At 72.8% G+C, this 55,199-nt stretch carries 55 protein-coding genes and 1 pseudogene (2 of these 56 only partly in view); 33 read left to right on the top strand and 23 right to left on the bottom strand.

The features are described 5' to 3' along the window. The 16 genes from ACTMMA_RS06520 to ACTMMA_RS06445 form a co-directional block, all read left to right on the top strand. Positions 1 to 260, top strand: partial view of an NAD(P)/FAD-dependent oxidoreductase gene (locus tag ACTMMA_RS06520; protein ID WP_441189301.1) — the 3' end only. Its footprint begins 325 nt before the window's first position; only the last 260 of its 585 coding nucleotides appear in the window; its start codon lies beyond the left edge, outside the window; its stop codon occupies positions 258 to 260. A 41-nt stretch (positions 261 to 301) separates the two neighbouring features. Then, positions 302 to 1,117: an SDR family NAD(P)-dependent oxidoreductase gene (locus ACTMMA_RS06515; protein WP_441189300.1), complete on the top strand. Its 816-nt coding sequence runs from the start codon at positions 302 to 304 to the stop codon at positions 1,115 to 1,117. A 204-nt stretch (positions 1,118 to 1,321) separates the two neighbouring features. Continuing rightward, a complete protein-coding gene (locus ACTMMA_RS06510; protein WP_441189299.1) occupies positions 1,322 to 2,578 on the top strand; it encodes a DUF6986 family protein in 1,257 nt (418 codons plus the stop codon). A 156-nt stretch (positions 2,579 to 2,734) separates the two neighbouring features. Beyond that, positions 2,735 to 3,643, top strand: a complete 909-nt coding sequence (gene pucL, locus ACTMMA_RS06505) for a factor-independent urate hydroxylase (protein WP_441189298.1) — start codon at positions 2,735 to 2,737, stop codon at positions 3,641 to 3,643. Between the two features lie 41 nt (positions 3,644 to 3,684). Next, positions 3,685 to 4,179, top strand: a complete 495-nt coding sequence (gene uraD / locus ACTMMA_RS06500) for a 2-oxo-4-hydroxy-4-carboxy-5-ureidoimidazoline decarboxylase (protein ID WP_441189297.1) — start codon at positions 3,685 to 3,687, stop codon at positions 4,177 to 4,179. A gap of 3 nt (positions 4,180 to 4,182) precedes the next feature. Further along, positions 4,183 to 4,509: a hydroxyisourate hydrolase gene (gene uraH / locus ACTMMA_RS06495; RefSeq protein WP_441189296.1), complete on the top strand. Its 327-nt coding sequence runs from the start codon at positions 4,183 to 4,185 to the stop codon at positions 4,507 to 4,509. A 196-nt stretch (positions 4,510 to 4,705) separates the two neighbouring features. Then, a complete protein-coding gene (locus ACTMMA_RS06490) occupies positions 4,706 to 5,533 on the top strand; it encodes a hydroxypyruvate isomerase family protein (RefSeq protein ID WP_441189295.1) in 828 nt (275 codons plus the stop codon). A 113-nt stretch (positions 5,534 to 5,646) separates the two neighbouring features. Then, entirely contained in the window at positions 5,647 to 5,994 is a 348-nt protein-coding gene (locus ACTMMA_RS06485; protein ID WP_441189294.1) for an NAD(P)-dependent oxidoreductase, read from the top strand. Beyond that, complete coding sequence (gene allB, locus ACTMMA_RS06480) at positions 5,994 to 7,505, top strand: allantoinase AllB (RefSeq protein WP_441189293.1); 1,512 nt, start codon at positions 5,994 to 5,996, stop codon at positions 7,503 to 7,505. Before ACTMMA_RS06485 ends, allB begins: the two co-directional genes overlap by 1 nt. Continuing rightward, positions 7,502 to 8,392: a bifunctional allantoicase/(S)-ureidoglycine aminohydrolase gene (locus ACTMMA_RS06475; RefSeq protein ID WP_441189292.1), complete on the top strand. Its 891-nt coding sequence runs from the start codon at positions 7,502 to 7,504 to the stop codon at positions 8,390 to 8,392. The genes allB and ACTMMA_RS06475 overlap by 4 nt, the downstream gene beginning before the upstream one ends. 173 nt (positions 8,393 to 8,565) lie before the next feature. After that, the gene (locus ACTMMA_RS06470) at positions 8,566 to 10,194 is read left to right on the top strand and encodes a xanthine dehydrogenase small subunit (RefSeq protein WP_441189291.1); all 1,629 of its coding nucleotides are present in this window, start codon (positions 8,566 to 8,568) and stop codon (positions 10,192 to 10,194) included. Next, entirely contained in the window at positions 10,191 to 12,680 is a 2,490-nt protein-coding gene (gene xdhB, locus ACTMMA_RS06465; RefSeq protein ID WP_441189290.1) for a xanthine dehydrogenase molybdopterin binding subunit, read from the top strand. The genes ACTMMA_RS06470 and xdhB overlap by 4 nt, the downstream gene beginning before the upstream one ends. Positions 12,681 to 12,685: 5 nt before the next feature. Beyond that, complete coding sequence (gene xdhC, locus ACTMMA_RS06460; protein ID WP_441189289.1) at positions 12,686 to 13,552, top strand: xanthine dehydrogenase accessory protein XdhC; 867 nt, start codon at positions 12,686 to 12,688, stop codon at positions 13,550 to 13,552. Next, complete coding sequence (locus ACTMMA_RS06455) at positions 13,518 to 14,318, top strand: IclR family transcriptional regulator (protein ID WP_441189288.1); 801 nt, start codon at positions 13,518 to 13,520, stop codon at positions 14,316 to 14,318. The genes xdhC and ACTMMA_RS06455 overlap by 35 nt, the downstream gene beginning before the upstream one ends. A 70-nt stretch (positions 14,319 to 14,388) precedes the next feature. After that, entirely contained in the window at positions 14,389 to 16,473 is a 2,085-nt protein-coding gene (locus tag ACTMMA_RS06450) for an FAD-dependent oxidoreductase (protein ID WP_441189287.1), read from the top strand. 2 nt (positions 16,474 to 16,475) lie between these two features. Beyond that, positions 16,476 to 17,072, top strand: a complete 597-nt coding sequence (locus tag ACTMMA_RS06445; protein WP_441189286.1) for a cysteine hydrolase family protein — start codon at positions 16,476 to 16,478, stop codon at positions 17,070 to 17,072. A gap of 46 nt (positions 17,073 to 17,118) precedes the next feature. Here ACTMMA_RS06445 and ACTMMA_RS06440 read toward each other — a convergent pair whose 3' ends face one another. Continuing rightward, positions 17,119 to 18,318, bottom strand: coding sequence for a YbfB/YjiJ family MFS transporter (locus ACTMMA_RS06440; RefSeq protein WP_441189285.1), 1,200 nt, complete (start codon positions 18,316 to 18,318; stop codon positions 17,119 to 17,121). Positions 18,319 to 18,340: 22 nt separating this feature from the next. On the opposite strand from ACTMMA_RS06440, the gene ACTMMA_RS06435 reads away from it, so the two are divergent. Together ACTMMA_RS06435 and ACTMMA_RS06430 are read left to right on the top strand one after the other, a co-directional pair. Next, positions 18,341 to 18,826, top strand: a complete 486-nt coding sequence (locus tag ACTMMA_RS06435) for an SRPBCC family protein (protein ID WP_441189284.1) — start codon at positions 18,341 to 18,343, stop codon at positions 18,824 to 18,826. Then, on the top strand, positions 18,816 to 19,151 hold the full coding sequence (locus ACTMMA_RS06430) for a TfoX/Sxy family protein (RefSeq protein WP_441189283.1): 336 nt from the start codon (positions 18,816 to 18,818) through the stop codon (positions 19,149 to 19,151). Before ACTMMA_RS06435 ends, ACTMMA_RS06430 begins: the two co-directional genes overlap by 11 nt. Positions 19,152 to 19,170: 19 nt before the next feature. Here the strand turns inward: ACTMMA_RS06430 and ACTMMA_RS06425 are convergent, their stop codons facing one another. The 3 genes from ACTMMA_RS06425 to ACTMMA_RS06415 all read right to left on the bottom strand — a co-directional run bounded on the left by ACTMMA_RS06425 (position 19,171) and on the right by ACTMMA_RS06415 (position 21,782). Next, positions 19,171 to 20,400, bottom strand: a complete 1,230-nt coding sequence (locus ACTMMA_RS06425; RefSeq protein WP_441189282.1) for an MFS transporter — start codon at positions 20,398 to 20,400, stop codon at positions 19,171 to 19,173. Then, positions 20,352 to 20,873, bottom strand: a complete 522-nt coding sequence (locus ACTMMA_RS06420) for a DUF6328 family protein (protein ID WP_441189281.1) — start codon at positions 20,871 to 20,873, stop codon at positions 20,352 to 20,354. Before ACTMMA_RS06420 ends, ACTMMA_RS06425 begins: the two co-directional genes overlap by 49 nt. A gap of 126 nt (positions 20,874 to 20,999) precedes the next feature. Continuing rightward, complete coding sequence (locus ACTMMA_RS06415; protein WP_441189280.1) at positions 21,000 to 21,782, bottom strand: transporter substrate-binding domain-containing protein; 783 nt, start codon at positions 21,780 to 21,782, stop codon at positions 21,000 to 21,002. Positions 21,783 to 22,024: 242 nt separating this feature from the next. On the opposite strand from ACTMMA_RS06415, the gene ACTMMA_RS06410 reads away from it, so the two are divergent. After that, positions 22,025 to 23,755 (top strand): FAD-binding protein, encoded by a 1,731-nt coding sequence (locus ACTMMA_RS06410; RefSeq protein ID WP_441189279.1) that lies wholly within the window; start codon positions 22,025 to 22,027, stop codon positions 23,753 to 23,755. Between the two features lie 64 nt (positions 23,756 to 23,819). Here the strand turns inward: ACTMMA_RS06410 and ACTMMA_RS06405 are convergent, their stop codons facing one another. After that, the gene (locus ACTMMA_RS06405; protein WP_441189278.1) at positions 23,820 to 24,410 is read right to left on the bottom strand and encodes a TetR family transcriptional regulator; all 591 of its coding nucleotides are present in this window, start codon (positions 24,408 to 24,410) and stop codon (positions 23,820 to 23,822) included. A 36-nt stretch (positions 24,411 to 24,446) separates the two neighbouring features. Here ACTMMA_RS06405 and ACTMMA_RS06400 point away from each other — a divergent pair, with 36 nt between their 5' ends. The 4 genes from ACTMMA_RS06400 to ACTMMA_RS06385 all read left to right on the top strand — a co-directional run bounded on the left by ACTMMA_RS06400 (position 24,447) and on the right by ACTMMA_RS06385 (position 30,634). Beyond that, a complete protein-coding gene (locus tag ACTMMA_RS06400; protein ID WP_441189277.1) occupies positions 24,447 to 27,290 on the top strand; it encodes an FAD-binding and (Fe-S)-binding domain-containing protein in 2,844 nt (947 codons plus the stop codon). A gap of 197 nt (positions 27,291 to 27,487) precedes the next feature. Next, positions 27,488 to 28,045 carry a DUF4262 domain-containing protein gene (locus ACTMMA_RS06395; RefSeq protein ID WP_441189276.1) on the top strand — a complete coding sequence of 186 codons (558 nt, stop codon included), beginning with the start codon at positions 27,488 to 27,490 and terminating at the stop codon, positions 28,043 to 28,045. A 52-nt stretch (positions 28,046 to 28,097) separates the two neighbouring features. Beyond that, positions 28,098 to 29,894 (top strand): FAD-dependent oxidoreductase, encoded by a 1,797-nt coding sequence (locus ACTMMA_RS06390; RefSeq protein WP_441189275.1) that lies wholly within the window; start codon positions 28,098 to 28,100, stop codon positions 29,892 to 29,894. Then, positions 29,891 to 30,634, top strand: a complete 744-nt coding sequence (locus ACTMMA_RS06385) for a uridine kinase family protein (protein ID WP_441189274.1) — start codon at positions 29,891 to 29,893, stop codon at positions 30,632 to 30,634. The genes ACTMMA_RS06390 and ACTMMA_RS06385 overlap by 4 nt, the downstream gene beginning before the upstream one ends. Positions 30,635 to 30,656: 22 nt before the next feature. Here ACTMMA_RS06385 and ACTMMA_RS06380 read toward each other — a convergent pair whose 3' ends face one another. Together ACTMMA_RS06380 and rimK are read right to left on the bottom strand one after the other, a co-directional pair. Then, positions 30,657 to 31,664 (bottom strand): DNA topoisomerase IB, encoded by a 1,008-nt coding sequence (locus ACTMMA_RS06380; RefSeq protein ID WP_441189273.1) that lies wholly within the window; start codon positions 31,662 to 31,664, stop codon positions 30,657 to 30,659. Between the two features lie 108 nt (positions 31,665 to 31,772). Continuing rightward, entirely contained in the window at positions 31,773 to 32,990 is a 1,218-nt protein-coding gene (rimK, locus tag ACTMMA_RS06375; protein WP_441189272.1) for a 30S ribosomal protein S6--L-glutamate ligase, read from the bottom strand. A gap of 25 nt (positions 32,991 to 33,015) precedes the next feature. On the opposite strand from rimK, the gene ACTMMA_RS06370 reads away from it, so the two are divergent. Beyond that, positions 33,016 to 33,504, top strand: a complete 489-nt coding sequence (locus tag ACTMMA_RS06370; protein ID WP_441189271.1) for an ATP-dependent zinc protease family protein — start codon at positions 33,016 to 33,018, stop codon at positions 33,502 to 33,504. A 38-nt stretch (positions 33,505 to 33,542) separates the two neighbouring features. Further along, a pseudogene (locus ACTMMA_RS06365) lies at positions 33,543 to 34,526 on the top strand (succinylglutamate desuccinylase/aspartoacylase family protein); the annotation flags it as partial. 255 nt (positions 34,527 to 34,781) lie between these two features. On the opposite strand, the gene ACTMMA_RS06360 reads toward ACTMMA_RS06365, so the two are convergent. Continuing rightward, on the bottom strand, positions 34,782 to 36,167 hold the full coding sequence (locus ACTMMA_RS06360; protein WP_441189270.1) for an HNH endonuclease signature motif containing protein: 1,386 nt from the start codon (positions 36,165 to 36,167) through the stop codon (positions 34,782 to 34,784). 90 nt (positions 36,168 to 36,257) lie between these two features. Between ACTMMA_RS06360 and ACTMMA_RS06355 the strand changes: the two genes are divergently transcribed. The 4 genes from ACTMMA_RS06355 (at position 36,258) to ACTMMA_RS06340 (ending at position 38,780) form a co-directional block, all read left to right on the top strand. After that, positions 36,258 to 36,518, top strand: coding sequence for a hypothetical protein (locus ACTMMA_RS06355; RefSeq protein ID WP_441189269.1), 261 nt, complete (start codon positions 36,258 to 36,260; stop codon positions 36,516 to 36,518). Beyond that, a complete protein-coding gene (locus tag ACTMMA_RS06350; protein WP_441189268.1) occupies positions 36,428 to 37,231 on the top strand; it encodes a tocopherol cyclase family protein in 804 nt (267 codons plus the stop codon). Before ACTMMA_RS06355 ends, ACTMMA_RS06350 begins: the two co-directional genes overlap by 91 nt. 83 nt (positions 37,232 to 37,314) lie before the next feature. After that, positions 37,315 to 37,689 (top strand): PadR family transcriptional regulator, encoded by a 375-nt coding sequence (locus ACTMMA_RS06345; protein WP_441189267.1) that lies wholly within the window; start codon positions 37,315 to 37,317, stop codon positions 37,687 to 37,689. Next, complete coding sequence (locus ACTMMA_RS06340) at positions 37,686 to 38,780, top strand: hypothetical protein (RefSeq protein ID WP_441189266.1); 1,095 nt, start codon at positions 37,686 to 37,688, stop codon at positions 38,778 to 38,780. Before ACTMMA_RS06345 ends, ACTMMA_RS06340 begins: the two co-directional genes overlap by 4 nt. On the opposite strand, the gene ACTMMA_RS06335 is transcribed toward ACTMMA_RS06340, so the two are convergent. The 14 genes from ACTMMA_RS06335 to ACTMMA_RS06270 form a co-directional block, all read right to left on the bottom strand. Then, a complete protein-coding gene (locus tag ACTMMA_RS06335) occupies positions 38,741 to 39,271 on the bottom strand; it encodes a hypothetical protein (RefSeq protein ID WP_441189265.1) in 531 nt (176 codons plus the stop codon). The genes ACTMMA_RS06340 and ACTMMA_RS06335 overlap by 40 nt on opposite strands. A gap of 13 nt (positions 39,272 to 39,284) precedes the next feature. Further along, the gene (gene cobS, locus ACTMMA_RS06330; protein ID WP_441189264.1) at positions 39,285 to 40,109 is read right to left on the bottom strand and encodes an adenosylcobinamide-GDP ribazoletransferase; all 825 of its coding nucleotides are present in this window, start codon (positions 40,107 to 40,109) and stop codon (positions 39,285 to 39,287) included. Continuing rightward, positions 40,106 to 41,191, bottom strand: coding sequence for a nicotinate-nucleotide--dimethylbenzimidazole phosphoribosyltransferase (gene cobT, locus ACTMMA_RS06325; protein ID WP_441189263.1), 1,086 nt, complete (start codon positions 41,189 to 41,191; stop codon positions 40,106 to 40,108). Before cobT ends, cobS begins: the two co-directional genes overlap by 4 nt. Next, complete coding sequence (gene cobU / locus ACTMMA_RS06320) at positions 41,191 to 41,715, bottom strand: bifunctional adenosylcobinamide kinase/adenosylcobinamide-phosphate guanylyltransferase (protein WP_441189262.1); 525 nt, start codon at positions 41,713 to 41,715, stop codon at positions 41,191 to 41,193. Before cobU ends, cobT begins: the two co-directional genes overlap by 1 nt. Beyond that, positions 41,712 to 42,689, bottom strand: a complete 978-nt coding sequence (cbiB, locus tag ACTMMA_RS06315) for an adenosylcobinamide-phosphate synthase CbiB (RefSeq protein ID WP_441189261.1) — start codon at positions 42,687 to 42,689, stop codon at positions 41,712 to 41,714. The genes cobU and cbiB overlap by 4 nt, the downstream gene beginning before the upstream one ends. Further along, positions 42,689 to 43,348 (bottom strand): adenosylcobinamide amidohydrolase, encoded by a 660-nt coding sequence (locus tag ACTMMA_RS06310; RefSeq protein ID WP_441189260.1) that lies wholly within the window; start codon positions 43,346 to 43,348, stop codon positions 42,689 to 42,691. The genes cbiB and ACTMMA_RS06310 overlap by 1 nt, the downstream gene beginning before the upstream one ends. Next, entirely contained in the window at positions 43,342 to 44,568 is a 1,227-nt protein-coding gene (locus ACTMMA_RS06305) for a cobyric acid synthase (protein WP_441189259.1), read from the bottom strand. The genes ACTMMA_RS06310 and ACTMMA_RS06305 overlap by 7 nt, the downstream gene beginning before the upstream one ends. Positions 44,569 to 44,617: 49 nt before the next feature. Further along, positions 44,618 to 45,226: a cob(I)yrinic acid a,c-diamide adenosyltransferase gene (cobO, locus tag ACTMMA_RS06300; protein WP_441189258.1), complete on the bottom strand. Its 609-nt coding sequence runs from the start codon at positions 45,224 to 45,226 to the stop codon at positions 44,618 to 44,620. Further along, positions 45,223 to 46,119 (bottom strand): ABC transporter ATP-binding protein, encoded by an 897-nt coding sequence (locus ACTMMA_RS06295; protein WP_441189257.1) that lies wholly within the window; start codon positions 46,117 to 46,119, stop codon positions 45,223 to 45,225. Before ACTMMA_RS06295 ends, cobO begins: the two co-directional genes overlap by 4 nt. Then, the gene (locus ACTMMA_RS06290; protein ID WP_441189256.1) at positions 46,116 to 47,195 is read right to left on the bottom strand and encodes a FecCD family ABC transporter permease; all 1,080 of its coding nucleotides are present in this window, start codon (positions 47,193 to 47,195) and stop codon (positions 46,116 to 46,118) included. Before ACTMMA_RS06290 ends, ACTMMA_RS06295 begins: the two co-directional genes overlap by 4 nt. Positions 47,196 to 47,267: 72 nt before the next feature. Further along, positions 47,268 to 48,305 (bottom strand): ABC transporter substrate-binding protein, encoded by a 1,038-nt coding sequence (locus ACTMMA_RS06285; RefSeq protein ID WP_441189255.1) that lies wholly within the window; start codon positions 48,303 to 48,305, stop codon positions 47,268 to 47,270. Positions 48,306 to 48,529: 224 nt separating this feature from the next. Next, a complete protein-coding gene (locus ACTMMA_RS06280) occupies positions 48,530 to 49,447 on the bottom strand; it encodes an aminotransferase class I/II-fold pyridoxal phosphate-dependent enzyme (RefSeq protein ID WP_441189254.1) in 918 nt (305 codons plus the stop codon). Then, positions 49,444 to 50,271 (bottom strand): SDR family NAD(P)-dependent oxidoreductase, encoded by an 828-nt coding sequence (locus ACTMMA_RS06275; RefSeq protein ID WP_441189253.1) that lies wholly within the window; start codon positions 50,269 to 50,271, stop codon positions 49,444 to 49,446. Before ACTMMA_RS06275 ends, ACTMMA_RS06280 begins: the two co-directional genes overlap by 4 nt. Then, positions 50,249 to 51,352 (bottom strand): GTP pyrophosphokinase, encoded by a 1,104-nt coding sequence (locus ACTMMA_RS06270; protein WP_441189252.1) that lies wholly within the window; start codon positions 51,350 to 51,352, stop codon positions 50,249 to 50,251. Before ACTMMA_RS06270 ends, ACTMMA_RS06275 begins: the two co-directional genes overlap by 23 nt. A gap of 197 nt (positions 51,353 to 51,549) precedes the next feature. Here ACTMMA_RS06270 and ACTMMA_RS06265 point away from each other — a divergent pair, with 197 nt between their 5' ends. After that, complete coding sequence (locus tag ACTMMA_RS06265; RefSeq protein ID WP_441189251.1) at positions 51,550 to 51,825, top strand: HU family DNA-binding protein; 276 nt, start codon at positions 51,550 to 51,552, stop codon at positions 51,823 to 51,825. A gap of 128 nt (positions 51,826 to 51,953) precedes the next feature. After that, on the top strand, positions 51,954 to 52,793 hold the full coding sequence (locus tag ACTMMA_RS06260) for a polysaccharide deacetylase family protein (protein WP_441189250.1): 840 nt from the start codon (positions 51,954 to 51,956) through the stop codon (positions 52,791 to 52,793). 30 nt (positions 52,794 to 52,823) lie between these two features. Here the strand turns inward: ACTMMA_RS06260 and ACTMMA_RS06255 are convergent, their stop codons facing one another. Continuing rightward, entirely contained in the window at positions 52,824 to 53,888 is a 1,065-nt protein-coding gene (locus tag ACTMMA_RS06255; protein WP_441189249.1) for a cation diffusion facilitator family transporter, read from the bottom strand. Between the two features lie 52 nt (positions 53,889 to 53,940). Between ACTMMA_RS06255 and ACTMMA_RS06250 the strand changes: the two genes are divergently transcribed. Both ACTMMA_RS06250 and ACTMMA_RS06245 read left to right on the top strand, forming a co-directional pair. Beyond that, the gene (locus ACTMMA_RS06250; RefSeq protein WP_441189248.1) at positions 53,941 to 54,384 is read left to right on the top strand and encodes an ArsR/SmtB family transcription factor; all 444 of its coding nucleotides are present in this window, start codon (positions 53,941 to 53,943) and stop codon (positions 54,382 to 54,384) included. After that, on the top strand, positions 54,347 to 55,199 hold the 5' portion of the coding sequence (locus ACTMMA_RS06245) for an AEC family transporter (protein WP_441189247.1). 167 nt of this gene lie beyond the right edge of the window; only the first 853 of its 1,020 coding nucleotides appear in the window; the start codon lies at positions 54,347 to 54,349; its stop codon lies off the right edge, out of view. Before ACTMMA_RS06250 ends, ACTMMA_RS06245 begins: the two co-directional genes overlap by 38 nt.

Below are 55,199 nucleotides of genomic sequence, written 5' to 3'. Positions count from 1 at the left end.
GCTTCGTCGACGGCACCTCCACGCCGGCGGACCTGATCGTCTGGGCCACGGGTTACGAGGTGGCCTTCCCCTTCCTGGAGAAGGTCCTGACGGTGCAGGACAACGACCTGCCGCTGTGGTTCCGCACCCTCGACCCGGACCGACCCGGTCTGTTCTTCATCGGGCTGGCCCAGCCGGTGGGAGCCACCATGCCGATCGCCTGCAGCGCGAGCGGCGGCGGGGCCGGATCCGGGCACAGTCCTACGGGCAGTAGGAGATAGACTGGCTGCCCCCCGCACGGACACGCCCCAGGAGGCAGCAGATGCAGGTAGCCAGCAAGGTCTTCGTCGTCACCGGTGGCGGCAACGGGATCGGTCGGGAGGTCGTGCTGGGGCTGCTGCAACGAGGGGCGACGGTCGCTGCGGTCGACCTGCGCGCCGAGTCCCTCGAGCAGACGGCGGCCCTGGCCGCGGCGGCCGACCGGCTCAGCCTGCACACCTGTGACATCAGCGACCGCGAGGCGGTCGAGGCGATGGCCGGCGAGGTGCTCGAGCGGCACGGGCTCGTGGACGGCCTGCTCAACGTGGCCGGGATCATCCAGAAGTTCGTCCCCTTCGCCGAGCTCTCCTACGAGGAGATGGGGCGGGTGCTGGACGTCAACCTCTGGGGCACGATCCACACCACCAAGGCCTTCCTGCCCACGCTCACGGCCCGGCCGGAGGCCTGCATCGTCAACGTCTCGAGCATGGGCGGCTTCCTGCCGGTGCCGGGGCAGACCCTCTACGGCGCCAGCAAGGCCGCGGTCAAGCTGCTGACCGAGGGTCTCTACGCCGAGCTGCGCGGGACCCCCGTCAGCGTGACCATCGTCTTCCCGGGCGCGATCGGCACCGAGATCACCGCCAACTCCGGGGTGGACGCCCCTGGCTCGGGCACGCGGCAGGTGTCGGCCGAGGACTCCGCCCGACGCATCATGCCAGCCCCCGACGCGGCCAGGCAGATCATCGAGGACGCGGTCGAGAAGGGTCGTTACCGGGTCACCGTCGGCAAGGACGCCACGATGCTGGACCGGCTCTCCCGTCTGGCGCCCCAGCGGGCCACCGACCTCATCGCCAAGAAGATGGCGGACCTGCTCGGCTGACCGGCGACACGCGGCCCGGTTCCGCAGGTTCCCGAAGCGGCCCCGTCGCTCGACCGGCCCGTCACTTCTTCCCCACGGATCCTTCCGTTACGGCAGGATGGACGGACCCACGGCCCGCCGATGACGTCCCCAGGTGGGCCCACCACGCTGTCCTTCCGTTGGATGGAATAACCTATCCGTTCCACGGGAAGTCAGGAGAGAGTGATGTCCGCACCCGCGTCCTCGGCCGATCTGGTCGCCGAGCTCACCGCCGACCTGGACGAGCGCCTGCGGGAGGCCGACGCCGACCTGGTCGCCCGCTTCCCCGGCGACGTGCCCGCCCGCCAGCCGGTGCACACCGTCTACGTCCCCGCCGACGCCTACGACGCGGACCTGGTCCCTCGCTGGGGCGAGGAGGCCACCGGGGCGATGGCCGAGCATCGCGAGGTGCTGGCCGACCTGCTCGGCGTGGCCGCGGTCGAGGTGCTGCCGCTGGTGGAGGACAAGCTGGCCCGCGAGCCGATCGAGGACCTGCGCATCGACTTCGAGGACGGCTACGGCAACCGCTCCGACGACGAGGAGGACGGCCACGTGGCCGCGGCCGCCGCCGCCCTGGCCGCCTCGCAGGCCGCAGGCAGCGCCCCGCCGTTCACCGGCATCCGGTTCAAGAGCTTCGAGGCGCCGACCCGGGCGCGCGGCATCCGCACGCTGGCCACCTTCGTCGACGGACTCCTGTCCGCCGGCGGCTCGGTCGAGGGCTTCGTGGTCACCTTCCCCAAGGTGACCAGCGTCGAGCAGGTCGAGGCGATGGTCCACGCCAGCGAGCGGATCGAGCAGACTCTGGGCCTGGACGAGGGTGCGCTGCGGCACGAGATCCAGGTCGAGACCCCGCAGTCCATCCTCGGCCCGGACGGCACGGCGCTCGTGGCCCGCATGATCCACGCCGGCCAGGGGCGGGTCACCGCGCTGCACTACGGCACCTACGACTACTCGGCCTTCTGCGGGATCCCCGCGCCCTACCAGTCGATGGAGCACCCGGTCGCCGACCAGGCCAAGCTGGTGATGCAGGCCGCCGCCGCGGGCACCGGCGTGCGGCTCTCGGACGGCTCCACCAACATCCTGCCGCTGGGGTCGGCCGAGCAGGTGCGCGAAGGCTATGAGCTGCATACCCGCCTCATCCGCCGTTCGTTGGAGCGCGGCTACTACCAGGGCTGGGACCTGCACCCCTCCCAGCTGCCGAGCCGCTTCGCCGCCACCTACGCCTTCTACCGCGAGAACTACCCCGCCGCCGCCGAGCGTCTGCGCAACTACCTGGGCAAGGCCGGCGGCAATGTCATGGACGAGCCGGCCACCGCGCGCACGCTGGCCGACCTCGTCGTCCGCGGCCTCGACTGCGGGGCGCTCCGACCCGAGGAGGTGGCCGACTCGACCGGCGTCACCGCCCAGACCCTGACCGATCTCGCGCGTCCGTGCCGCGCCTGACCCCGCGGCCCCGACGCATCCGACCCAAATCGGTTGGGGTATTGTGCCCAGAACCCTTGACGGCGGCGTGGGGCACCCCTACTCTTCCAATATTCGGTAGTCAAATTCCGCATCGTGGATGCACGTCGCGGAGCGCCACAAAGGAGTGTGAAGACCATGAGCATCGTGCTCGGGACCAACCAGTACGGCAAGGCCGAGAACCGCATCGTGCGGATCGTCCGCGACACCGACCGCCACGAGATCCGTGACATCAACGTCTCCACCTCCCTGCGTGGTGACTTCGCCGAGGCGCACTCGGTGGGGGACCAGGCCAAGGTGCTGCCGACCGACACCCAGAAGAACACCGCCTTCGCCTTCGCCAAGGAGGTCGGGATCAACTCGATCGAGGAGTATGCGGTCGCCCTCGGCACCCACTTCCTCACCGCGGCGCCGGCGGCCTCCGGCTCCCAGATCCGCGCCGAGGAGTACGCCTGGGACCGCATCCAGGTCGACGGCCAGGGCCACGACCACAGCTTCGTCCGTCGCGGCACCGAGACCCGCACCACCGTGGTGACGGTCGACGGTCGTGACGCGGACCAGCAGGTCTGGGTCGTCTCCGGCTTCGAGGACCTCGTCGTCCTGAAGTCCACGGGCTCGGAGTTCAAGGGCTTCCTGAAGGACAAGTACACCTCCCTCCAGGAGACCGACGACCGCATCATGGCGACCTCGCTGACCTGCCGCTACCGCTGGGGCAGCACCGAGGGTGTCGACTTCAACGCCGTCTACGAGTCGGTCAAGGCGCTGTGCCTGGCCGCCTTCGCGACCACCTACAGCCGCGCGCTGCAGGAGACCCTCTTCGCGATGGGTCGCGACGTGCTCGAGGCCCACCCCGAGATCGCCGAGATCCGCTTCTCCGCGCCCAACAAGCACCACTTCGACTACGACCTGGGTCGCTTCGGCGTGGAGAACAACTCCGAGGTCTACATCGCCGCCGACCGTCCCTACGGCCTCATCGAGGCCTCGGTCACCCGCGACGACGCTCCCGAGTCCGGCCAGGCCTGGGACTACGTCCGCTCGTTCATCTGAGTCCTCCGGCTCCCCACTTTCCCACGACCAAGGAAGGTCCCATGTCGGCCGACGTCCACGGTTTCAACGCCCTCGGAGACGCCGAGGCGCGCCACCTGCTCGCCAGCTGTCTCGACGTGCCGCGGTGGGTCGAGGAGGTCAACGCCGGTCGGCCCTACGCCGACCTCGACGCCCTCCTCGCCGCGGCCGACTCCTCGGCGCGCACGCTGAGCGCCCAGGAGCTGGACTCGGCCCTCGCCGGTCACCCCCGCATCGGGGAGCGCGCCGGCGCGGGGCACAACGCCGAGGCCTCCTCGCGGGAGCAGGCCGGCGTCGACACCCGGGACGCCGACGTGGCGTCGCGGCTCGTCGCCGGCAACGCCGCCTACGAGGAGCGCTTCGACCGGGTCTTCCTGATCCGGGCCGCCGGCCGGTCCGGCGAGGAGATCCTCGCCGAGCTCGAGCGACGCCTCGGCAACGACGACGACACCGAGCGTGCCGAGGTCGTCGACAACCTTCGTGAGATCACCCTCCTCCGACTCGAACAGGCGGTCTGAGCCATGGCCTCGTTGTCCACCCACGTCCTTGACACCGCGCTGGGTCGTCCGGCCGAAGGTGTCGCCATCGTGCTCACCGACGCCGAGGGTGCCGAGCTCGGCGGCGGCAGCACCGACGCCGACGGCCGCATCGGCCGGATCGGCCCGGAGGATCTCGCCCCCGGCGACTACACGTTGACCTTCGCCACCGGCGACTACCACCGGGCGACCGGCCAGGAGGGCTTCTACCCCTCCGCGGCGGTCACCTTCACCGTGTCCGAGGGCGTGCCGCACTACCACGTGCCGCTCGTCCTCAATCCCTACGCCTACTCCACCTACCGCGGCAGCTGAGGCTGCCGAAGGATCCGCCCCCGCGGATCCTTCGAGAGGCGACCGCCCGTGAGAGCGGCGGTCCGACCTTCTCGGGTATGAGGCACCCGTCACCCTCGCGGTGGCACCACGTGACGCCACGTCCGACTGCGCCCTACCCTCTTACAAAATGGAAATAAGTGTCCACGATACGAAAACCTAAGGAGAACGAGAGACCATGAGCACCCAGCCGCACGGCCTGCGCTACCTGGCCAACTGCTCGATGCTCTTCACCGAGGAGCCCCTGCTGGACCGTCCCCGCGCCGCGGCGGAGGCCGGCTTCACCGCCATCGAGTTCTGGTGGCCGTGGCCGGACAACCCGACGCCGTCCCAGGGCGAGGTCGACGCCTTCGTCCGGGCGGTGGAGGAGTCCGGCGTGCAGCTGGTCGGCCTCAACTTCTTCGCCGGCGAGCTCACCGGGTCCACCGACGCCGGCACCCTGTCCCTGCCGGCCCGCTCGCAGGAGTTCCGCGACAACGTCCCGGTGGCGGTCGCGATCGGCGAGCGCCTGGGCGTCAAGGCCTTCAACGCGCTCTACGGCGTGCGCGTGGACGACTCCACACCTGAGGAGCAGGACGCGCTCGCCCTGGAGAACCTGGCCTACGCCGCGCAGGAGGCGGCCCGCATCGGCGCCACCGTCCTCATCGAGCCGGTCAGCGGCCCCAAGCCCTACGCGCTGCGCACCGCCGAGGACGCCGTCCGCGTGGTCGAGGTGCTGCGCGCCCAGGGCCACGACAACGTCGGCTTCCTCAACGACCTCTTCCACCTGGCCAACAACGGCGACAACCCCGCCGCGGCCGTGGCCGCGCACACCGACAAGACCGCCCACGTCCAGATCGCCGACCATCCCGGTCGTGGCGAGCCGGGCACCGGCGAGCTCGACCTGGACGGTCTGCTGGCCGACCTGGAGGCGCGCGGCTACGACGGCTACGTAGGCCTGGAGTACAAGCCGACCACCTCCACCACCGAGAGCCTGGCCTGGCTCCCGGCCGAGCGCCGCGGCTGACACCCGTCACGACACCGACGCGGCGGGCTCGTCCGCCCGTCCCTGCCACCGCAGACCACCCCGCACCTAGCGCGACAGCACCAGTCGCCACCACCAGGCAAGGAGAAGACCACATGGCACGCATCGCCTTCATCGGCCTGGGCATCATGGGCAGCCCGATGTCCGTCAACCTGCAGAACGCCGGCCACGAGGTCGTCGGCTTCAACCCCAACCCCGAGCGTGCGGCCGACCTGGTCGCCGCGGGCGGCACCTCGGCCGAGTCCAGCGCCGAGGCCGTCAAGGACGCCGACGTGGTGGCCATCATGGTCCCCGACAGCCCGGACGTGCGCGACGTGCTCACCTCCGAGGGTGGCGTCTTCGACAGCGCCAGGCCGGGCACGCTGATCATCGACTTCTCCAGCATCCGGCCCGACGTGACCGCCGAGCTGGCCAAGGAGGCCTGGCCCACCTGTCCCAGCTGATGACCCTGGACCCGGGCGACCTCGTCCTCACCGGCACCCCCGCCGGCGTGGCCGTCGCCCGGCCCTACCTGCGCCCGGGCCAGGTCGTCAGCGCGCACGGCACCGGCCTGGGCCGGCAGACCAACCACGTCGAGGCCAGGGAGGGCACGATGGACCCCATGAACAACGACACCCCTGAGCTCGACCTCGTCGTCCGGGCCTCCCGTGCCGTCGTCGATGGCGCCGAACGGGCCGTGACCGTCGGCGTCAAGGACGGCCGCATCGTGGCCGTGGAGGACATCGACGCCGACCTGCGGGCCGCGACCGTCGTCGAGCTGGCTGAGGACGAGGTCCTCCTGCCCGGCCTGGTCGACACCCACGTGCACGTCAACGAGCCCGGTCGCACCGAGTGGGAGGGCTTCGAGTCCGCCACCCGCGCCGCGGCCGCCGGCGGCGTGACCACGATCATCGACATGCCGCTGAACTCGATCCCCTCGACCGTCACGGTCGCCGCCCTGCGCGAGAAGCAGGCCGTGGCCCGCGACCAGGTTTTCGTGGACGTCGGCTTCTGGGGCGGGGCCGTCCCCGACCACCTCGGCGACATCGAGGATCTGCACGAGGCCGGCGTCTTCGGCTTCAAGTGCTTCCTGGCCGACTCCGGCGTCGATGAGTTCCCGCACCTGGAGCCCGAGCAGTTCGCCGAGGCGATGGACCAGACCGCCCGCGTGGGCGCCCTGATGATCGTCCACGCCGAGGACTCCGCCGCGCTGGCGGCCTGCACCCCGGCCAACGGCGCGACCTACTCCGGCTTCCTCGCCTCCCGGTCGACCGACGCCGAGGACATCGCCGTCGGCCGCGTCGTCGAGGAGACCCGCCGCACCGGCGGGAGGTCGCACGTCCTGCACCTGTCGGCCGCCGCCGCGCTGCCCGCCCTGCGGGCCGCCCGCGAGGAGGGCCTGGACCTGTCGGTGGAGACCTGCCCCCACTACCTGACCCTGACCGCCGAGGAGATCCCGGACGGCGCGACCCAGTTCAAGTGCTGCCCGCCGATCCGCGAGCAGGCCAACCAGGACAAGCTCTGGGCGGGGCTGACCGCCGGCGACATCGACATCGTCGTCTCCGACCACTCCCCGTCCACCGCCGACCTCAAGCACTTCGACACCGGTGACTTCGGCACCGCCTGGGGCGGGATCGCCTCGGTGCAGCTGGGCCTGTCGGCCGTGTGGAGCGAGGCGAGGGCGCGCCGCATACCGCTGACCGAGGTCGTCCGCTGGATGGCGACCGGACCGGCCGACCGCGTCGGCCTGACCCACAAGGGCCGGATCGAGGTGGGCGCCGACGCCGACCTGGTCGTCTTCGCCCCCGAGGAGGAGTGGGACGTGGACGTCCAGGCCCTCAAGCACAAGAACCCCGTCTCCGCGTATGCGGACCGCCACCTGCACGGCAACGTCCGGCAGACCTGGCTGCGCGGCACCCAGATCACCGAGGAGAGCAGGCCGACGGGCCGCCTCCTGGAGAGAGGACAGCGATGAGCACCGGATCGACGGGCGCAGGCCCCACGAGCAGCGGCCCCACGGGCAGCGGCCCCACGGGCAGCGGGGCGCCCCGCTACGCGACCCCGCCCGGAGGGCTTCCTCCGCAGACCCAACTCACGACCGACCGGGCCGTCTTCACCGAGGCCTACGCGGTGCTGCCGCACGGCACGATGACCGACATCGTCACCAGCCTGCTCCCGTTCTGGGACGACACCCGGCTGTGGACGATCGCCCGGCCGCTGTCCGGCTTCGCCGAGACCTTCAGCCAATATCTCGTCGAGGTCGCCCCCGGCGGCGGCTCCGACCGCCCCGAGCTGGACGCCAGGGCCGAGGGCGTGATCTTCGTCGTCGGCGGCACCGTGACCCTGACCCTCGACGGCACCGCGCACGAGATGCCCGAGGGTGGCTACGCCTTCCTCCCGCCGGGCAGCGACTGGACGCTGCGCAACCACGGCTCGGAGGCGGCGACCTTCCACTGGATCCGCAAGGCCTACGAGGTCGTCGAGGGGCTGGAGGTCCCCGAGGCCTTCGTCACCCATGAGGACGACATCCCCGCGGTCGAGATGCCCGGCACGAACGGCGCCTGGCGCACCCAGCGCTTCGCCGACCCGTCCGACGTGCGGCACGACATGCACGTCAACATCGTGACCTTCGAGCCCGGAGGCGCGATCCCCTTCCCCGAGACCCACGTCATGGAGCACGGCCTCTACGTGCTCGAGGGCAAGGCGGTCTACCTGCTCAACCAAGACTGGGTGGAGGTGCAGGCCGGCGACTTCATGTGGCTGCGCGCCTTCTGCCCCCAGGCCTGCTACGCCGGTGGGCCGGGACGCTTCCGCTACCTGCTCTACAAGGACGTCAACCGGCACGCGAAGCTGCCCTACTGACCCCTGCCACCCGACCCGCGCGGGTCGAGAACGGTAGCCTGCACCGCATACCTAAATCGATCAGCGCGCCACCCCAGACCCCCCGACCGACCCTCACGACCACCAGGACGAGGACGTCCAACCGTCCAGACCAACCGGCACGAGGAAGTCCAGTTGCAGGACAGGAGTAGACGATGACGACGCACATCGACAGCGCGACGACCGGTATGACCACCACGACGGTGGCCGGTCGGGCGGGCGATGCCACCCCGGCCGCCAGCCCCGCCGCCAACGGCGCGGGCACGGTGACCGTCAACGGGAGCGCGCTCCCGCTCAAGGACGCGACCCCGCACACCACCGTCCTGGACTGGTTGCGCAACCAGGGTCTGACCGGCGCCAAGGAGGGCTGCGCCGAGGGAGAGTGCGGCGCGTGCGCCGTCATGGTGGCCCGGCCCGGCACCGGCGAGGGCACGCCCACCGAGTGGATCTCGGTCAACTCCTGCCTCATCCCGGCCGGCGCCCTGGAGGGCCAGGAGGTCGTCACCGCCGAGGGTCTGGGGCGCACCGACCAGCTCCACCCCGTCCAGCGCGAGATGGCCGTGCGCGGCGGCTCGCAGTGCGGCTACTGCACCCCCGGCTTCATCTGCTCGATGGCCGCCGAGTTCTACCGTCCCGGGCGCTGCGCCCGCCGCGACGAGGAGCTGCCCGCGGCGCAGGAGGCCGCCGAGGAGGGCTCGGGCGCGCCCGTGCTCGAGTCCGGCGAGCAGCACGCGACCACCGACCATGAGCACGGCCCCAACGGCTTCGACCTGCACTCGCTGTCGGGCAACCTGTGCCGCTGCACCGGCTACCGCCCCATCCGCGACGCCGCCTACGCGCTGGGCGACCCGGACGAGGCCGACCCTCTGGCCCGCCGCCGCGGCGAGCCCGCGCCGGCGCCGGCCCGCACCCACCTCAGTGCCGACGGCGCCGAGCTGATCCGTCCCGAGAGCCTGGACGAGGTTCTCACCATGCTGGCCGAGCGCGACGACGTCGTGCTGCTGGCCGGGTCGACCGACATCGGCGTCGAGCTCAACATCCGGGGCTGGCGCCCGCCGCTGCTGGTCGCCATCGACCGCCTCCCCGAGCTGCGCGCCCTGGAGGTCGACGCCGACGAGATCCGCATCGGCGCCGCCCTGACCCTGTCGGAGATCGAGAAGGGCCTGGCCGGGCAGGTGCCCCTGCTGGACCAGCTCTTCCCGCAGTTCGCCTCCCGCCTGATCCGCAACGGCGGCACCCTGGGTGGCAACCTGGGCACCGCCTCCCCGATCGGCGACTCCCCGCCCGCGCTGCTGGCGCTGGAGGCCTCGCTGGTCCTCACCGGCCGCGACGGCGAGCGCGTGGTGCCGCTGGCGGACTACTTCACCGGCTACCGCGAGAGCGTGCGCACCGCCCAGGAGCTGATCCGCGAGATCCGGATCCCGCTGCCGCTGGCGCGCACCACGGCCTTCCACAAGATCGCCAAGCGCCGTTTCGACGACATCTCCAGCGTGGCGGTCGGCTTCGCCCTCGACATCGTCGAGGGCCAGGTCGCCCGGGCCCGCATCGGTCTGGGCGGCGTCGCGGCCACCCCGATCCGGGCGCTGGCCACCGAGGCCGAGCTCGAGGGCTCGCCCTGGACCCAGGAGACCGTCGACCGGGCGGCCGCCGTGCTCGGCGGCGAGGGCACCCCGCTCTCGGACCACCGGGCCAGCGACCGCTACCGCGCGGCCATGCTCGAGCAGTCCCTGCTCAAGTTCTTCGCCCAGCACCAGACCGCGACCCACGAGGAGGACGCGTCATGACGACCCACACCACCCCGCTGGCCAAGCGTCCCGACGGCGCCGTCGTCGGGCGCGAGGTCCACCACGAGGCCGCGGCGCTGCACGTCACGGGCGCCGCGCTCTATACCGACGACCTGCACCCGCGCACCCACGGCGTCCTGCACGCCTGGCCGGTCACGGCGCCCCACGCCCACGCGGCCATCACCGGGATGCGGGTCGAGCCCGCCTACGAGGTGCCCGGCGTCGTCCGGGTCCTGACCCACGAGGACGTCCCCGGCGTCAACGACTCCGGCGTCAAGCACGACGAGCCGCTCTTCCCGACCGACAAGGTCCGCTACTTCGGCCAGCACGTCTGCTGGGTGCTCGGGGAGACCCTCGAGGCCGCCCGTCGCGGTGCCGAGGCCGTCGAGGTCGACTACGACCCGCTGCCCTCGCTGATCACCATCAAGGAGGCCATCGAGGCCGACAGCTTCCAGGGCGCCCAGCCGGTCGTGCAGCGCGGCGACATCGAGACCGCCTTCGCGGCCGCCGAGCACGTCTTCTCCGGCGAGTTCGAGTTCGCCGGCCAGGAGCACTTCTACATCGAGACCAACGCCGCGCTGGCGATGCTGGAGGACAACGACCAGATCTTCATCCAGAGCAGCACCCAGCACCCCACCGAGACCCAGGAGATCGTCGCCCACGTCCTCGGCCGCTCCAGCAGCGAGATCACCGTCCAGCAGCTGCGCATGGGCGGTGGCTTCGGCGGCAAGGAGATGCAGCCTCACGGGTATGCGGCGATCGCCGCCCTGGGTGCGCTCCTCACCCGGCGTCCGGTGCGCCTGCGCCTCAACCGGACCCAGGACATCACCATGACCGGCAAGAGGCACGGCTTCCACGCCACCTGGCGGGTCGGCTTCGACGCCGAGGCCCGCATCCAGGCGCTGGAGTGCACGCTCACCTCCGACGGCGGCTGGAGCCTGGACCTGTCCGAGCCGGTGCTGGCCCGCGCGCTGTGCCATATCGACAATGCCTACTGGCTGCCCAACGTCAAGGTCACCGGCCGGATCTCCAAGACCAACAAGACCTCCCAGACGGCCTTCCGCGGCTTCGGCGGTCCCCAGGGCATGCTCGTCATCGAGGACCTGCTCGGCCGGTGCGCCCCGCTGCTCGGCCTGGACGCCCAGGAGCTGCGCCGCCGCAACTTCTACGTCAACGGGCAGACCACGCCCTACGGCCAGCCGGTCACCGAGATGGACCGCCTCGAGCGGGCCTGGGACCAGGTCGTGACCACCGGGGAGATGGAGAGGCGTCGGGAGGAGATCGCGCGCTTCAACACCGAGCACGCGCACACCAAGCGGGCGCTGGCGATCACGCCGGTGAAGTTCGGCATCTCCTTCAACCTGACCGCCTTCAACCAGGCGGGCGCCCTCGTGCACGTCTACAAGGACGGCTCGGTGCTGATCAACCACGGCGGCACCGAGATGGGCCAGGGCCTGCACACCAAGATGCTGCAGGTCGCGGCCACCGCGCTCGGCGTGCCCTACGAGAAGGTCCGCCTCGCCCCGACCCGCACGGACAAGGTGCCCAACACCTCGGCCACGGCCGCCTCCTCCGGCGCGGACCTCAACGGTGGCGCCGTCAAGGCCGCCTGCGAGCAGATCCGGGAGCGGCTGGCCCAGGTCGCCGCCCTCAAGCTCGACGTCCCCGCCCCGGACATCCGCTTCCACGACGGGATCGTCTCCGGGCTGGGCACCGACCGCACCGTGCCGTGGGAGGAGTTGGTGCACGCCGCCTACTTCGCCCGCACCCAGCTCTTCGCCGCCGGCTACTACCGCACCGAGGGCCTGCACTGGAACTCCACCATCATGCAGGGCAGCCCGTTCAAGTACTTCGCCCACGGCGTCGCCGCGGTCGAGGTGGAGGTCGACGGCTTCACCGGGGCCTACCGCACCCTGCGGGTGGACATCGTCCACGACGTGGGTGACAGCCTCTCGCCGATGATCGACATCGGCCAGGTCGAGGGTGGCTACGTCCAGGGCGCCGGCTGGCTGACCCTGGAGGACCTGCGCTGGGACACCAGCGACGGTGACAAGCGCGGCCGTCTGGCCACGCAGTCGGCCAGCACCTACAAGCTGCCGAGCTTCTCGGAGATGCCGCCGGAGTTCAACGTCGCGCTGCTCGAGCGCGCCGCCCACGACGGCGCCGTCTACGGCTCCAAGGCCGTCGGCGAGCCCCCGCTGATGCTGGCCTTCGCGGTCCGGGAGGCGCTGCGCGAGGCCTGCGCCGCCTTCGGGCCGGAGGGCACCAGCGTCGACTTGCCCTCGCCGGCCACCCCCGAGGCGGTCTTCTGGTCGCTGCAGGAGGCGCGCTCGGCCAGCCCCGACCAGGGCCCGGCCGACGGCGGGTCCGAGGATGCCGAGGTCGTCGAGGGATCCCCCGGCGTCGACGTGCCGGACGCGGACCCGGAGGCGCCCGAGCGCCGTCCCGAGTCCGAGGCCGCGGTCCACGAGCTGTCCGAGGCCTGATCGCGATGAAGTGGTTGCGTGCCGTGGAGGCGCTGCGCTCGCAGCGCCTCCCCGGCGTGCTCGTCACCGTGACCGACGTGCGGGGCCACTCGCCTCGTCACGCCGGCGCCAAGATGGTCGTCGGCCAGGACTGGACGTGGGACTCCGTCGGCGGCGGCAACCTCGAGGCCGTCGCGATCGAGCGGGCCCGGGAGATGCTGGCCGACCCCGGCTTCGCCTCGGCCCGGCCGGAGACCATCACCTCCGAGCTGTCCGACAAGGCCCGCTACCAGCACGGGGTCCAGTGCTGCGGCGGCGTCGTGACGCTGCTGCTCGAGCCGCTGCCGGCCACCCCGGTGGTGGCGATCTTCGGGATGGGGCACGTCGGTCACGAGCTGGCCCGGATCCTGGCCCGTCACGACCTCGACCTGCACCTGGTCGACACCCGCCCCGAGCAGCTCACCGAGGAGATGCTCGCGCCCCTGGCCGACGCCGACGCCCGCATCCACCCCCACCCGGTCCCGGTGCTGCCCGAGCTGGTCCTGGGCGGCCTGCCCAAGGGCTCCCACCTGCTGGTGATGACCCACGACCATGCCGAGGACCACGCGATCATCGACGCGGCGCTGCGCGCGGAGGACCTGGAGCCGGCCACGATCGGGCTGATCGGATCCTCGGCCAAGTGGGTCCGGTTCCGGGCGCGCCTGCTCGGCGAGGGCGGCTTCACCGAGGAGGACCTGGCCCGCGTGACCACCCCCATCGGCCTGCCCCAGATCCCCGGCAAGGAGCCGGCGGCGATCGCCGTCTCGGTGGCCGGGGAGCTGTTGATGCGCTTCGCCGCCGATCAGGTACGCTTCCAACATGCGGAAAGAACCTCCCGTAGAGCAGGCCTCTGAGCGGCGAACCGGCGGCGTGCAGTCGCTGGAGCGCGCCTTCCGGATCCTCGAGGTCATGGCCGACGCGGGGGGCATCATCGGCCTCTCCCAGCTGGCGGAGCGCTCCGAGCTGCCGCTGGCCACGATCCACCGCCTGGTGCGCAGCCTGGTGGACCTCGGCTACGTGCGCCAGGAGGCCAACCGGCAGTACTCCCTCGGCCCGCGCCTCATGCGCCTGGCCGCCGAGTCCGGCAAGCGGATCGGTGTCGTGGCCAAGCCGCTGCTGACCGAGGCGGTCGAGGAGCTGGGCGAGTCGGTCAACCTGGCGATCCTGGACGACGACGAGATCGTCTACGTCTCCCAGGTGCAGCCGACGGGCAACTTCATGCGCATGTTCACCGAGGTCGGTCGCCGCACCCTCCCGCACAGCACCGCCGTCGGCAAGGCGATCCTCGCAGGCCGTCCCGACGAGGAGGTCGTCGCCCTCCTGGGCCGGACCGGCATGCCGCGGCGCACCGCCTACACGCTCACCACCCCGGAGGAGTTCCTCGACGTCCTCCGGGTCACCCGCGAGCGGGGCTACGGCACCGATGAGGGCGAGCAGGAGCTCGGTGTCCGCTGCGTCGCCGTGCCGGTGCCGCACGCGCCCCGCCCGATGGCCATCTCCATGTCCGGTCCCACGACCCGGATGGACGACGAGACCGTCGAGCACGCCGCCGAGGTGCTCCAGGGGGTGGCCCGCGAGCTGGCCGCCGAGCTGGGCGCCGGCGACGTCCTCATCGGCTGAGGAGTGTTCCGACGGTGACTCGTCGACTCAGCCGGGTTTCCGACGGTGACCCGTCGGTAACATCTCTCCTGTGAGCACGCCCCTGGCCGCGGGCGCCCCGGACCCGCGCACCCCATACCCCCATCTCCTCTCACCCCTGGCCGTGCGCGGAGGTGAGCTGCGCAACCGGGTGATCATGGGCTCGATGCACACCGGGCTGGAGGACCGGCCCTGGCACCTGGACGAGCTGACCGCGTACGTCGTCGAGCGGGCCAAGGGCGGCGTGGGCCTGATCGTGACCGGGGGCTACGCGCCCAACGTGCGAGGCTGGCTGACCCCGCTGGGCTCGCAACTGACCAGCCGGGTCACCGCGCAGCGGCACCGCCGGCTGACCGGCGCGGTCCAGGAGCACGGGGCCAGGATCGCCCTGCAGATCCTGCACGCGGGGCGCTACGGCTACTCGCCGCTGTCGGTCTCCGCGTCCGCGAGCAAGTCTCCGATCACGCCCTTCGCCGCGCGCGAGCTGTCCGCCAGGGGCGTCGACCGCACCGTCAGCGCGTTCGCGCGGGCGGCGCGGCTGGCCCAGGCGGCCGGCTACGACGGCGTGGAGATCATGGGCTCGGAGGGCTACCTGATCAACCAGTTCCTGGCCCCGCGCACGAACAGGCGGACCGACGCCTGGGGCGGGGACGCCGACCGGCGGATGCGCTTCCCGGTCGAGGTCGTGCGCCGGGTGCGCGAGGCGGTGGGGGAGGACTTCATCGTCCAGTTCCGGATCTCGCTGATCGACCTCGTCGAGGACGGCCAGACCTGGGAGGAGACCGTCGAGCTGGCCCGTCGGCTCGAGGCCGCCGGCGTCTCGATCCTCAACACCGGCATCGGTTGGCACGAGGCCCGCGTCCCCACGATCATCACGCAGGTCCCGCAGGGCGCCTGGACCGACCTGACCGCGCGGCTGCGCGCCGAGGTGGGGGTGCCGGTCTCCGCGTCCAACCGGATCAACAGCCCCGGGATGGCCGAGCGACTCATCGCCGACGGGGCCGCCGACCTGGTGTCGATGGCCAGGCCCTTCCTCGCCGATCCCGAGCTGGTCGCCAAGGCGGCCGCCGGCCGGGCCGACGAGATCAACACCTGCATCGCCTGCAACCAGGCCTGCCTGGACCGGATCTTCGTCGGCAAGCGGGCGTCCTGCCTGGTCAACCCGCGCGCGGGCCGCGAGACCGAGCTCGTGCTCGCACCGACCGCCGCGGCCGACCGCAAGAAGGTCGCCGTCGTCGGCGCCGGCCCCGCCGGCCTGGCCACCGCGGTCGCCGCCGCCGAGCGCGGCCACGAGGTGACCATCTTCGAGGCCCAGGACGAGGTCGGTGGGCAGTTCCGCTATGCCATGCGCATCCCGGGCAAGGCCGACTTCGCCGAGACGCTGCGCTACTACTCCCGGCGCCTGGAGGTGCTGGGAGCCCGGGTCCGCCTCGGCACGCGCGCGGGCGTGGCCGACATGGCCGGCTTCGACGAGGTCGTGGTGGCCACAGGGGTCGAGCCGCGCGTGCCGGACTTGCCCGGCGTGGACCACCCGTCGGTCGTGACGTATGCCGATCTCCTCGCCGGGCGCGCGACCGCGGGGGAGCGGGTCGCGGTCGTCGGTGCCGGTGGCATCGGCGTGGACGTCAGCCACTTCCTCACCCACGTCGACACCGACCTGGAGGGCTGGAAGGCGCGCTGGGGCGTGGCCGACCCCGCCGAGCACCGCGGGGGCCTGACCGACAAGGACCTGCCCGTCCCGGCCCGGCAGGTCTGGCTGCTCCAGCGCAAGACCACCCCGATCGGCAGGGGTCTGGGCAAGACCTCCGGCTGGGCGCACCGGCTCAACCTGCGCGACGCCGGGGTGCAGCAGCTCACCGGCGTGACCTACGAGCGGGTCGACGACGAGGGCCTGCACCTCACGGTGGCCGGGGAGGCTGTGGAGGGCGAGGAGGCAGGTCGCACCGCCATGGTCCTGGACGTGGACACCGTCGTGCTGTGCGCGGGCCAGGAGTCGGTGCGCGACCTCGTCGACGAGCTCGAGGCGCTGGGCGACGACGGGCCCTCCGTCCACGTCATCGGCGGCGCCGACGTCGCGGCCGAGCTGGACGCGGAGCGGGCGATCCGTCAGGGCACCGAGGTGGCTTCTAGGCTCTGACCGTGGCTGGACCCCCTCAGGACATGGCGCCCGGTCGCGGGCCGCACGCCCGCCCCGCGCTCATCGTCGTGGACGTGCAGCGGGGCTTCGACGACGCCGAGCACTGGGGCGTCAGGGACAATCTCGACTGCGAGCGCAACATCGAGGCGCTCCTGGCGGCGTGGCGCGAGCGTGCCAGGCCGGTGGTCCTCGTGCGCCACGACTCCGCCGAGCCCGGCTCGCCGTTGGCCCCCGGCGCCCCCGGCAACGACTTCAAGGACGTCATCACCGGTGAGCCGGACCTGCTCGTGGCCAAGTCGGTGAACTCCAGCTTCCACGGCAGTCCCGACCTGGAGGCGTGGCTCCGCGGGGAGGGCATCGATCAGGTCGTCGTCTGCGGGATCACGACCAACCACTGCTGCGAGACCACCGCCCGCGTGGCGGGCAACCTCGGCTTCCAGACGTGGTTCGTCATCGACGCCACGCACACCTTCGGGCGGGCGGCCCTGGACGGCTCGCTGATCCCGGCCCAGGTCCTGTCCTCGGTGACCGCGGCCAACCTGCACGGGGAGTTCGCCACGGTCACCACGACGCGGGCGGTCCTGGACAGCAGCCGCTGAGCCGAGCCGTGGCGCACGGCACGGCGCAGGCGACCTCGCCGCGTCGCTAGCGCCCCTGCCCCGTCGGGCCCTCCGTCGCGACCGGCTCGCGCTGCGGCAGCGCGAGCGCCGCACCCACCAGCAGCACGACGGTCGAGAAGACCAGCCCCGTCGCGAGCCCGTCGAAACGGTCGGCGATGGCCCCCGTCAGCCACGGCCCCAGCATCTGGCCGACGCCGAAGACGATCGTGGTGAAGGCCAGCCCCGCCGTCCACAGCGCCTGGGGGAGCACGTGCCGCACGCCCACCGACATCGCGGTGACGGCCGACAGGAAGGACCCGCCGACGAGGATCCCGGAGACGAAGAAGGCCCACACCTGCGGCACGAGGACCGGCAGCCCCGTCCCGACGGCGAGCGTCAGCAGCACCGCGCTCATCGCCCGCGACCCGCCCAGCGCCCCGATCGGCCGTGCCCACACGAGCACCCCGAGGATGGCCGCGATCCCCAGCACCACCCAGAAGACCGCCGTCGTGCGCTGCCCCACGCCCTGCTCCTGCAGGTAGGCCACGATGAAGGTCAGATAGGCCAGGTAGCCCAGCCCGAAGCAGAAGTAGGACGCCGACAGCCAGGCGATCGTGCCCCTGCGCCAGTGCTTCTCACCTTCCGGCGGAGGGGCGGGGTCCTGGGTATGCCGTAGCGCACCGATCGCGACGACCGTCGCCGCGATCCCGAGGCCGGCGAGGATCAACCATCCCTGCCGCCAGCCGGCGCCCCCGGTCTCGTCGAGGATCCACGGGATCGCCAGGCCGGTGACCGTCATCCCGAAGCCGCTGCCGCCGTAGTAGACGCCCAGCATCAGTGCCGCCCGCCCGGGCGACCCTCCGGCACCCGCGGCGGCCACGATCGCCGCGCCGAGCACGAACGCCCAGGCCCCACCGACGCCGGCGAGGAGGCGCATGGTGAGGATCACCGCATACCAGGAGGTCAGGGGCGTGAGGAGCAGGGCGAGGACGGTGAGGACGCACCCGAGCAGGAAGGCGCGTCCGGTGCCGAGACGGTGCGCGAGCGTGGCGGCCGCGAGCGCGCCGACCAGATAGCCGACGGCGTTGGCGGTGTTGAGCACGCCGGCGGCCGAGTAGCTCCAGACGAGCTCCTCGCGCATCGGCGGGAGCAGGAGGGCATAGGCGAAGCGGCCGAGCCCCAGCGCGATGAACGGGCCCGCGGACAGCGCGAAGGCCACGAGGACGCGATCCGGGTGCGGGCTCACCTGCGCAGCCTACGATCAGGTCATGCCCTCGAGCACGTACACGGTCCGACGTTCGGTGACGATCGACGCTCCTCCGCAGGCGGCGTACGAGCAGATCATCAACTTCCGCAACTGGCGCAACTGGTCCGCGTGGGAGGTCGTCGACCCCGAGCTGCGGCGCACCTATGTCGGTGAGCCGTGCGGGGAGGGGGCGGCCTACACATGGTCGGGCAACCGCAGGATCGGCTCCGGCTCGATGAAGATCGTCCAGACCGAGGAGCCCGCGCGGGTCGAGGTCGACGTGGTCTTCGAGCGGCCGCTCGCCGCCTGCTGCAACGCCGAGTTCGCGATCGACGAGGAGGACGGCGGCAGCCGGGTGACCTGGACGATGACCGGCCCGGTGACCCCCACGGTCAGGATGCGCACGCTCTTCCGCTCGGTGGACGAGTGGATCGGGCAGGACCTGGAGCGCAGCCTGGGCGAGCTGAAGTATCGCCTGGAGGAGCGGAGCGGGCCCGATGGCCTATGACGAGGAGCTCGCCGCGCGGGTGCGTGCGGTGCTGCGGGGGGAGCCGGGGCTGACCGAGAGGGCCATGTTCGGCGGGCTCGGGTTCATGCTCGACGGGCACATGGCGGTCGCGGTCGGCAGCTCGGGGGAGGGCTTGATCCTGCGGGCCGACCCCGCGGTGCCCAGCGACCTGCTCGGTGAGCACGTGCGGCCGATGGAGATGGGTGGGCGGGGTCCGATGAAGGGCTGGCTGGCCGTGGACTCGGTGCGGGTCGCCGACGACGGGTCCTTGCGCGACGTGGTCGGCCGGGCAGTGGCGTTCGTGCGGACGCTGCCGCCGAGGTAGGGGCGGTCCCGGAGCTCGTTCAGGCGGGGCGCCCCCGCTGCCACAGCTCGTGCATCACCGCGGCGAGCACGGTGAGCAGGATCGACGCTGCCAGGGAGAGGGCGAAGACCAGGTCGTAGCGGCCGGCCTCGGCCAGGTCGGCGGTGAGGAAGACCGCGATCGAGCTGCCCAGGAAGAGCGAGGCGGCGAAGAGCGAGACGCTGGTCGCCCGGGCGCGCGGGGCGACCTCGGTGGCCCAGCCCTGGAGCGAGACGTGCAGGACGGCGTTGGACAGGCCGATGAGGGCGGCGGTCAGACTCAGCGCGGTGATGGTGCCCCAGGTCGCGGCGAGGGTGAACGCCGCGCACAGCAGCAGGCCGCCCACGACGATGCTCTGGGTGCGGGTGACGTGGTCTGCCAGGCGTCGGACCACGACCGCGCCGGTGATCACACCGATGCCGTAGGTCGCGGCCAGCAGCCCGGCCAGGGTCACCGACAGGCCTTGGTGCTGCATCGCCGGGACCACGTAGGACAGGATCCCGAGCATGACCGTGCCCTCGAGCATGGCCAGCCCGTAGACGACCAGCGGCCAGCGGCGGACCGCGTCCCGCAGGACCATCCCGCCAGGGTTGGGCGTGGCCACGGGGACGGTGCGGAGCAGCCACAGCAGGAGCAGCGCGCCGGAGGCGGTCAGGGCGAAGGGGAGCTGCCAGCTCACCAGGGCCGCCAGGGTGCCGGTCAGCAGCGTCGTGCCGGTGTTGCCCAGCGCCGACCAGGACTGGAGGGAGCTCAGCGCCCGGACGCGCTCGCTGCCCTGGCGGGTGTCGCCGATCGCGGTGAGCATCGTGGGATAGAGGCAGCCGACGGACAGGCCGGTCAGCCCGCGCGTGGCCAGCAGCCAGGAATGCTCCGGGGACAGGGTGCTGGCGACCGAGGCGACCGCGGCCAGGCCCAGCGCGATCCGCAGCACGCGGACCCGGCCGAGGCGGTCGCTGAGCAGACCCCAGAGAGGCTGGCCCACGGCATACATGAGCGTGTAGACGGCGAAGAGCTGGGCCACCTGCCCCAGGCCGAGCCCGGTCTGGTGGGCCAGGACGACCATCATCGGCGGCAGGCCGAAGCGGTCCCAGAAGGACAGGAAGCCGACCGCGCCGATGGTGCGGTCGCTCAGCCTGCCCGGTGGTCGGCCGGCGCCCGGGTCCCTGCCCGGGTGGGCGCCGGTCATCGTGGCATCGACCCCCGCCTGCGCAGCCAGAGGGGCAGCGCCCACCACACCGAGGAGAAGAGCACGGCCGCCACCGCCGCGGCGAGCCAGCCCGCACGGTCGGAGACGACGACGCTGTAGAGCAGGCAGATCACCGTGGTGAGCGTGAGTCCGAGGGTGATGAGGCCCAGGCGGGTCAGGTCGTGGGAGAGCTGCACGAGGTCGGCCTTGCGGTGGCGGCGGAAGAGGACCCGGTGGATGCTGACCGGCCCCACGAGCAGGATCGTGGTGAGGAAGGCCAGCGAGATGGCCGTGAGGAAGAGCCCCACCTGGTAGGTCGACAGGTCGGCGAAACGCTGCTGGAAGGGCAGGGTCAGCAGGAAGCCCGCCAGGATCTGGGTGCCGGTCTGCAGGACCCGCAGCTCCTGGAGCAGCTCGACGAAGTTGCGGTCCATCCGTTGGTCGGGTGTCTCACCCCGGGTGTCCCGCTCGTCGGCGAGGTTGTCCGCGTCCCTCACCGCCTCGTCGTCCGCGTCCATCACCGCATCATGCCCCGAGGTGGCACGGCCCGCCCGTCCGGGCTGTCCGCCTGGCTTATCCGCCCGACCATCCGACCATCCGCCCGTCCGGGCCCTCCGCCCCTCCGGAGCATCCGACCCCCGGGACTATCCGCGCGTGGCCGCGAGCGAGGGGGAGCGGCCCGAGCGCTCCAGCGACTCGGCCACCCAGCCGGCGCCCAGCAGCTCGGCGAGGGTGGCGTCGAGCCAGGCCAGGGCCTCGGGGCTCGATCCCGCCGGCAGCCCCATCGCCTGCCGGATCTGCATGAACGCCGGCTCCAGCACGCGCACGTCGTCCCGGGCCCCGACCCAGGCGGTGACCGGCTCGCGGATGCCGGCCCCGACCTCCAGGCCCTGCTCGACGAAGACGTCCACCCCCTCGGCGCCCCGGACCAGCTCGGCGTGCTCGAGCTCGCGGGTCAGGTGCAGGTCGTAGGCGGACCCCTCCTTGACCCCCACGCGCACGCCGGGGCGATCCACGTCCGCGGCGGAGGTGGCGGGAGAGGTGAGGGGCACGGCATACACCCCCTCGATGAGGACGTAGGGCCGCGTGAAGGCGACCGTGTCCGCGCGAGCCGGGTCGATCGCCAGGAAGCAGAGGTCCGCGTCCCCGCGCTGCATCGCGGCCAACGAGTCCTTGGCCGCCCCGAAGGTCAGCAGCTCGAGGGGCAGGCCGAGCCGCCGGGCGATCTCGCGGGCCAGGTCGACGGTGATCCCGGCAGGCTCCTCGGGCGTGCCCTGCGCCAGGACGGCGTTGCCGAGGTTGATGGAGGCGCGCAGCCGGCCGGTCGGTGCCAGCTCTGCGGCGAGAGCGGGTGAGGGCTCGGTCGTCGAGTCGGCGTGCGTAGGGCCGTCGTGCGCGGACCCGGGAGTGACGTCGGAGGAGGGCATGGGGTCATCGTGGCAGCCGGAAGGTGTCCGTGGTGGCCATCCCGACGATGTCCTGCGTCTCTGGTCCTGCGGTATTCGCGCTATAGCCCCAGGACCGCAGGACACGAAGCGCAGGACCACATCCGCAGGACCACATCCGCAGGACTGGAACGGCAAGACAGGGCTGGGCCTCCCGGCTATCGTGGAGATCAAACCGGACAGTGTTGTCCGGTGACCTGACAGGACACCCGAGGAGAACCGCGATGACCAGTCCCGCCAGCCCCGTCCCGCAGCCGGAGGTCCCGCAGCCGGCGGTGCAGCAGCCGTCCAAGCCTGCCGTGGAGATGGACGCCACCCAGATGGACGTCACCGAGGTTGACGTCGTCGTCGTGGGCTCGGGTGGCGCCGCCTTCGCGACCGCCCTGGGCGCGGCCGACGAAGGCCTGAGCGTGCTGATGCTGGAGAGCACCGACAAGTGGGGCGGCAGCACCGCGATGTCCGGCGGAGGGCTCTGGCTGCCCAACAATCCCTTGATGCAGCGCGACGGTGGGGGCGACTCCCGTGAGGAGGCGCTGACCTACATGGAGGAGACCATCGGGGACGAGGGGCGGGCGACCTCGCGGGAGCGCAAGGAGGCCTTCGTCGACGGCGTCGCTGACTTCGTGCTCACCACGGAGAAGTACGGCATGACCTGGTCGCGTGCGGCGGAGTATCCCGACTACTACCCGGAGAAGCCCGGCGGCAAGGTGGGGCGGGCGATCGAGCTGCGACCCTACGACCTGAAGAAGATCGGCGACTGGGCCGACAAGGGACGGGTCCTTATGCCCCTGCCGTTGATGACCGACGACGTCTGGGAGATCGGTCGTGCCTGGTCGACCATCGGCGGGATGAGGCGCGGCGCACGCGTGGTCGGGCGCATCGCCGGCGGACTGCTCCGCGGCAAGAAGCTCGTCGGCATCGGGGCGGGCCTGGTCTCGGGCCTGCTCGACGTCGTCGTCCAGAAGCTCGGCGTGGAGCTGTGGCTGAGCAGCCCGGTCACCGACCTCGTCGTCGAGGACGGCAGGGTTGTTGGGGTGCTCGCCGAGCACGAGGGGCGCACGGTGACGGTGCGCGCCCGGAGCGGCGTCATGCTGGCCGCAGGCGGCTTCGACCACAACGAGGCCATGCGCCTGGAGCACCACGGCATCGAGGGCGACCCGTCCGGCAATCCCGGCAACCTGGGCCAGGTCCACGCCATCGCCGCCCGGCACGGCGCGGCGCTGGAGCTCATGGACGACGCCTGGTGGGGAGCCTCGATCGCACCGGTCGACGGCGCCGACCCCGGCTTCATCGTGGGCGAGCGGGCGCTGCCCTACGTGATCATCACCGACGCCCAGGGGCGCCGGTTCGCCAACGAGGCCGAGTCCTACGTCGACCTGGGGCACCACATGCTCGAGCACGACAAGGACGGCGCCTACTGGATGATCAGCGAGGCCCGCCACGCCCGGCGCTACATCCGCTCCTACGCGATGGACCCCAAGAAGAACGCCGCGATGGCCAAGGCCGGCTATCTGCACAAGGCCGACACCCTCGCCGAGCTGGCCGACAAGCTCGGCTTCGACGCCGCGACCTTCCAGGAGACGATCCAGCGGTTCAACGGCTTCGCGCGCACCGGGATCGACCACGACTTCGGCAAGGGCAACTCGGCCTACGACCGCTACTACGGCGACCCGACGGTGCACCCCAACCCCTGCCTCGGCCCGATCGAACGCGGTCCCTTCACTGCATACCGCGTCGTGATCGGTGACCTCGGGACCAAGGGTGGCGTGCTCACCGACGCCGACGCCCGGGCGCTGAGGGCGGACGGCTCGGTGATCGAGGGGCTCTACGCGGCCGGCAACGTGTCCGCCTCGGTGATGGGCAGGACCTATCCCGGCCCGGGCTCCACCATCGGTCCCGCCGCCGTCTTCGGGATGATCGCCGCGCGGCACATGGCCCGGAGCGCTCGGGGCTGAAAGTTCTCGGCGGGGCCGCTCTTCGGGTCCCCGGTCGAGGGCAGGGTGTGTCGCCGGTCGGGGTTCAGGGCCTCGGGTCGAGCGCGAGCCCGCGCCCGATGAGCCCCAGGGCACGGTATGCGGTCTCTCGCCTCGTGCGCGGGTCCGCGTCCCGGTGCACCGCGCCGTGGAGCATGCCGAGCACGAGCATCACGTCCGCCAGGGTGAGGTCGGCGTCGACGAGCCCCTCCTCCCGGGCCCGCTCCAGCGGGTTGGCCAGGAGGGTCTCCAGCTCGCTGCCTGGCGCGCGACCACCGATCTCACCGCGCGGCCCCAGCGCGGCGTCGAGGAAACCGACCGACTCGACCAGGTCCTCCACCACCGCCCGCCAGACCAGGCCGAAGGCCTCCGGTCCGGGATGCTGCTCCACGGTCGCGGCCAGGCCCGCCATGGTCTCGGCCACCACGGCCGCGGCCAGGTCCTCACGGGTGGGGAAGTGCCGGTAGAGGCTGCCCTGCCCGACGCCGGCCGCCTTGGCGATCACGGTGAGGGGCACCGCATACCCCTGCTCGGCGAAGAGGCGTCGCGCGGAGGCGACGAGCGCCGCCCGGTTGCCCTGAGCGGCCGCCGGGCCACGGTTGGAGCCCCGGTGCGCAGCGCTGTTGCCGGAGGTCACCGCACGATCGTAGGCATCCTGCGCCAGGATGGGCCCATGACCATGGCACCCAGCGCGTCGGACCGAAGAGATCTGCTGGCCGGACGGGTGCCCGACGAGGTGCTCAGCAGCCGGGCGCTGGACCGGCACGCCCTGGCCCACGACGCGTCGCACTACCTGCTGGTGCCCGAGCTCGTCGCCAGGCCGCGCTCGACCGAGGAGGTCGCCGGCCTGCTGCGGACGTGCGACGAGGTGGGGCTGCCGCTGACCTTCCGCGCCGGCGGCACGAGCCTGTCGGGCCAGGCGGTCGGCGAGCACCTGCTCGTCGACGTGCGGCGCCACTTCTCGCGGGACGTCGAGGTGCTGGACGGCGGCGGGCGCGTCCGGGTCGCCCCCGGCGTGACGGTGCGGATGGTCAACGCGCGGCTGGCGCGCCACCGCCGCAAGCTCGGGCCGGACCCCGCCAGCGAGAACGCCTGCACCGTCGGCGGCGTCGTGGCCAACAACTCCTCGGGCATGCACTGCGGGACCGAGCTCAACACCTACTCGACGCTGGACTCCCTCGTGGTCGTGCTGGCCGACGGCACCGTCGTCGACACGGGAGCGCCCGACGCCGACGAGCGGCTGCGTGCCCAGCGTCCGGACCTGCACGAGGGGCTGCTGCGCCTGCGCGACCGGGTCCGTGGCGATGCCGGGTCAGTGGCCACGCTGCGGCGGCTCTTCGCGCTGAAGAACACGATGGGCTACGGGCTCAACTCCTTCCTCGACCACGACGACCCGGTGGCGATCCTCGAGCACCTCATGGTCGGTAGCGAGGGGACGCTGGGCTTCATCGCGTCGGCGACCTTCCGCACGGTGCCGGTCCGCCCGCACGTCGCCACGGGGCTGCTCGTCTTCGACACCGTCGGTGCTGCCACCGGGTCGGTCCCGCGGATCGTCGAGGCCGGGGCCGTGACCGCCGAGCTGCTCGACGCCGCCTCGCTGCGGGTGTCGGCGAGGGCGCCCGGCGCGCCGGGGGAGATCACCGGGCTCCGGGTCGAGGACCACGCCGCCCTCCTGGTCGAGTGGCACGCCGACACCGCTGAGGAGCTCGCGGCGTCGGTCGGGGTCGCCCAGCCGGTCCTGGACGGTATGCCGCTCACGTCACCGGCCGCCCTCACCCAGGACCCGACCGGCCGCGCCGCGCTGTGGAAGGTCCGCAAGGCGCTCTACTCGGCCGTGGCCGGAGCCCGTCCGCAGGGCACCAACGCCCTGCTCGAGGACGTGGCCGTCCCCGTGGACGACCTCGGCCGGACCTGCGTGGACCTGCAGTCCCTCGTCGGGCGGCACGGCTACGAGGAGACGGTCATCTTCGGCCACGCCAAGGACGGCAACGTCCACTTCATGCTCAACGAGCAGTTCGACGACCCGGTGGCGCTGCGCCGCTATGCCGACTTCACCGAGGACCTGGTCGAGCTGATCCTCGGCCGCGGCGGCACGCTCAAGGCCGAGCACGGGACGGGCCGGATCATGGCGCCCTTCGTCGAGCGGCAGTACGGTCCGGAGCTCTACGCCGTGATGCGCGAGCTCAAGTCCCTGCTCGACCCGGCGGGCATCCTGGGGCCGGGCTCGATCCTCAACGACGACCCGCAGGCCCACCTGACCCACCTCAAGACGGCCCCGCAGGTCGAGCAGGAGGTCGACCGCTGCGTCGAGTGCGGCTTCTGCGAGCCGGTCTGCCCCTCGCGCGACCTGACCCTCACGCCGCGCCAGCGCATCGTCGTCCGGCGTGAACTGACGGCTGCGGCGGCCCGTGGGGACGTGGCGCTGGCGGCCGAGCTGGACGAGGACTACGAGTACTCCGGCGTCGACACCTGCGCCGTCGACGGCATGTGCCTGACCGCCTGCCCGGTCCAGATTGACACCGGCGACCTCACCCGACGGCTGCGGCGCGAGTCGGCCGATCCCGTCTCGCGTGCCGGCTGGGGCGCAGCGGCGCGCGTCTGGCAGGTCGCGAGCAGGGCCGGCGGGCTGGGACTGACCCTGGCGGACCGTCTGCCCGGGGGTCTCGGGGAGACGTTGACCGACGCGGTGCGCGCGGTCGCCCCGCACGACCTGGTGCCGCGCTACGACCGCCGTCTCCCCGGCGGCGGGCCCGCGCGCCCGCGGCTCACGGCGCAGGAGCCGGGCGCAGTGTTCTTCGCCGCCTGCGTCGGGTCGATGTTCGGCCCGGAGGAGGGGTCGGGCGGCGCGACGGCGGCGTTGCTCGCGCTCGCCGAGCGCGCCGGCGTCCCGCTGCGCACCCCCGAGGGTCTGGGCGGGCTCTGCTGCGGCACCCCGTGGAAGAGCAAGGGGATGGAGGACGGGTATGCGGCGATGGCTCACCGCGTCCTTCCCGCCCTCTGGGCGGCGACCGACCAGGGGATGCTGCCGGTGGTCTGCGACGCCGTGTCCTGCAGCGAGGGGCTGGCGGTGATGGTGCGCCGGGCCGCCGAGCTCGGGCATCCCGAGTGCGCGGCCCTGCGGCTGGTGGACTCGGTGGCGTGGGCGCAGGAGGTCCTGGTCCCGCGCCTGCCCGCCCCCGCGCGCCTCGGCAGGGTCGCGGTCCACCCCACGTGCGGGACCGAGGCTCTCGGCCTGACGGCCACCCTCGTCGCGCTCGCCGGCGAGATCGCCGACGACGTCGTGGTGCCCACCGACTGGGGCTGCTGCGGCTTCGCCGGGGACCGCGGGCTGCTGCACCCCGAGCTGACCGCGGCGGCCACCGCTCCGGAGTCGGCCGAGGTGGAGCGGCTGGCGCGGGAGGAGGGCGAGTTCGACGCCCACGTCAGCGCCAACCGCACCTGCGAGCTGGGGATGACACGGGCCACCGGGCGCGCCTACCGGCACGTCCTGGAGCTGCTGGAGGAGGCGACCCGCTGAGCGGTGCCGTGGCGGCTCGTGCCGTGTGCGGTGACGGCTCGTCCCGTGTGCGGGTGCGCCATCCACATCCTCCTGCCCCGGGCCTCCCCAGGGCCAGCACCTGTGGACAACCTGACCGTTCGCGACGTCCCTGTCCGACCCCCTCCCTACCGTCGACGACGGAGGCGCACACGGGGTGCGCACAGGGAGAGACGACCATGGACGTGACACCAGCGATGCAGGCCTTCTGGGACCAGGAGCACCGGCAGATGATCCGGCACATCCGGCGCTACGGCGTGCATCTGACCTATGTCTCCGACGAGCCCGACGGCCACTGCGCGGCCTGCGAGCACGTGCGCGACCTCGGGGCGGACCCGGGGCCGGTGCCCACACCGACCACCGCCGCCTTCTGCTACACCACGGGGCTCTACGGGGTGGGCCACCCCGAGCTGCTGGTCTTCGACCTGGGGCAGGCCGAGGCGATGGTCGTGCTCAACACCCTGACCAGGCAGATCGTCCACGACGACCAGGACCTGATGCCCGGCGAGGAGATCCGCGTCGGTGGCCGGCTCCTGTTCGTCGAGCAGGTGCCCAACCCTGGTGACATCGTCTTCGACGCCAACGGCTTCTACGAGCGCCCGGCCGAGTTCTCCGTGCCCGTGCTCCAGCTGACCTGGGCCGACGAGCACGACCGGTTCCCGTGGGAGGAGGGGCATGTCGCCGGCCACTGGCCCCAGCCGAGGCCGGGAGAGTTCAGCGCCCGGATGGCCTCATGACAGGGCCAGGTCCGAGCCTCCTGAGCCGGCCCGGTGGGCGTAGCCTCGCTCCATGACCCGCCCCGCCGCACCGTGGAGGAGAAGCCACCCGGCCCGCACCCTGGCGGGCCACCCCGCCCGCACCCCGGCGGGCGTGCACGACCGCGCCGAGCCACCGCATACCGACGTGATCGTGGTCGGCAGCGGGTTCGGCGGGAGCGTGGCCGCGCTGCGGCTGCGGGAGAAGGGCTACGGGGTCACCGTGCTCGAGGCGGGTCGCCGGTTCGCCGACGAGGACTTCGCCGCGACGTCCTGGGACCTGCGGCGCTTCCTGTGGCTGCCCGCGCTCGGGTTGAAGGGCATCCAGCGCATCCACCTGCTCAAGGACGTCATCATCCTCGCCGGCGCGGGGGTTGGCGGCGGCTCGCTCAACTACGCCAACACGCTCTACCGGCCCCAGTCGGACGCCTTCTACGACGACCCGCAGTGGGCCGACATCACCGACTGGCGGGCCGAACTCCCGCCTCACTACAACACCGCCGAGCGCATGCTCGGCGTCACCACCAACCCGACGATGACCCCCGCTGACGAGCTCTACCGCGAGGTGGCCGAGGAGATGGGCGTGGGCCACACCTTCCGGCTCGCGCCGGTCGGTGTCTTCTTCGGGCGGGGCGGGGCCAAGGAGCCGGGCGTCGAGGTCGACGACCCCTACTTCGGCGGCGCCGGCCCGCGCCGCACCGGCTGCCTGGAGTGCGGGGAGTGCATGGTCGGCTGTCGCTTCGGCGCCAAGAACACCCTGGTCAAGAACTACCTGTGGTTCGCCGAACGGCTCGGCGCCCGGATCCTGCCCGAGACGACCGTCACCAGGATCCGCCCCCGGACCGAGGGTGGGTATGCCGTCACGACCGTTCGTTCGGGCACCCGCCTCCCGCGGTGGCGGCCTCGGGCGAGGCGCACGTTCACGGCCGACCAGGTGGTCCTGGCGGCGGGAGCGTGGGGCACGCAGCACCTGCTGCACCGGCTCAGGGCGAGCGGGGACCTGCCCCATCTGTCGGACCGTCTCGGGGTGCTGACCCGCACCAACTCCGAGGCGCTCCTGGGTGCGATGCGGCCAGCCGGGACGGCCTCGCCGGACTTCACCCGCGGCGTGGCGATCACGTCCAGCTTCCACCCCGACGAGCAGACGCACATCGAGCCGGTCCGCTACGGCAAGGGCCAGAACGCCATGGGGCTGCTGTCGACGCCCTACCTCGTCGACGGTGGGACGGCCGATGCACCCGCCGGGGGTGCGGCCCCGAGCGTCAGCTCGCGCCTGCGGCGCGCGGCCGGGTGGTGGCGCGCCGCCGTCCGCGAGCCCCGTCAGCTCGTCGATCACGTCCGCACCCTGGACCACTGGTCGGAGCGGACCACCATCGCCCTGGTCATGCAGACCCTCGACAACTCGATCACGGTGCGGGCGGGGCGGGGCCTGTTCGGCTACCGGCTCACCTCCGGGCCGGGCCACGGGGCGCCCAACCCCACCTGGATCCCGGTCGCCCACGACGCGGTCCGCCGGATGGCGAGGCGGCTGGGCGGGCGGGCCGGAGGCGGGGTCGGCGATATCCTCAACATCCCGATGACGGCGCACTTCATCGGCGGCTGCACCATCGGGGAGACCGCGCAGACCGGCGTGATCGATCCCTACCACCGGGTCCACGGGCACCCGGGCCTGCACGTCGTCGACGGCTCGGCCATCTCGGCCAACCTCGGCGTGAACCCCTCGCTGACCATCACCGCCCAGGCCGAGCGCGCGTTCTCGTGCTGGCCGACCAAGGGTGAGCCGGACCAGAGGCCGGCGACGGGCACCGCATACCGCAGGATGGTGCCGTGAGGATGGAGCTGCAGCCGGAGGAGCCCCACGCCGGACCCTGGCGTGCGGTCGCGCTCGAGGAGCTGGTGGCCGAGCTGGCGGCCGGGCTGGAGGCTGGATCGACCGGAGCTGCGACGACGTCGTCGCGCCCGAGGATCATCGCGGTCGACGGCCGCGGGGCCGCGGGCAAGTCCACGCTCGCGGACGCGCTGGCGGCGCGTCTGCCGGCGACCACCGTCGTCCACACCGACGACCTGGCCTGGCACGAGCCGATGTTCCGGTGGGGCCACCTCCTGCAGGACCTCCTCGAGCAGCTCCATCGTGGCGAGGGTGTCCGGCTGCGGCCACCGGCCTGGGAGGCCATGGGCCGCGACGGTCAGATCGAGGTGCCGGCCACCAGCAGGTATGTCGTGCTCGAGGGCACCGGCGCCGCCCAGCGGGGCAGCGCCGACCTCATCGACGCCGTGATCTGGGTGCAGTCGGACTTCGCCGAGGCCGAGCGGCGCGGGATCGAGCGGGACGTCGCGCACGGGATGAACGGCGACGCCGAGCAGTCCGCGCAGTTCTGGCACGACTGGATGGCGCACGAACTGCGCTTCTTCGCCGAGGACCGGCCCTGGGAGCGGGCCGACCTGGTCGTCGCGGGCACCTCCGTGGAGTTGGCCCGCGGCACCCTCGGGACGGACGATGTCGCGGTGGCGCCCCCACCTTTGGCGGTGCCCTCACCGTCGGCGGCGCCCTCACCGTCGGCGGCGCCCTGACCCTCGGCGGTGCCCTGACCGCTCAGTCGTCCGTGAGCAGCTCCCGCACGGCCTTCTCGACCGCACTCTGTCGTTTGCGCGCGCCCTTGCCCGGCTTGGCGCCCGGCACCGAGATGGTCTCGCCCTCCTCGTAGGCCTCGATCACCCGAGGGTCGATGTAGGAACCCTTGGCGATCGTCGGGGTGTTGCCCAGATAGTCCGAGACCTCCTCCACCGCCTCCTTCACCGCCCGCTTCTGCGAGGCCTTGGTGTCCCCGGACTCGGGCGAGGCCGCCAGCGAGACGGCTGCGTGCACCGTCGCGTGCCAGGTGCGGAAGTCCTTGGCCGTCAGCTCGTGGTCGAAGATGTCGGCGAGATAGTCGTTGACGTCCTCGGAGTCCAGCACCCGCCAGTCCCCGTCGTCGTTCCGGTAGGCGAGCAGCCGCTTGGTCCCGTCCCGCCGCCCCCGCATGACCTTGAGCGCGGCCGTCACGTCCTCGTCGTCGATGGTCATGTCGTGGGCGATCCCGCCCTTGCCGACGAAGGTGAACCGCAGCCCCTCGGCGACCTTCTTCACGTGTGAGCGCTCCAGGGTCGTGAGCCCGAAGCTGCCGTTGGTGTCGGTGTAGACGTCGTGCCCGATCCGGAAGTAGCCCAGGTCCAGCAGGCGGACGGCCGTCGCGCAGGCGCGGGCGAGGGGCATCCCCTCCAGCCGGATGTCGCGCGTGACCTGGCGACGGGCCTCGGGGAGCCGCTCGGAGGCGGTGATCACCCGGTCGAACTTCTCGGAGTCCTTCTTGACGCGCCACTCCGGGTGGTAGAGATACTGCCGCCTCCCGGCATCGTCGGTGCCGACCGCCTGGATGTGCCCGTTGGCGGCGGGACAGATCCACACGTCCTCCCAGGCCGGCGGGATCGCCAGGCTCTTGATGCGGTCGATCTCGTCCTGGGGCAGCTTCTTGCCGTCGTGGTCCAGGTAGGTGAAGCCCTTGCCCGCGCGTCGGCGCGACCATCCCTTGGAGCTCGGCTTGACGGTGCGCAGACGGGTCATGTCTGAGTATGCGGTCGCGCACCGTGGGTGCGGCAACTCGAGTCGACCCGTGGCCGGCTCAGGTGCGCTCTGTGGTGGGAGCCTCGGTCGGGTGAGGCGCGCGTCGGCTCAGGCGTCGGCGGCGACGACCTCGCCCGGCAGGTCGTGGATCGGCTGCTTGGGCAGCTTGCGCACCCGCTTGGGCCGCTTGGAGCGGGCCGGGATGAGCGAGCGCATGTTCTCGTGCTTGCCGAAGCAGAGCAGGCGGTCGCCGTCCTCGAGGACCTTGGCCCCCGCGGGGTTGGGCACCACCCGGGTGCCGCGGTGGAGTGTCAGGACCTGGATGTCCTTCTCCCACAGCCCCGACTCGGACAGCTTCTGGCCGACCATGTCCGACCCGGCGGAGATGACGATCTCGGCCACGCCGTAGCCGGTGGACACGGCCAGCCGCTGCCGCACGTCGATGTCGGGGAAGCCGGCCTGGTCGGCGATGTAGTCGACGATCGCGCCGGCCACGTCGAGCTTGGTCGCGGCCTCGATGCCCTGCAGGCCGGGGGAGGAGTTGACCTCCATCACCAGCGGCCCGTCGTTGCCCTCGAGCATGTCGACGCCGGCCACCCTCAGGCCCATGATGTGCGCCGCACGGACCGCCACCTCGGCGTAGGCGGGGTCGAGGTCGACCTTCTCCACCGACCCGCCACGGTGGACGTTGGAGCGGAACTCATCGCCCTGCGCCCGCCGCCGCATCGCCGCCACCACGCGGTCGCCGACCACCAGGGCCCGGATGTCCTTGCCCTTGGACTCCTTGACGAAGCGCTGGATGAGCACCTGCTGGTTGGTGCCGTGCAGGGTCTCGATGATCGCCTCGGCGACCTTGGCGGTCGGGGCGAGGATGACGCCGATGCCCTGGGTCCCCTCGAGCAGCTTGATGACGACCGGCGCGCCGCCGACCATCGAGATCGCGCTGCGCACGTCGTCGCGGTTGCGCACGAACGCGGTGGCCGGCATCTCGACGTTGTGGCGCGACAGGATCTGGGTGGCGCGCAGCTTGTCGCGGCTGTTCATGATCCCGTTGGCGGTGTTGGGGGTGTAGACGTCCATCTGCTCGAACTGGCGCACCACGGCGGTGCCGAAGTAGGTCACCGACGCCCCGACCCGCGGCAGCACCGCGTCGTAGGCCGACAGCTGCTTGCCACGGAAGGACAGGTCGGGCTCGTCCCCGGTCAGGTCGATCCCGAAGCGGAGGGTGTCCAGCACCTTGACCTGATGGCCACGGTCCAGCGCAGCGGTGCGTAGGCGCTGGGTGGAGTAGGCACGCAACGAGCGGGACAGGATGGCCAGTTTCATCAAAGGTTCCTGAGAGGATGTGCGGGTGTCAGGGCGCGACCATCGAACCACAGAGCACGCCGTCGTCGGATGGCGGGAGTGGGTGCAGATCCCGCACCTCGACGTGCCCTGGATCAAGGCCAAGATCGATACCGGCGCCAAGACGTCCTCGCTGCACGCCTTCGACCTGAAGGTGCTGGACCGGGAGGGGCAGCAGTGGGTCAGGTTCGAGGTCCATCCGTGGCAGGCGACGGCCGACGACGCGGTGGTCGTCGAGGTGCCGGTCCATGACGTGCGCTCCGTGCGATCCTCCTCCGGCCACGCGGAGACCCGGTATGTGGTGCTCCTTCCCCTCGTCCTGGGGCGGCGCGAGGTGCAGGCCGAGGTCACCCTGACCGACCGTGACGAGATGGGCTTCCGGATGCTCGTGGGCCGGGAGGCTCTCGTGCAGGGCTATCTCGTGGACCCCGCGCTGTCCTACGCCGGTGGCCGACCGGTGCGGGCGGTCCGCCGCAAGAACTGGGGCCGCGGGTGAGCGGGGGGTTTGCGGGCTCCGGTGACCCCAGGAGTCCCATGAGCCCCAAGCGCTCCAGCCGCAAGCTTCGGCCGTCCTTCGCGATCGGCAGCGTCAAGGTGCGTGCGGGGCGGCGGCAGGAGGTGTCCCTGCCGATCTCCCGGCTGGTCACCGGGGCGGAGGTCAGCCTGCCCGTCCACGTCCTGCACGGTCGCGAGGAAGGGCCCACGCTCTGGCTGAACGCCGCGATCCACGGCGACGAGGTCGTGGGCATCGAGGTCATCCGCCGCGTGATGGCACGGTTGGATCCCCGGACCATCCGCGGCACCGTGCTGGCGGTGCCGATCGTCAACGTGCTGGGGGTGATGAACGGTGACCGCTACCTGCCGGACCGCCGTGACCTCAACCGGAGCTTCCCCGGCTCGGCGCGCGGCTCGCTCGCCGGCCGCATCGCGCACCTGATGATGCGGGAGGTCGTGGCCAAGTCCGACGTCGGTATCGACCTGCACACCGGCTCCGACCACCGCTCCAACCTCCCGCAGATCCGCTGCGACCTCGAGGAGGAACGCACCCGCGAGCTGGCCGAGGCGTTCGGCGCGCCGGTGATCTACCACGCTCGCCTGCGGGACGGGTCGCTGCGCTACGCCGCGCGCGAGCGGGGCGCCCGGGTCCTGCTGTACGAAGCGGGCGAGGCTGGGCGCTTCGACGAGTGGGCGATCGTCGCCGGCGTCGACGGGGTCATGCGGGTGCTGGCCGCCCTGGGCATGGTCGACGAGGCCGACGTCGCCTCCGAACCCCTGCGGCCCAGTGACGTGTGCTGGCGCAGCGGGTGGGTGCGGGCCCGGAGGACGGGGATCTTGCACATCGGGGCCGCCCTGGGGCAGCACGTCAAGCAGGGTGAGCGGCTGGGCGAGCTCTACGACTCCTTCGGCAAGCGCCTGGCCATCGTCAAGGCCGACCGTGCCGGAGTGGTCATCGGCCGGTCCGAGTCGCCGCTGGTGAACCGCGGAGACGCGCTGGTGCACATCGGTGAGGTGGAGCCTGCCGAGGCCCTTCCGGACGAGGCCGAGCTCCCGGACGTGGCCCTCGCTGACGAAGCCCTCGCTGACGAGGCGGAGCTCCCGGACGTGGCCCCCGCTGACGAAGCTCTTCCGAGCGACGATGTCCAGGACGCGGCCCTCGACCCGGAGGCCCTCCCCGTCGAAGGCCCCCACGCCGAGACCCTGCAGGACGCCCCGGAGCGGTAGAGCGCATGCCTTTGACCCGGCCGGTGTGGGGCCGGGTGCGGGGCGGGGTGGTCAGACGTGCCACAGGACCTGCCCACCATCGACCGTCGCGGTGAGGTCTTTCTCGTGGACGATCGTGTGGTGCCGCTCGCACAGCAGGGCGTAGTTGTCCAGGTCGGACCTGCCGTCCTGGCTCCACCAGAGGATGTGGTGGGCGTCGCACCACCCTGGCGGGATGGTGCAGCCCGGGAACGTGCACCCCTTGTCCCTGACCCACAGCGCCTTGACCTGCGCCGGCGTCGCCAGCCGACTCTGCCGGCCGACGTCCAACGGCAGCGAGTCGCCGCCGAGCACCATCGGGATGATCCCGGCGCTGCAGGCGATCTTGCGGGCCAGGGAGGGTGAGAGGTGCTCGCCGGTGCCGGTGATCCCGGCTCCGTTGACCATCTCCTGGAGCACCTGCCAGTCGATCGTGACGATCATCTTGGCCTTGTCCGTGGTCGGCACACCTTCGGCGGAGGCCAACCCGCGGCCCAGCACGGTCAGCAGCGCATCGTGCCGGCGCTGGGTCGGCAGGCGCTCGTCGATCCCGGTGGCCGGGTCGGGCACGGGCGCGGCCAGCGGGGAGGAGGTGATCGACCGGATGGTCGCGGCACCCTCCTTGCCAGTCGTGATGACGAACCGGAACAGCTCCCCGTCGGCCAGCTCGATCTCGGTCACGCCGCGCATGGCGTTGGCGACCCGCTCCTGCTCTTCCTGCTCCTTGGCCGGCATCGCCTTGGCGACGATGGTGTCCGAGGCACTCCGCAGCTCCCCGTCGGTCAGGTCGGGTCGCTTGGCCAGCTCGACCAACGCCTCGACGAACTCGGTGAAGTTCTCCTCCGAGTCGAAGACCGGCCGCACCTTGTCAGCCGTGCGGGCGACCCGGGCAGCCCGCCCCACGGCCAGCCCGCCGGCCTCGACCGCGGCCGCCAGCGAGGCGTACGCGGCCGCCGAGGGCCGCGGGAAGACCCCACCGGTGGCGACCTGGGTGGCGACCGTGACCAGGTCGTTGACCTGGGTGATGGTCAGGAACGGGCACCTCGCCGAGACCCAGTCGCGCAACGACAGCCCGGTCTCGGCGTAGCTGCGTCGCTCGTGGGCCTGGATCACGAAGGCCAGCATCAGCCCCTCGATCTGGCCCCACACCTGGGACAGGCCCATCAGGGCGGCAGCGACATCGATGTCGTCGGCCACGGGCAGGCGGTCGCGGGCCACCACATCGGTCACCATCGCCTGGCCGGCCAGGTCCGCGACCCTGGACAGGAGCACCTGACCGGCCGACTTCAACGTCTCGCTCGGCCGGTCCTCGACCAGGTCCCAACCCGCGTCCTCGGCCGCGGCAGCGGTCACGGCAGCCAGCAGAGCCGGCTGGCCGACCAGGCCCAACCGCTCTGCGATGCTCCCCTCCCGCTTCATGGTTCAACCCAACCATCGACCACCGACAGACCTGCCCCGCAAGGGCTGTCGAGCAGGCCAGGGGACCGCGTCGCTGACAGACTCCCAGGCATGGGGATCCTCGACCGCTACCGCGCCACGGGCGCCGACCTGCCCTTCGGGGACCCGCGCCGCGCCCATCCCGGCGTGGCCATGGAAGGCTACTTCTGGCGCATCACCGACCAGGCCCGTGGGCGTCCACTCATCACGCTGATCGGCGTCAACCAGGGCCCCGACGGGCCGTGGACCAGGCCACACCGCATACCCCCAGCTTTTCCGGCTCCGCGCACCACCTGCGCGTCGACCTCGGACCCGACGCGCGCGTCGACCTGACCATCGACCCGGTGAGCCCCTGGCCGCACCGCGCGCTCGGCGGCTCGAGCGTCTTCCAGACCGTGCCGCGCCTCAACCAGTACTGGCACCCCTGGCTCCTCACCGGTCGTGTCCGCGGCACCGCGACCCTCGGCACCGAGGCCGAGCCATGGGACCTGAGCGACGCACTCGTCTACGGGGAGAAGAACTGGGGCGCAGAGGGTTTCCCCGACTCCTGGTGGTGGGGCCAGGCGCACGCCTTCGAGGGGTATGAGGCGGGGCCGGGTCGCGGCGCCTGCGTCGCCTTCGCGGGGGGTCAGGTGCACGCCAGTCCGTTGGGCCTGCCGTTGCGCACCGAGGTGACCGCTCTCGTGGTGCGGCTCCCCGGTGGGCGGACCGTGCGGCTCGGCGACCCCGTGGCCAGCCCGGTGCGCGCCGAGGTCGGGGAGGAGAGCTGGGTGCTGCGGGGGCGAGGGTACGGCTGGGAGATCGACGTCGAAGCGCGTTCGCCGATCGGGGCCGCCCACGTGCTGCCGGTTCCGCTGCCGTCGGAGGGGCGCAACACCCCCGGCGCGTTGGAGCACCTCGACGGCGAGCTGGAGGTCGTGGTCCGGAGGCGCGGGCGCACGGTATGGCGGGCGCGCAGCCGGATGGCCGGCCTGGAGCGCGGTGGCCTGGCGCTGGCCGAGGGCGAGCTGGCACGGAGGGGCGGACGGCCCGAGCCGAAGCGGTGACGTCAGTAGGGGGCCTCGCCCAGCGCCCCGTTGGGAGGACGGGTGGGTTGTCAGGTATCTAGATACGTGCTGTACTTACATACATGAGCGAGACGACGTCGACCTGGCCGACCCTCTGGGTCCGCGCCAGCCTCGACCTGGCCATCCTCGGCAGCCTCCGGGGCGGGCCGCTGCACGGCTACGCCGTCGCGCAGGCGCTCCAGGCCCGGGGCTTCGGGCTGCTGCGGGGCGGCTCGCTCTACCCGGCGCTCAACCGGCTCCAGGAGGCCGGGTATGTCAGGGCCACCTGGCAGCCTGGCGAGTCAGGTCCAGGGAGGCGGGACTACGCCCTGACCGGAGCGGGCACCGCATGCCTGGAGGAGGGTCTGCGCAGTTGGAGGGAGCTCACGGCCGCGCTGCACGACGCAGCGCTGCAGGACGACGGTGCCACGCGGCACGACGAGGAGGGGACGGCATGACCACCAATGACACGCTCGACACGGTCCTGAGCGGATTCGCCAAGGCCAGGGGTGTCGAGGCGGACGAGGAATGGGCCGCCGTCGCCGCCACCAGGATGACCTTGGACGATGTCAACCAGGACCTCGCCCGCGACGGCCTGGCCGAGGCGCTCGAGTTGGTCCGGCAGACGCAGGAGAGCCCCGAGGAGCTGTTCGGCGACGCGCGCGAGTGGGCCCGGTCGCAGGTGAAGCAGTGGCGCGTCGACGGGGAGCCCGTCGAGCCGCTGGAGCCTGACACCTCGTGGCGCCTCGTGCCCACGGTGAGCGCGGTGACCGCCGCCATCATCAGCGTCGTCCTGCTCGTGGCGCTGATGCTCGGAGGAGAGTGGCGCTTCGACTACACCTGGGGCGCACTGCTCCTGCCGACGATCGCCGCCCTGACCACCGTGGTGGGGCTGACCGTCTTCGAGCACACGCTGGAGCGTGCCCGTCGGCTCCTGGCCGCGGGGGCGGCGCTGCTGGTCGTGGCGGCCGGCGTGGCCCTGATGACCACCCTCTTCATGGTCGGCAACGATCATCCGATCGGTGAGGGCAGCCTGTGGTGGTTCGGCGTGCTCGCGATGGTCCACGCCGCGGTGGCGTGGCTCTTCGCCAAGGTCATCCCTGACGCGCCTCGCCGGGGCATCCGCGGTCCGCTCCCCGACGACGAGTGGGAGCGCCAGGTCGCCGGGATCCTGCGGCTGCGCGTCGAGCTCCCCGAGGGCCGCGTCCGCCAGCACCTCGAGGAGGCGAAGGCGCACGCCGCGCAGTCCGGACGGTCGCTGCACGAGGAGTTCGGCGCCCCCAACAGCTATGCCTCCCGCTTCCCGCGGGACCGGGGCAGCGCGGAGCGGCGTCGGCTGTGGCTCTACACCGCGGTCGTCCCGGTGTCGGCCTACCTGGCCTTCGGCGAGGTCGTGGTCTCCGGCGGCGACTGGAGCCTGGTGAGCTGGCCGTTCGTGCTGGTCCTGGCACTGGTCATCTGGGCCACCGTCTCGGGCTGGCTGGCGGTCGCCCGCCGCCGGCCGGGCGGTCAGGACGAGAGCTTGTCGACCAGCAGCGCCAGGCCCTGACGGGCCGACCGCTCGGCGGCCTCGACCCGCTCCTGCATCGCGCGGGCGGCGGCCAGGTCGCGCACCGCACGCTCCTCGGCCTCACGGCAGGCCTCGACCCCGGCCGTGCGCTCGCGCTCGGCGGCGGCCAGGTCGTCGTGGAAGCCCGTGACCTCCGCCCCGGCGAGGTCGACGGCCCGGTCCAGCAGGAACCGGTAGCCCACGCGCAGCCGCTTCTCGTTGGTCTTGCGCTCCAGGCCGTCCACCTCCTCGGCCACCCCTTGGCGCATGAAGACCCGAGGATCGGAGGTGTATGCGGCGCTCCCCGCCCTCCGCTCGGCCTCCGCCAGCGCGGCACGGGCCTTGTCGACGGACTGCTCCGCCTCCCGCACCGCCGCGGCCGCGGCCTCCAGGTGGGGTGCGAACCGGTTCTCCAGCGCATAGACCAGCTGCTCCCGCTCGCCCGGCGCCAGCCCGAGGCCCGCCGTCTGTCCGTCCTGTGGGGTGCTCATCCCCTTCACCATCTCATCCGCGGAGCACGGTCGCCGCGGCCAGGGCGGCCACCACGCTCAGCTCTGCCGCAGCCCCCAGCACGTCGCCGGTCACGCCGCCGAGGGTGTGGCGGGCCCACAGGCCGACGAGGAGGACGGTGACGGACCCGGTCCCGAGGACCGCGAGGACCAGGACCACGGCACCCGGTCCCATGAGCCACCAGCCCACCGCGGTGAGCAGGGCCAGGACCACGACGGTGGACACGACACCGGCCACCACCCGCCCCCGCGTCAGGCCCTCCACCAGCGCGCGGCCCGTCCCCTCGGCGCGGGCGTAGGGCAGGGCAGCGGCCAGCGGGAGGAGCAGGCCGCGGGAGAGGGCCAGGGCCATCGCGACCACGACCGCCATCTCGACGACCTCGAGCCCCACCGCGTCGGCCTCCGCCAGACCGGCCTCCAGCAGCCGCGCCAGCAGCGCCACCTGGAGCAGCAGCACCAGCACCACCGCGGCCACCCCGTAGACCCCGCTCGCGTGATCCTTCATGATCCGCAGCCGCGACTCCCAGTCCCGCCCCCCGCACCCGTCGGCGCAGTCGGCCAGCCCGTCGAGGTGCAGCGCCCCGGTCAGCACCACCTCCAGTGCCACCACCACGACCGCCGCGGCCAGCACCCCCAACGGGCCCGCCAGCAGCACCCCGACCCCACCCAGCACCAGGCCGAGCAGCGCCCCCACGACGGGGAACGCCCACGCCGCCGCGGCCAGGTCGAACGCGCGCCGCGCCGACCCAGGCCAACGCACCGGCACCGGCACCCGGGTCAAGAACGCGGTGGCGTCGAGGAAGGAGGCGAGCGGCCTCATACCGTGGGGGTGTCCTCCGCCAGGCCGAGGTCGGCGAAGCTGCCCATCTCGGCCAGCACCGCGACCGCCGAGCGCACGATCGGCACCGCCAGCGACGCGGCGCTGCCCTCACCCAGCCGCATGCCCAGGCGCAGGATCGGCTCCAGGCCGAGCGCGTCGAGCTGGACGGCGTGGCCGGGCTCGGGCGAGAGCGTGCCGGCGATCATCGCATCGACGGACGCCGGCGCGAACTTCCACGCCACGACCGCCGCCGAGGTGGTGATGAACCCGTCCAGCAGCACCGGCACCCGCCGCGCCGCACACCCCAGGACGACCCCGGCCAGGGCGGCGATCTCCAGGCCGCCCATCCGCGCCAGCACGCCCCACGTGTCATCGGGCCGGACGTCGGAGTGCCGCCGCAGCACGGCGTCGACCGCCTTGACCTTCTTGGCCAGGGCCTCGCCGCTGACGCCCGTCCCGGGACCGGTGACGCGGGCCGGGTCCCGCTCGAGCAACGCAGCGGTCAGGGCCGCGGCGGTCGTCGTGTTGCCGATCCCCATCTCACCGAGGCCGATGAGGTCTGCACCCTCGTCGATCAGCTCGAAGGCCAGCCGGATGCCGTGCGCCACAGCAGCTTCCGCGTCCGAGGCCGTCATCGCCGGACCCTCGAGGCTGTTGCCGGTGCCGGGACGGACGCGCCGGTCGAGCACCTGGTTCTGCCCCGGCGCGATCGCCGGCGGCTCCACGACGCCCAGGTCGGCGACGACGAGCCGCGCCCCGGCCTGACGGCTGAGCACGCCCACCGCGGCGGTCCCGGCCGCGAAGCCCTGCAGCATCAGACCCGTGACTTCCTGCGGGTAGGCGCTGACCCCGCTCGTCGCGATCCCGTGGTCGGCCGCGCACACCACGACAGCAGGCTGGTCGACCCGCGGCGTCGCGGTCGCCTGGATCCCCGCGACCCGGGCGGCGAGGCCCTCCAGGTCACCCAGGCTCCGCAGCGGCTTGACCTTGCCGTCCATCGCGCCCGCAGCCGCGGCCGACGCCTCCGCGTCCAGCGGCCGGATCGCCGCGATCGTCTCCTCCACCAGAGCTCGGTCGCTCATCAGTCCTCCATCTCATCAAGGGTCAGGGTGCGGCCCGCCACCACCAGCTGCGCCAGGTCCGCCCGGCCGGCGACGATCGCGTTGACGCGCCCGAGCCGGTCTCGGTAGTCCCGCGACACCGGGTGCATCGGCACGATCCCCGAGCCGACCTCGTTGGTCACCACCACCACATCTCCGGGGTATGCGGTCGCCCACCTCCCCACCTCCTCCGCCTCGCGGAGGGTGCCGGCCTCGTCCACGCCCTCGCCCATCAGGTTGGACACCCACAGCGAGAGGCAGTCGACGATCACGGTGCGGCCGGGCTCGATCCCGGCCAGGGCCTCGGCCAGAGCGACGGGCGCCTCGACCGTGGTCCAGGCGGCCGGGCGCTCGGCCTGGTGGCGGGCGATCCGGTCGGCCATCTCCGCGTCGCCGGCCTGGCCGGTGGCGACGAAGACCACGGGGGCGCCCAGCCGCTCGGCCCGGCGCACGGCCACCGACGACTTGCCGCTGCGGGCCCCGCCGGTCAGGAAGGTCAGGCTCATCGGGTGCTCCTCGCACGGGTCGTTCGCTGCGCCCCCCACAGTGCCACGCACCCGGCGACGATCATCAGCTCCACGCGGTCGACCAGCGCCCGCGCCCGCCGGATGTCCTCCGCACCCGGCCGTGGGCCCTCGCCCAGCCGCGGTCTCTCCTCCTGACGCTCGCCGTAGCGCAGCGGCCCGCCGAGTTCCACGCCCAGCGCCCCCGCCACGGCGGCCTCGGCCACGCCGGAGTTGGGGGAGGGGTGCGCCGGTGCGTCGCGGCGGACGGTGCCGAGCACGTCGCGCGCACGACCCGCCGCGCCGATCGCCACCAGCGCGGCGAACGTCCGCGCCGGCGCCCAGGCCATGACGTCGTCCAGCCGCGCGGCGGCGGTCCCGAAACGCGCATATCGCTCGCTGCGGTGCCCCACCATCGCGTCCATCGTGTTGACGGCGCGGTGCGCCAGCACTCCCGGCGCGCCCGCGACGACGCCCCACCAGGCCGGGGCGACGACGGCGTCGACGGTGTTCTCCGCGAGCGACTCGACCACCGCCGCGGCGATGCCGGAGGCGTCCAGGGCGGACGGATCGCGCCCCACCAGCCAGGGCAGCCTCGCGCGCGACGCCTCCAGGTCCCCCGTCACCAGCAGCTCCTCGATCTCCGCCGAGGTATGCCGCAGCATCCGTCCCGCGCTCGCGACCGCCACCGCGGTGCTCACCCCGGCCACGCCGAGCGGGCGCAGCGCCAGCCCGGCCGCCGCACCGAGCGCCACCCCGGCGGCCGCGTGGCGGAGGCCGGAGGTGCGTGAATCCGCATACCCCCGCCGCTCGAGGTGGCCCATCGCGGAGCCGAACCAGGCGACCGGGTGCCACCGGTCCGGCGGCTCGCCCAGGGTGCGGTCGAGCAGGAGGCCGACCGCCACCCCGAGGCAGCGCGGACCCAGCCCGCCCCACCACCTCGACACGCCACCGCGCATCGCCAGAGCGCCGTCCATCACCAGACCACCGTCGGGTCGACGTCGTCCGCGGGCCAGGGGTGGCTGGCCAGGCCCGCGGCGACCGAGGCGTGGACGGCGCGGGCGATGCGCTGACCCCAGGGCGACCGGACGCCGGCGAAGACGACCTCGTCGGCGGCGGGAGCGGGGGAGAGCACGACCACAGCATCGCTGGCCGTCCCCGTGCCGGGGACACCGGCCTGGACGAGCACCTGGGCCTTGGCCTCGGTGATGGTCCCGACCGCCTGGACCAGGGCCGAGGTGGACAGCGGGGCCGGGACCGCGACGACGATGTTGACCGTGCCGGGCCGCGGCGGGTCCTCGACGGGGTCGCGCGGGTCCAGCGCCCACGTCGGCCGCGTCACCCCGACCGTCGACCACGCGACCACCCCGTCGGCCTCGGCCGTCTCGACCTGGGTCACGTCGGCGGCGGTCAGGAGCGCGCAGCCCTCACCGGTGAGCCCGAGCCGCGCCGCGACCTCGCCGGCCCACCCCGACAGGTCGGTCCGTGCGAAGCCCCCGCCGACGTCCACGTTGACCACCCACGCCGGCTCGGTGAGCCCGCCACCGACCGCGGCCGAGCTCAGGGCCCGCCACCCCGGGGGGACGTTCCACGCCAGCGCCTTCTCGTGGACCCTCAGCTCCGGCACGTTCACCATCCCGGCCCCTCGCCCGCGGGGACGGCGGTCGCGGCCAGGCGCAGCAATCGCTCGACGTCCAAGTGGGTCTCGACCCAGCCCGCCAGATGGTCCAGGTGGGCCTGCACCGCCTCACCGAAGCCGAGCTCGGCCGGCTCGAAGTCCCGCCCCCGCACCCGGGCCACCTCGCCCAGCAACGCCCGGCGCGTGCCGTCATCCTCCAGGAGGCCGGGACGGTCCAGCACCAGCAGCCGACCCTGCGCCCGGGCCGAGTCGAGCGCCTCGCCCAGCCCCCGCACGGCCACCCACGCGGCGTCCGCCTCCGGTCCGTCCCCGGTCGGCAGCACGACCAGGTCGGCGGCCTCCACCTCGGCCGCCCGCGACGCCCAGGACAGCTCGACGTCCGGCTCGAGCACGAGCGGGTCCAGCCCGTAGGGATCGCTCAGCCGCGGCAGCCGCACGACCGCCACCCGCACCGGCCCCCGCCCGTTCTCGGCAGCCGACGCCCCCCGGACCGGCCGCCGCACGTCCGCCAGGTCCAGCGAGTCCTCCGCCGCCAGCATCAGGTGGTCGCCCAGGTGCGGCAGCACCCCCAGGACCGGCACCCCGGTGCGCTCCTCCAGGTCGCGCAGCCCGTCCTCGAGCAGCGCGACGTCCCCGCGGAAGGAATTGACCACGAAGCCCGCCAGCCGCTCCCGCAGCCGCTCGGGCAGCAGCGCCCAGGTGCCGTACGCCGCCGCGAACGCCCCGCCCCGCTCGATGTCCACCACCAGCACCGCCGGGATCCCGGCCGCCGCGGCCAGCGGCAGGTTGACCAGGTCCCGGTCGAGCAGGTTGATCTCGGCCGCCCCGCCAGCCCCTTCGAGCACGACGACGTCATGGTCGCGGCGCAGCGAGGTGAGCGCCTCCAGGGCGAGCGGACGCAGGAGGGCGGCGCGTGCCCCATACCCCTGGGCGTCGTCGAGACCCACCTCCTCGCCGAGCACCAGCACCCGGGAGGTGCGCTCGCCGGTCGGCCGGAGGAGGACCGGCCCCATCCGGCGGTCCGGCTCGACCCCCGCCGCGAGCGCCTGCATCGCCTGCGCGCGGCCGATCGTCCCGCCGTCGGCGGTGGTGGCCAGGTGGGTCGACATGTTCTGCGCCTTGAACGGCGCGACGCGGACGCCGCGGCGCGCGAACGCCCGGCACAGGGCGGTCACCACCGTCGACTTGCCCGCGCCGCTGGTGGTGCCGACCACCATGAGAGCACCGTCGGGCGTGCTCCCCTCCCGCACGCCCGACGGCACTGGTCTAGTAGTCGATGCCACGTCGAGCGCGGATCCCCTGCTGGAAGGCGTGCTTGACCGGCACCATCTCGGTGACCGTGTCGGCGACGTCGATGACGGCCTGCGGCATCTCCCGGCCGGTCAGGAAGACGCTGACGTGCTCGGGCCGCTCGCGCAGCACCCGGGCCACCTCCTCGGCGTCGATCCAGCCCCAGTTCATCGGGTAGGAGATCTCGTCGAGCATCACCATCTGGTGCGCACCGGCCGCGATGAGCTCGCGCGAGAACGCCCACGCCGCCACCGCCTTGGCGCGCGACTCGTCCAGATCCTCACTGTCCCAGGAGAATCCGTCCCCGGCGCTGAACCACTCGACGCCGAGCTGGCGCAGCATCGCCTCCTCGCCGGTGCGCCACCTGCCGGACTTGAGGAACTGCACGCACGCGGTCGGCCAGTCGCGCCCGCGGCTGCGCAGCAACGTCCCGAACGCCGCGGTCGACTTGCCCTTGCCGTGCCCGGTGTTGACCAGCACCAGCGACGGCGCCGAGCGCAGCGCGCGCCGGTCGTAGGGCCGCTCGGTGCGCGGCTCCTCGTGGTCCTTGGCCGCGTGCTCGCCGGCGGGGGTCGGTCCGGTCATGAGATCTCCTCGGCTCGGGTGCGGCGGGACGCCAGGTCGACGGGGGTATGCGGTGCCCGCTCGCCCGGAGCGGTCCGCGGGGCCCGGGGTGCCGGGACGACCACGAGGTGGCCGCCGACGTCGTGCACCTCGATGGGGTGACCGTAGACCCGGGACAGGACGGGCGGGTCCAGGACCTCCAAGGGCCGGCCGATCGAGACGATGCTGCCGTGCTCGAGGAGGGCCAGGCGGTCGGAGTAGCGGGCGGCGGTGCCGAGGTCGTGCATGGCGGCGACGACGGTCAGGCCGTCCTCGTGCCGCAGCTCGTCGACCAGCTCGAGCACCTCCACCTGGTGGCCCATGTCGAGGGCGCTGGTGGGCTCGTCCAGGAGGAGGACGGGCGACTGCTGGACCAGGGCGCGGGCGATGACGACCCGCTGGGCCTCGCCGCCGGAGAGCTGGCGCACGCGGCGGTCGGCGAAGCCGGCCAGCTGGAGGCGGCGCAGGACGTCGGTGGCGATCCGGCGGTCGGCGGTGGACTCGTTGTTCAGCCAGCCCAGGTGGGCGGTGCGGCCGAGGAGGACGTACTCGACGACCGTCATCCCCGGCGGCAGCTCGGGGGACTGGGGCATGAGGGCCAGGTCGGTGGGGCCGGGCACCCGGCCGTCGCCCAGCTCGACCCGGCCGGTGCTGGGCACGAGGCCGACGAGGGCGCGCAGGAGGGTGGACTTGCCCGAGCCGTTGGGGCCGATGAGCCCCAGCCACTCGCCGCTGCGCAGCTCCAGGTCGGTGCCGCGCAGCACCTCCTTGCCGTCGTAGGAGACCCGCAGGCCGTGGGTGCGCAGGCTGTGCGCAGGGGTCAGGGGAGTGGGGACCGGGGCCGCCGGGTCCATGGACGTCGGGGGAGTGGTCATGAGTCGGTCCTCCCGCGCCAGAGCACGAAGCAGAAGAAGGGGGCGCCCACGAAGGCGGTGATGACGCCCACGGGCAGCTCGGCCGGGGCCACGAGGGTGCGGGCCCCGATGTCGACGAAGGCCAGGAAGGCCGCGCCGACCAGGAAGGACAGCGGGATCAGGACCCGGTAGGAGTGCCCCACGAGCATGCGGACGATGTGCGGGGTCACCAGCCCGACGAAGGCGATCAGGCCGCTGACCGAGACCGCGGCCGCGGTGATCAGGGTGGCCGCCGCGACCACCACGAACCGGGAGCGGGCCGGGTGCAGCCCCAGGGCGCGGGCCTCATCGTCGCCGAGGCGCAGGACGTCGAGGTGGCGGGCGTGCAGTAGCAGGAGGATCCCGGCCAGGAGGACGTAGGGCAGCAGCAGGAGGATCGGCTGCCAGCCCGAGGTGGCCAGTCGGCCGAAGAGCCAGGACAGCACCTCGCGGCTGCGGGTCTGGTCCAGCCGCTGGAGGGCGAAGGTCTGGGCCGCGGAGAAGAGCGCGGCCATCGCCACGCCGGCGAGGAGGAGCGTGGCCGGGTCGCGGAAGGAGCCGCGGGCGACCAGGACCGAGCCGGTGACGGCCAGGATCGCGCCGAGGAAGGCGGCCATCGGCAGCGCCCCGATGGGTCCCCAGGACAGGTCCAGGCCGAAGCCCAGCGCCAGGACGGCACCGAGGCCGGCGCCGGCGGAGACCCCCAGCAGGTAGGGATCGGCCAACGGGTTGCGGAAGACGCCCTGGTAGCCGGCCCCGGCCATCGCCAGGCTGCCGCCCACGAGCGCGGCGAGCACCGTGCGGGGGAGACGGATCTGCCAGAGGACGGCCTGCTGCTGGTCGGTGAGGGTCTGCTCGACCTGGATGCCGGGCAGGGCGTCCAGCAGGGAGCGGACCACGCCGGCGACCGGCAGCCCCGCCGCGCCCTGGGTGACCGAGGCGAGCCCGGCCAGCACCAGGAGCGCGGCGGCGCCCAGCAGCGCGGCCAGGGGCAGCCGGAAGGCCCGGGCCGCCGCCTCGTCGAGGGCGTCGGCGGGGCGGGGCGCGTGGGTGCTCACGCCGCCACCGGGACGGGTGCTCACCCCGCCCGGTCGCACCGTTGCTCCTTCGCCGCTGCTGCTCACGTCTCGTCAGCGCCCTGCGGGGGCGCCCTGGTGGGCCTGGGTCATCGCGTCGGCGACCAGGCCGACCAGCTGCGGCAGCCGCGGCCCCCAGCGGGAGGCGATGTCGGCGTCGACGTAGACGATGTTGTCGTTCTTGACCGCGGTGATCTCCGACCAGCCGGGGCGGTTGGCCACGTCCTCCTTGGTGTAGGACGCGTCGTCGGTGACGATGATCAGCTCCGGGTCGGCCGCGATGATGGCCTCCTCGGTCAGCTGGGGATAGCCGGTGCCCTCGCTGTCGGCCTCGTCGGCGATGTTGACCGCGCCCATCTTCTCGTAGACCGATCCGATGAAGCTGTTGCTGCTGACGCTGTAGAAGGTCTCGTCCAGCTCGTGGTAGATCCGCAGCCCGGAGTCCTTCGGCGCCTGGGCGAAGGCCTCGTCCATCTCCGCGCGCATGGTGCTGACCATCTCCGCGGTGCCGTCGATCTGGCCGGTGGCCTGTCCCAGGAGCGCGACGGCGTCGTAGCCGCCCTCGAGCTCGGTCGGGGCCCCGCTGACGATGACCGGGATGTCGAGCTCGCCGAGCGCAGCGACCAGCTCGTTGGAGTCGTTGGCGATGACGACCAGGTCCGGGTCGTAGCCCGCGATCGCCTCGACGTTGGGGTCGTAGCCGGACAGGTCGGTGCGCGGCGCCTCCTCGGGGAAGGTCGACCACTCGTCGGCGGCGACGACCTGCTCGCCGGCGCCGATCGCGAAGAGGATCTCGGTGGCGGACGGGGACAGCGAGACGATGCGCTCGGGCTGCTCGTCGATCGTCACCTCGCCGTTCTCGGCGTCGACGGTGACGGGGAAGTCCCCGGACCCGGCGTCCGCCGTCGCGGCGCTCCCGTCCGTGCCGCCCGTCGCGGCACCGGTGTCGCCGGAGCCCGTCGTGGTCTCGCTGCCGGAGGTCTGGGTGCCGGAGGTCTGGGCGCCGGTGTCGGTGTCCTTGACGCTGCAGCCGGCGAGGACGAGGGCGGAAAGGGCCGTCACGCTCAAGGTGGCGCGGGTGAGGCGGTTCATGGTGCTTCTCCTGTCGGTCGAGGTCTGGGTGCTCGAGCGACAGTCCGCGAGAGTGCTCCGGGTCCGCCGTCCGAACCGGCCCCTGGGTCCTCGAGGGCGAGTGGTTACGGATCGTCGGGCAGTTCGACCGGACTCGGCGTCCCTGGACCATCTGGCCGGGCGCTCCACCGTTGCGGGTCAGTGCCGGGTTCTCACCGGACTTCGTCCTGCACGACGGGGACAGCCTACTCCCGTCCCGGGGGTGCTCCGCGCCACGCCCGGTCGAGCACGCCGGCCAGCCGCTCCAGCCCGTCGGGGCCCGGCACCGCCACCCGGGCCACACCGGGGAGGCCGAAGCTGGTGCAGTCCCTCACCAGCACGCCGTGGGGCGCGAGACGCTCGCGCAGGTGAGGCTCGTGCACCAGCACCCACGGGGCGTCCGCCGCCTCGACCTCCAGGCCGTGGCCCTGCAGCAGGCCGACCAGCTCGGCGCGCAGGCCGGCGACGGTCGCCGCCCACGCCGGCAGCTCGGCCCGCTCCAGCAGGTCGGGCAGCACGGCCAGCGCCAGCGTCGAGACCGACCAGTGCGGCTGCCGCCGCGCGCAGGCCTCGACCACCGCGGGGTCGGCGAGCACGTAGCCCAGCCGCAGCCCGGGGCAGTGGAAGGTCTTGGTCAGTGAGCCGACCACCACCACGCCGTCGCGCCCGGCGGTCCACCGACCGGTCGCCAGGGCGTAGAAGGCCTCGTCCCACACGTCGGCCACCTCGCCGGGCAGCGCCAGGCGCCCGGTCGGGCTGTGCGGGTCCGTGCGCCAAGTCGGGCCACCCTCGCCGCGGGGGTGCAGGCCGAACTCCGGCTCGCTGCGCACGTGCCCGCCCAGCTCCTGGTGGACGAGGTGGATGGCCTCGCTGCCGCCGTTGGTCAGCAGCAGCCGCTCGGGCCCCACGCCCAGCGCGTCGGCCAGCAGCCCCGTGGCCTCGCGCGGGTCGGCATAGCGCCCGAGCGCCTCGAGGTGCCGGGAGACCAGCGCGCCGACGTCGGGGGCGGCGGGGTTCATGTTCTGCGACAGGTCGAGCAGGTCGGCAGGGTCGATCCCCAGGGCGCGCGCCACCGCGACACCGTCGCCGCCGTGCGCCCCGGCGGGCGGCAGGTCGCGGCTCACCGCAGGTAGCTCGCGCCGTTGAAGTCCACGACCGACCCCGAGGCCCACTGCGCCTCCGGCCGTGACAGCGCCCAGATCGCCCGGGCCACCTCGTCGGCCTCCGCGACCCGGCCGAAGGGGCTCTGCGCCCGCACCGCGTCCCCGCCCGGTCCGTCGAGCACCTGCGCCGCCATGTCGGTCGCGATGAAGCCGGGCGCGATCGAGACCACGCCGATCCCGTGCGGCGCCAGCGCGACGGCCATCGACTGGCCGAAGGCGTGCAGCCCCGCCTTGCTCGCCCCGTAGGCAGGCACGTCCGGCTCTCCCCGGTAGGCCCCCCGCGACCCGACGTTGACGACCCGTCCCGCCGGCGCGCCCTCGGCCGCCGGCACCTCCATCATGTGCCTGGCCACGCACCAGGTCAGGTTCGCCGGACCGAGCAGGTTGGTCTCCAGGGTGGTGCGCCACGCCCGCACCCAGTCCTCGTAGTCGACGTCGGTGATCCGGTGGTCGCCGCGCCGGCTGCCCTCCCCGGCAGGGTCGAGGAAGAGCGCGGCGTTGTTGACCAGCACGTCGATCCGCCCCAGCGCCACGATCGCCCGTGCGGCCAGCTCGCGCGTCTCCTCGGGCGAGGTCAGGTCGGCCCGCAGCAGGGAGTGACCCTCGCCCGGCAGGCTCGCGAGCACCTCGCGCGCCCGCTCCTCCGCGCCCCGGTAGTGCACGACGACCCGGTCGCCGGCCTCGGCGAAGACCCGGGCGGCGGCCGCACCGACGCCCCGGGAGGCGCCGGTGATCAGGACTCCACGACCTCCGGTATGAGGTTCACGACTCCGCGTCGACGTCACCACGGTCCTCTCCTGCCTCTGCACGTCCCGCTTCTGCGCGTCCTGTCTCTCCACCTCTTGGCTCGGCACGCTCGTCCCCACCCCGGTCCTCCTGGACCTTGGCCAACCTGGCCCGAAGAGGTTCGCGACGGCGTTCGTTGCCCGGGAGTGCCACATACCTCTCCCCGAGGCTGACGAGGAGGTCGTCGTCGAGGCGGCGGACGGCCCCGGGCGGGTACTTGTAGCCCATCGCGGCGGTGACCGCGGTGTTGTCCACGTCGCCCAGGACCGCGCTGAGCTCGTCCAGGGAGGCGATGCCGGCCTCGAGCATGAGCGTGGCGATCCACTCGTAGTGCTCGGTGCGCGACCACCCGGCCGAGGAGTAGCGGCCGGCCAGGAAGGTGGCCAGCTCCTGCGGGCTCACCCGGGGGTCGCCGCTGTCCCCGGCGACGGTGCCGCCGGACAGCCCCGCCTGGATGCGGTCGCGGATCGCGGTGAACTCGTTGTCCGCCAGCTCCAGCAGGCCCGCGGCGAGCGTGAAGCGACGGTCCAGGTCGGGGACCTGCTCGGGCGGGATCGTGCCCTTGTAGCGGACGTCGTGCTCGAACTCGGCCCACGCGTGCTGCAGGACGGTGCGCAGCTGGACCGAGAAGGAGGTCTGCGGGTCGTAGCCGGGCAGCTCGCCGTCCGGCCCCGGCGGCAGGGTGGAGAGGAGCAGGTGGCGGCTGGAGTAGCCGAAGCGGCCCTCGCTGGCCGTCTCCTGCCCCATGTCCCGGTCCTCCAGGACGGTGTAGTGCTCGCTGAGCAGGTCCGCGACCGCCTGCACGTCGGCACGCACGTAGGTGATGATCCGGGTCCCGACCTGGTCGGTGATCGCCCGCAGCGGGTCGACGTCCTCCGGGGCGCCCTCGTAGCGGCGGGCCTTGGCGGCGAAGGAGGCCGCGGTCTTGGTGCGCCCGGTGACCGTGAGGTAGTTGATGCCCGCGTCGTCGATGAGCGCGGTGAGCGTGGCGATGGCCTCGTCGGTGACGCGGTGCAGGCGCGGCTCGAGCTCGCTGTAGGCGGCGACCGCCCGGTCGATCCTGCGCTCGGGATGGGCCATGAGCGCAAGATTAGGCCACCGGAGGCCCGGCCCACGGCTGGCCCGGGGCTGGTTCACGGGCGCTCAGGGCCCCCGGAAGGCCGAAATCGGCGCAGAAACTCGCACCACAGAGCGGTTTTCGGGCGTGGCGTTGGAAATTCCGGCGCCGATCTGCATACCGTTGACCGACCCACTCAGTCGATGAAAGGGCTGTACCCATGAGCAAGAAGGTCATTGTCGAGGCTGTCGCACGCGAGGCCGGCATGACGCAGGCTGCTGCCGACAAGGTCGTCAGCGCCGTCCTCGAGGCCGTTGGCGCCGAGCTCGCCAAGGGCGAGAAGGTTGCCTTCCCCGGCTTCGGCACCTTTGAGGTGCGCGAGCGCGCTGCCCGCACCGGCCGCAACCCCCAGACCGGCGCCGAGATCCAGATCGCGGCCAGCAAGTCGGTCGGCTTCAAGCAGGGCTCGAAGCTGAAGGAGCGCGTCAACGGCTGACCCAGCCTGACGACTTCCACGGCGCCCGCCCCGGTCCACCCGGGGTGGGCGCCGTGCTGTTCACCGTCCGCCGCCCCGTGCCTGTGCCACGATGGACATCCGGCGGGAGGACGAGGGAGAGATCGGCCATGGGGCATCGGAGGGACGCCCCCGCGCCCGGCGGGCCGAGCCGCCGGGCCGTCGTCGGTCTGCTGACCTCCTCGGCCGCCACCCTGCTCGCAGCCCCGCGGGCCGAGGAGCTGCGCGGCTTCCTGCGCGCCGACCTCCCTGGACGGGAGGAGACCGTCGGCACCTTCGCCGGCCGTCGACCGAGCTGGTTCGGGCTGGAGGGCCCGGGCATCATCTCGACCTTCGACTCGCCCGACGAGGTCGTCCTCACCTTCGACGCCTGCTCGGGATCGCGCCTGGAGCTGGACGTCGAGCTGCTCACCGTCCTCCGGCAGGAGCGGGTCCCGGCGACGTTGTTCCTCACCAGGCCGTGGATGCTGGCCAACGCCGACGTGGTCTCGGAGCTGGCCGCCGACCCTCTCTTCGAGCTGGCCAACCACGGGGACCGGCACCTTCCGCTGACGGTCGAGGGGCAGGATGCCTACGGCATCGCCGGCACCGCCGACGCCGCGGAGGCCTACAACGAGATCGCCCGCGGCCACCGGATCCTCCGCCTGCTCTGGGGCCGGCGCTCGCGGTGGTTCCGCCCGGGGACGGCCCACGCCGATGACGTCGGGGTGGCGATCGCCTCGGCCATGGGCACACCGATGGTCGGGTTCAGCGTCAACGCGGATCTCGGCGCCACGGCCACGGCCGACCAGGTTGCGGCCAACCTGCTGACCCTGCAGCCGGGGGGTATCGCGCTGGCCCACATCAACCGGCCCGGCAGCGGCACCGCGGTCGGCACCCGCGAGGCGGTGCGCACCCTGCGGTCGCGCGGCCTGCGCCCACGTCGGCTGGGCGACGTCCTGCCCGCCTGACCCCGCCCTCCCCGACGGGGCCTGCTCGGATCAGCGTGCCGGGCGCACGGTCACGACCGCCTCGGCCAGGTGCGGGGTGACCTCCCGGACGGCCTCCTCCACGGAGGCGGCGAGCTCGTCCGCCGCGCTGACCGTCAGCGTCGGCTCGGCGCGCACGACCAGCTCGCCCTGGAGCAGGTGGCCGCTCCACCGGGCGCGGACCGAGTCCACGGCACGGACGCCAGGGACCGAGGTGGCGGCCTGCCGCATACCGGGCACGACGCCCGCGTCGACCCCGTCCATGAGGCGACGGATCACCGACCGCAGCGACAGGACCAGGATCCACAGGATCATGGCGGCGATGACCAGCCCGATGACCGCGTCCCATTCGGGGTGCCCGAGCCAGGCGGCGACCGCTCCGACCACGACCGCCAGCGAGGTCAGGCCGTCGGCCCGCGCGTGGTTGCCCTCGGCCACCAGCGCGGCCGAGCCGATGCGGCGCCCGGCGCGGATGCGGTAGACCGCGACCAGCTCGTTGCCCACGAAGCCGACCAGCCCGGCGGCGAAGACCCAGCCCAGGTGGGTCAGCTCGCGCTCCTGGGTCAGCGCCTTGAGCGACTCCCAGATGATCAGGCCAGCCGACAGCGCGATGACGCCGGCGATGAGCAGACCGACGATGTCCTCGGCGCGCCGGAAGCCATAGCTGTAGCGCTCGGTCGCCGCCCGCCCCGCCAGCCGGAAGGCCATGATCAGCGGGATCGTGGTGGCGAGGTGACCGAGGTTGTGGACGGTGTCCGCCAGCAGCGCGACCGATCCGCTGAGCCAGACGATGACGACCTGTCCCAGCGCGGTCAGCCCCATCACGACCAGGCTGATCCACGCCGCCCGGATGCCGTGCGCCCGCGCCTCCTCACCGACCAAGACGCTCTCGGTGTGGTCGTGGCTGTGCGGCACGACCGCGTGCTTGAGGCGTCCCCAGAGGCCGTCGTGGTCGTGGGAGTGCCCGTCCTCATGACCGTGCTCATGACCGTGGTCGTGCCGACGGTCGTGCGCGTGCCGCCCCTCATGGGGGTGGCCGTCGTGCGAAGGGTCGTGATCAGGGCGCGGTGCTGGCACCCGCCCATTCTATTCATATCTGCACAGGTGTGCAGATTGCTATCCTGGCCAGGTGTCGTCACCTCACGCAGAGCTCCCGCCGGCCCACGACGGGCGTGACCGCGATCCCGTCGTGCCCGACGACCACCATGCGGACCGGGCGGCGGAGACCTTCAAGCTGCTCACCGACCCGACGCGGATCAAGATCCTGTGGGTGCTGCAGCAGGGGGAGCGCAGCGTCAACGACCTCGCCGAGCACGTGGGGGCCGGCCCGACCGTGGTGAGCCAGCACCTGGCCAAGCTCCGGCTGGCGGGCATCGTCACCGCCCGGCGGGAGGCGACCTACGCCTACTACTCCACGACCAGCCAGCACGTCCACGACCTGCTGGCCGAGGCGCTGTCCTACGCCGAGCACGGGACCGACCTGGACGAGCCGGCGGACGGGACCGGTCGGCACGAGCATCGCTACACCTCCGGCCGTGGCGCATCCGTCGGTGGCGCCCGCCGCCGCTCCTGATGCCGTGACGATCGACGCCGGGGCCCTGCTCTCCGCGCTGCTGCCGACCGCCGCCCTCATCCTGCTCGGCCGCGTCCTGCGGATCCGCTTCCGCTTCGGCGACGACTTCTGGCGGGGCCTGGAGCGGCTGGCCTACTTCGTCCTGCTTCCCTCGCTGTTCATCTCCGGCCTCGCGCGGGCGGACTTCACCGGTCTGCGCGTGGGCACCATGGCGGTCGTGCTCGCGGCCTCCTCGGTCCTGGGGGCGCTGGCGGTATGGAGCTCACGACGCCTCATCTCCCCCGACGACGGACCGGCCTTCACCTCCGTCTTCCAGGGCGGGGTGCGGTTCAACAACTACATCGGCCTGGTGGTGGCCACCGCGCTGTGGGGTGCGGAGGGTCTGGCGCTGGCCGCGCTGTGCAACGCCGTCCTGGTGCCGATCGTCAACATCACCTCGACGATCACCCTGGCCCGGCACGGCAGCGGCATCACCTCCTGGTCCGACGTCGCGCGCGAGATCGTGACCAACCCGCTCGTCGCGGCCTGCGTCGTCGGGCTCGGCCTGCACGCGATCGGCGGGACGGCCGCCGGGCAGGGCCTGGTGGGGGCGCCGGTCCTCGGCGAGTTCCTCGTCGCGGTCGGTGAGCTCCTCCGCATCCTGGGCGGAGCGGCGCTGCCCGTCGGGCTGCTCTGCGTGGGGGCGGGACTGCGCCGTCCCCGCGGCACGAGGACGACCTCCGTGCTCATCGGGTGGTCGATGCTCTTCCGGTTCGCGCTCGTCCCTGTCATCACCCTGGCCCTCGCCGCGGCGCTGGGGCTGTCGGGCCCGACCG

The organism is Ornithinimicrobium panacihumi, assembly GCF_052073805.1.
Taxonomy (GTDB): Bacteria; Actinomycetota; Actinomycetes; order Actinomycetales; family Dermatophilaceae; genus Ornithinicoccus; species Ornithinicoccus panacihumi.
This window is presented reverse-complemented; position numbering and strand designations above follow the sequence as displayed.

Bases quoted from the DNA above. Each gene is read 5' to 3' on its own strand.
- ACTMMA_RS06410 (WP_441189279.1), top strand. From the start codon at position 22,025: ATGACCAGTCCCGCCAGCCCCGTCCCGCAGCCGGAGGTCCCGCAGCCG.
- ACTMMA_RS06335 (WP_441189265.1), bottom strand. From the start codon at position 39,271: ATGAGCACCCCACAGGACGGACAGACGGCGGGCCTCGGGCTGGCGCCG.
- ACTMMA_RS06490 (WP_441189295.1), top strand. From the start codon at position 4,706: ATGAGCACCCAGCCGCACGGCCTGCGCTACCTGGCCAACTGCTCGATG.
- ACTMMA_RS06455 (WP_441189288.1), top strand. From the start codon at position 13,518: ATGCGGAAAGAACCTCCCGTAGAGCAGGCCTCTGAGCGGCGAACCGGC.
- cobU (WP_441189262.1), bottom strand. From the start codon at position 41,715: ATGAGCCTGACCTTCCTGACCGGCGGGGCCCGCAGCGGCAAGTCGTCG.
- xdhB (WP_441189290.1), top strand. From the start codon at position 10,191: ATGACGACCCACACCACCCCGCTGGCCAAGCGTCCCGACGGCGCCGTC.
- ACTMMA_RS06360 (WP_441189270.1), bottom strand. From the start codon at position 36,167: ATGAAGCGGGAGGGGAGCATCGCAGAGCGGTTGGGCCTGGTCGGCCAG.
- ACTMMA_RS06435 (WP_441189284.1), top strand. From the start codon at position 18,341: ATGCCCTCGAGCACGTACACGGTCCGACGTTCGGTGACGATCGACGCT.
- ACTMMA_RS06340 (WP_441189266.1), top strand. From the start codon at position 37,686: ATGACCACCAATGACACGCTCGACACGGTCCTGAGCGGATTCGCCAAG.
- ACTMMA_RS06355 (WP_441189269.1), top strand. From the start codon at position 36,258: ATGGGGATCCTCGACCGCTACCGCGCCACGGGCGCCGACCTGCCCTTC.
- ACTMMA_RS06415 (WP_441189280.1), bottom strand. From the start codon at position 21,782: ATGCCCTCCTCCGACGTCACTCCCGGGTCCGCGCACGACGGCCCTACG.
- allB (WP_441189293.1), top strand. From the start codon at position 5,994: ATGACCCTGGACCCGGGCGACCTCGTCCTCACCGGCACCCCCGCCGGC.
- ACTMMA_RS06510 (WP_441189299.1), top strand. From the start codon at position 1,322: ATGTCCGCACCCGCGTCCTCGGCCGATCTGGTCGCCGAGCTCACCGCC.
- ACTMMA_RS06390 (WP_441189275.1), top strand. From the start codon at position 28,098: ATGACCCGCCCCGCCGCACCGTGGAGGAGAAGCCACCCGGCCCGCACC.
- cbiB (WP_441189261.1), bottom strand. From the start codon at position 42,689: ATGGACGGCGCTCTGGCGATGCGCGGTGGCGTGTCGAGGTGGTGGGGC.
- ACTMMA_RS06270 (WP_441189252.1), bottom strand. From the start codon at position 51,352: ATGGCCCATCCCGAGCGCAGGATCGACCGGGCGGTCGCCGCCTACAGC.
- ACTMMA_RS06475 (WP_441189292.1), top strand. From the start codon at position 7,502: ATGAGCACCGGATCGACGGGCGCAGGCCCCACGAGCAGCGGCCCCACG.
- cobT (WP_441189263.1), bottom strand. From the start codon at position 41,191: ATGAGCGACCGAGCTCTGGTGGAGGAGACGATCGCGGCGATCCGGCCG.
- ACTMMA_RS06305 (WP_441189259.1), bottom strand. From the start codon at position 44,568: ATGGTGGTCGGCACCACCAGCGGCGCGGGCAAGTCGACGGTGGTGACC.
- uraH (WP_441189296.1), top strand. From the start codon at position 4,183: ATGGCCTCGTTGTCCACCCACGTCCTTGACACCGCGCTGGGTCGTCCG.
- ACTMMA_RS06380 (WP_441189273.1), bottom strand. From the start codon at position 31,664: ATGACCCGTCTGCGCACCGTCAAGCCGAGCTCCAAGGGATGGTCGCGC.
- ACTMMA_RS06295 (WP_441189257.1), bottom strand. From the start codon at position 46,119: ATGACCACTCCCCCGACGTCCATGGACCCGGCGGCCCCGGTCCCCACT.
- ACTMMA_RS06430 (WP_441189283.1), top strand. From the start codon at position 18,816: ATGGCCTATGACGAGGAGCTCGCCGCGCGGGTGCGTGCGGTGCTGCGG.
- ACTMMA_RS06310 (WP_441189260.1), bottom strand. From the start codon at position 43,348: ATGGTGAACGTGCCGGAGCTGAGGGTCCACGAGAAGGCGCTGGCGTGG.
- ACTMMA_RS06395 (WP_441189276.1), top strand. From the start codon at position 27,488: ATGGACGTGACACCAGCGATGCAGGCCTTCTGGGACCAGGAGCACCGG.
- ACTMMA_RS06470 (WP_441189291.1), top strand. From the start codon at position 8,566: ATGACGACGCACATCGACAGCGCGACGACCGGTATGACCACCACGACG.
- xdhC (WP_441189289.1), top strand. From the start codon at position 12,686: ATGAAGTGGTTGCGTGCCGTGGAGGCGCTGCGCTCGCAGCGCCTCCCC.
- ACTMMA_RS06400 (WP_441189277.1), top strand. From the start codon at position 24,447: ATGACCATGGCACCCAGCGCGTCGGACCGAAGAGATCTGCTGGCCGGA.
- cobO (WP_441189258.1), bottom strand. From the start codon at position 45,226: ATGACCGGACCGACCCCCGCCGGCGAGCACGCGGCCAAGGACCACGAG.
- ACTMMA_RS06265 (WP_441189251.1), top strand. From the start codon at position 51,550: ATGAGCAAGAAGGTCATTGTCGAGGCTGTCGCACGCGAGGCCGGCATG.
- uraD (WP_441189297.1), top strand. From the start codon at position 3,685: ATGTCGGCCGACGTCCACGGTTTCAACGCCCTCGGAGACGCCGAGGCG.
- ACTMMA_RS06420 (WP_441189281.1), bottom strand. From the start codon at position 20,873: ATGGACGCGGACGACGAGGCGGTGAGGGACGCGGACAACCTCGCCGAC.
- ACTMMA_RS06285 (WP_441189255.1), bottom strand. From the start codon at position 48,305: ATGAACCGCCTCACCCGCGCCACCTTGAGCGTGACGGCCCTTTCCGCC.
- ACTMMA_RS06515 (WP_441189300.1), top strand. From the start codon at position 302: ATGCAGGTAGCCAGCAAGGTCTTCGTCGTCACCGGTGGCGGCAACGGG.
- ACTMMA_RS06260 (WP_441189250.1), top strand. From the start codon at position 51,954: ATGGGGCATCGGAGGGACGCCCCCGCGCCCGGCGGGCCGAGCCGCCGG.
- ACTMMA_RS06345 (WP_441189267.1), top strand. From the start codon at position 37,315: ATGAGCGAGACGACGTCGACCTGGCCGACCCTCTGGGTCCGCGCCAGC.
- cobS (WP_441189264.1), bottom strand. From the start codon at position 40,109: ATGAGGCCGCTCGCCTCCTTCCTCGACGCCACCGCGTTCTTGACCCGG.
- ACTMMA_RS06485 (WP_441189294.1), top strand. From the start codon at position 5,647: ATGGCACGCATCGCCTTCATCGGCCTGGGCATCATGGGCAGCCCGATG.
- pucL (WP_441189298.1), top strand. From the start codon at position 2,735: ATGAGCATCGTGCTCGGGACCAACCAGTACGGCAAGGCCGAGAACCGC.
- rimK (WP_441189272.1), bottom strand. From the start codon at position 32,990: ATGAAACTGGCCATCCTGTCCCGCTCGTTGCGTGCCTACTCCACCCAG.